This is a genomic window from Microcoleus sp. AS-A8, assembly GCA_039962225.1.
Taxonomy (GTDB): Bacteria; Cyanobacteriota; Cyanobacteriia; order Cyanobacteriales; family Coleofasciculaceae; genus Allocoleopsis.
Map to the genome: position 1 here is coordinate 173,014 of JAMPKV010000007.1, position 57,671 is coordinate 230,684.

The 57,671-nt window shown below is 46.4% G+C and carries 45 protein-coding genes, 1 tRNA gene, 1 pseudogene and 2 riboswitches (2 of these 49 only partly in view); of the genes and pseudogenes, 18 read left to right on the forward strand and 29 right to left on the reverse strand.

The window, feature by feature from the left end; genetic code table 11:
* Both NDI48_13035 and NDI48_13040 read right to left on the reverse strand, forming a co-directional pair.
* A protein-coding gene (locus tag NDI48_13035; protein ID MEP0832127.1) for an HPF/RaiA family ribosome-associated protein crosses the window boundary here: on the reverse strand, positions 1-56 show its 5' end (the start). 568 nt of this gene lie to the left of the window's left edge; 56 of the gene's 624 nt are visible here — the first part of the coding sequence; the start codon lies at positions 54-56; its stop codon lies off the left edge, out of view.
* Between the two features lie 225 nt (positions 57-281).
* On the reverse strand, positions 282-1,910 hold the full coding sequence (locus NDI48_13040; protein MEP0832128.1) for a serine/threonine-protein kinase: 1,629 nt from the start codon (positions 1,908-1,910) through the stop codon (positions 282-284).
* A gap of 540 nt (positions 1,911-2,450) precedes the next feature.
* Here NDI48_13040 and pheT point away from each other — a divergent pair.
* The 3 genes from pheT (at position 2,451) to NDI48_13055 (ending at position 8,233) form a co-directional block, all read left to right on the forward strand.
* The gene (gene pheT / locus NDI48_13045; GenBank protein MEP0832129.1) at positions 2,451-4,898 is read left to right on the forward strand and encodes a phenylalanine--tRNA ligase subunit beta; all 2,448 of its coding nucleotides are present in this window, start codon (positions 2,451-2,453) and stop codon (positions 4,896-4,898) included.
* A 296-nt stretch (positions 4,899-5,194) separates the two neighbouring features.
* Positions 5,195-5,464, forward strand: coding sequence for a YciI family protein (locus NDI48_13050; GenBank protein MEP0832130.1), 270 nt, complete (start codon positions 5,195-5,197; stop codon positions 5,462-5,464).
* A 156-nt stretch (positions 5,465-5,620) separates the two neighbouring features.
* Positions 5,621-8,233, forward strand: a complete 2,613-nt coding sequence (locus NDI48_13055; GenBank protein ID MEP0832131.1) for a serine/threonine-protein kinase — start codon at positions 5,621-5,623, stop codon at positions 8,231-8,233.
* A gap of 439 nt (positions 8,234-8,672) precedes the next feature.
* On the opposite strand, the gene NDI48_13060 is transcribed toward NDI48_13055, so the two are convergent.
* From NDI48_13060 to NDI48_13085, 6 genes are all read right to left on the reverse strand, one after another.
* A complete protein-coding gene (locus NDI48_13060; protein ID MEP0832132.1) occupies positions 8,673-10,469 on the reverse strand; it encodes a tetratricopeptide repeat protein in 1,797 nt (598 codons plus the stop codon).
* A gap of 171 nt (positions 10,470-10,640) precedes the next feature.
* Positions 10,641-11,447 (reverse strand): uroporphyrinogen-III C-methyltransferase, encoded by an 807-nt coding sequence (cobA, locus tag NDI48_13065; GenBank protein MEP0832133.1) that lies wholly within the window; start codon positions 11,445-11,447, stop codon positions 10,641-10,643.
* Entirely contained in the window at positions 11,444-12,397 is a 954-nt protein-coding gene (locus tag NDI48_13070) for a sirohydrochlorin chelatase (GenBank protein MEP0832134.1), read from the reverse strand. Before NDI48_13070 ends, cobA begins: the two co-directional genes overlap by 4 nt.
* A gap of 108 nt (positions 12,398-12,505) precedes the next feature.
* Positions 12,506-13,237 (reverse strand): manganese catalase family protein, encoded by a 732-nt coding sequence (locus NDI48_13075; protein MEP0832135.1) that lies wholly within the window; start codon positions 13,235-13,237, stop codon positions 12,506-12,508.
* 363 nt (positions 13,238-13,600) lie between these two features.
* Positions 13,601-14,974, reverse strand: a complete 1,374-nt coding sequence (locus NDI48_13080) for a serine/threonine-protein kinase (protein ID MEP0832136.1) — start codon at positions 14,972-14,974, stop codon at positions 13,601-13,603.
* Between the two features lie 117 nt (positions 14,975-15,091).
* Entirely contained in the window at positions 15,092-15,472 is a 381-nt protein-coding gene (locus NDI48_13085; protein ID MEP0832137.1) for a DUF4359 domain-containing protein, read from the reverse strand.
* 136 nt (positions 15,473-15,608) lie between these two features.
* Here NDI48_13085 and NDI48_13090 point away from each other — a divergent pair.
* A tRNA-His gene (locus NDI48_13090) sits at positions 15,609-15,681 on the forward strand.
* Positions 15,682-15,848: 167 nt separating this feature from the next.
* Here NDI48_13090 and NDI48_13095 read toward each other — a convergent pair.
* From NDI48_13095 to NDI48_13105, 3 genes are all read right to left on the reverse strand, one after another.
* Positions 15,849-18,992 carry a GAF domain-containing protein gene (locus tag NDI48_13095; GenBank protein ID MEP0832138.1) on the reverse strand — a complete coding sequence of 1,048 codons (3,144 nt, stop codon included), beginning with the start codon at positions 18,990-18,992 and terminating at the stop codon, positions 15,849-15,851.
* A gap of 814 nt (positions 18,993-19,806) precedes the next feature.
* The gene (locus NDI48_13100; GenBank protein MEP0832139.1) at positions 19,807-20,985 is read right to left on the reverse strand and encodes an FAD-binding oxidoreductase; all 1,179 of its coding nucleotides are present in this window, start codon (positions 20,983-20,985) and stop codon (positions 19,807-19,809) included.
* 62 nt (positions 20,986-21,047) lie between these two features.
* Positions 21,048-22,436, reverse strand: a complete 1,389-nt coding sequence (locus NDI48_13105) for an AtzE family amidohydrolase (protein ID MEP0832140.1) — start codon at positions 22,434-22,436, stop codon at positions 21,048-21,050.
* 398 nt (positions 22,437-22,834) lie between these two features.
* On the opposite strand from NDI48_13105, the gene NDI48_13110 reads away from it, so the two are divergent.
* From NDI48_13110 to NDI48_13150, 9 genes are all read left to right on the forward strand, one after another.
* Positions 22,835-23,356, forward strand: a complete 522-nt coding sequence (locus NDI48_13110) for a pentapeptide repeat-containing protein (GenBank protein ID MEP0832141.1) — start codon at positions 22,835-22,837, stop codon at positions 23,354-23,356.
* A 206-nt stretch (positions 23,357-23,562) separates the two neighbouring features.
* Positions 23,563-23,931, forward strand: a complete 369-nt coding sequence (locus NDI48_13115; GenBank protein ID MEP0832142.1) for a hypothetical protein — start codon at positions 23,563-23,565, stop codon at positions 23,929-23,931.
* A 902-nt stretch (positions 23,932-24,833) separates the two neighbouring features.
* The gene (gene bchL, locus NDI48_13120) at positions 24,834-25,700 is read left to right on the forward strand and encodes a ferredoxin:protochlorophyllide reductase (ATP-dependent) iron-sulfur ATP-binding protein (protein ID MEP0832143.1); all 867 of its coding nucleotides are present in this window, start codon (positions 24,834-24,836) and stop codon (positions 25,698-25,700) included.
* A gap of 156 nt (positions 25,701-25,856) precedes the next feature.
* Positions 25,857-27,257, forward strand: coding sequence for a ferredoxin:protochlorophyllide reductase (ATP-dependent) subunit N (locus NDI48_13125; protein MEP0832144.1), 1,401 nt, complete (start codon positions 25,857-25,859; stop codon positions 27,255-27,257).
* Between the two features lie 401 nt (positions 27,258-27,658).
* Entirely contained in the window at positions 27,659-27,898 is a 240-nt protein-coding gene (locus NDI48_13130) for a hypothetical protein (protein MEP0832145.1), read from the forward strand.
* Entirely contained in the window at positions 27,895-28,356 is a 462-nt protein-coding gene (locus NDI48_13135; protein ID MEP0832146.1) for an HNH endonuclease, read from the forward strand. Before NDI48_13130 ends, NDI48_13135 begins: the two co-directional genes overlap by 4 nt.
* A 253-nt stretch (positions 28,357-28,609) precedes the next feature.
* Positions 28,610-29,032, forward strand: a complete 423-nt coding sequence (locus NDI48_13140) for a hypothetical protein (protein ID MEP0832147.1) — start codon at positions 28,610-28,612, stop codon at positions 29,030-29,032.
* A gap of 17 nt (positions 29,033-29,049) precedes the next feature.
* On the forward strand, positions 29,050-29,763 hold the full coding sequence (locus NDI48_13145) for a hypothetical protein (GenBank protein ID MEP0832148.1): 714 nt from the start codon (positions 29,050-29,052) through the stop codon (positions 29,761-29,763).
* A gap of 38 nt (positions 29,764-29,801) precedes the next feature.
* Complete coding sequence (locus NDI48_13150) at positions 29,802-30,371, forward strand: DUF262 domain-containing protein (GenBank protein MEP0832149.1); 570 nt, start codon at positions 29,802-29,804, stop codon at positions 30,369-30,371.
* On the opposite strand, the gene NDI48_13155 is transcribed toward NDI48_13150, so the two are convergent.
* From NDI48_13155 to NDI48_13190, 8 genes are all read right to left on the reverse strand, one after another.
* On the reverse strand, positions 30,318-31,031 hold the full coding sequence (locus tag NDI48_13155; protein MEP0832150.1) for a universal stress protein: 714 nt from the start codon (positions 31,029-31,031) through the stop codon (positions 30,318-30,320). The two genes, NDI48_13150 and NDI48_13155, sit on opposite strands and share 54 nt — an antisense overlap.
* 279 nt (positions 31,032-31,310) lie before the next feature.
* The gene (locus NDI48_13160; protein ID MEP0832151.1) at positions 31,311-31,514 is read right to left on the reverse strand and encodes a hypothetical protein; all 204 of its coding nucleotides are present in this window, start codon (positions 31,512-31,514) and stop codon (positions 31,311-31,313) included.
* 535 nt (positions 31,515-32,049) lie between these two features.
* Positions 32,050-32,766, reverse strand: coding sequence for a universal stress protein (locus tag NDI48_13165; protein ID MEP0832152.1), 717 nt, complete (start codon positions 32,764-32,766; stop codon positions 32,050-32,052).
* A gap of 188 nt (positions 32,767-32,954) precedes the next feature.
* Positions 32,955-33,076, reverse strand: a riboswitch (cyclic di-AMP (ydaO/yuaA leader).
* A 53-nt stretch (positions 33,077-33,129) separates the two neighbouring features.
* A complete protein-coding gene (locus tag NDI48_13170; protein MEP0832153.1) occupies positions 33,130-33,969 on the reverse strand; it encodes an ABC transporter ATP-binding protein in 840 nt (279 codons plus the stop codon).
* A 100-nt stretch (positions 33,970-34,069) separates the two neighbouring features.
* Entirely contained in the window at positions 34,070-35,491 is a 1,422-nt protein-coding gene (locus NDI48_13175; GenBank protein ID MEP0832154.1) for an ABC transporter substrate-binding protein, read from the reverse strand.
* Between the two features lie 205 nt (positions 35,492-35,696).
* Entirely contained in the window at positions 35,697-36,548 is an 852-nt protein-coding gene (ntrB, locus tag NDI48_13180; GenBank protein ID MEP0832155.1) for a nitrate ABC transporter permease, read from the reverse strand.
* A gap of 95 nt (positions 36,549-36,643) precedes the next feature.
* Positions 36,644-36,830, reverse strand: a riboswitch (cyclic di-AMP (ydaO/yuaA leader).
* Positions 36,831-36,896: 66 nt separating this feature from the next.
* On the reverse strand, positions 36,897-38,009 hold the full coding sequence (locus NDI48_13185; protein ID MEP0832156.1) for a YihY/virulence factor BrkB family protein: 1,113 nt from the start codon (positions 38,007-38,009) through the stop codon (positions 36,897-36,899).
* Positions 38,010-38,368: 359 nt separating this feature from the next.
* Positions 38,369-39,457, reverse strand: coding sequence for a transposase (locus NDI48_13190; protein MEP0832157.1), 1,089 nt, complete (start codon positions 39,455-39,457; stop codon positions 38,369-38,371).
* A 295-nt stretch (positions 39,458-39,752) separates the two neighbouring features.
* On the opposite strand from NDI48_13190, the gene bchD reads away from it, so the two are divergent.
* Both bchD and NDI48_13200 read left to right on the forward strand, forming a co-directional pair.
* Positions 39,753-41,801 (forward strand): magnesium chelatase ATPase subunit D, encoded by a 2,049-nt coding sequence (gene bchD, locus NDI48_13195; protein MEP0832158.1) that lies wholly within the window; start codon positions 39,753-39,755, stop codon positions 41,799-41,801.
* 795 nt (positions 41,802-42,596) lie between these two features.
* Positions 42,597-42,746: pseudogene (locus NDI48_13200) on the forward strand (IS5/IS1182 family transposase).
* 344 nt (positions 42,747-43,090) lie between these two features.
* Here the strand turns inward: NDI48_13200 and NDI48_13205 are convergent.
* Both NDI48_13205 and NDI48_13210 read right to left on the reverse strand, forming a co-directional pair.
* Positions 43,091-43,357, reverse strand: a complete 267-nt coding sequence (locus tag NDI48_13205) for a hypothetical protein (GenBank protein ID MEP0832159.1) — start codon at positions 43,355-43,357, stop codon at positions 43,091-43,093.
* Between the two features lie 567 nt (positions 43,358-43,924).
* Positions 43,925-44,668, reverse strand: coding sequence for a metallophosphoesterase (locus tag NDI48_13210; GenBank protein MEP0832160.1), 744 nt, complete (start codon positions 44,666-44,668; stop codon positions 43,925-43,927).
* Positions 44,669-44,904: 236 nt separating this feature from the next.
* On the opposite strand from NDI48_13210, the gene NDI48_13215 reads away from it, so the two are divergent.
* Positions 44,905-45,726: a nucleotidyltransferase family protein gene (locus NDI48_13215; GenBank protein MEP0832161.1), complete on the forward strand. Its 822-nt coding sequence runs from the start codon at positions 44,905-44,907 to the stop codon at positions 45,724-45,726.
* Between the two features lie 301 nt (positions 45,727-46,027).
* Here the strand turns inward: NDI48_13215 and NDI48_13220 are convergent, their stop codons facing one another.
* The 6 genes from NDI48_13220 to NDI48_13245 form a co-directional block, all read right to left on the reverse strand.
* Positions 46,028-46,777: a hypothetical protein gene (locus NDI48_13220; protein ID MEP0832162.1), complete on the reverse strand. Its 750-nt coding sequence runs from the start codon at positions 46,775-46,777 to the stop codon at positions 46,028-46,030.
* Between the two features lie 7 nt (positions 46,778-46,784).
* Positions 46,785-47,156: a hypothetical protein gene (locus NDI48_13225; GenBank protein MEP0832163.1), complete on the reverse strand. Its 372-nt coding sequence runs from the start codon at positions 47,154-47,156 to the stop codon at positions 46,785-46,787.
* 4 nt (positions 47,157-47,160) lie between these two features.
* Entirely contained in the window at positions 47,161-48,282 is a 1,122-nt protein-coding gene (locus NDI48_13230; protein ID MEP0832164.1) for a hypothetical protein, read from the reverse strand.
* Positions 48,283-48,357: 75 nt separating this feature from the next.
* On the reverse strand, positions 48,358-50,049 hold the full coding sequence (locus NDI48_13235; protein ID MEP0832165.1) for a CocE/NonD family hydrolase: 1,692 nt from the start codon (positions 50,047-50,049) through the stop codon (positions 48,358-48,360).
* A gap of 111 nt (positions 50,050-50,160) precedes the next feature.
* Positions 50,161-50,616 carry a cupin domain-containing protein gene (locus tag NDI48_13240; protein ID MEP0832166.1) on the reverse strand — a complete coding sequence of 152 codons (456 nt, stop codon included), beginning with the start codon at positions 50,614-50,616 and terminating at the stop codon, positions 50,161-50,163.
* 202 nt (positions 50,617-50,818) lie between these two features.
* Positions 50,819-51,598, reverse strand: coding sequence for a cysteine hydrolase (locus NDI48_13245; GenBank protein MEP0832167.1), 780 nt, complete (start codon positions 51,596-51,598; stop codon positions 50,819-50,821).
* 147 nt (positions 51,599-51,745) lie between these two features.
* On the opposite strand from NDI48_13245, the gene NDI48_13250 reads away from it, so the two are divergent.
* Positions 51,746-53,170, forward strand: a complete 1,425-nt coding sequence (locus tag NDI48_13250) for an amidohydrolase (GenBank protein MEP0832168.1) — start codon at positions 51,746-51,748, stop codon at positions 53,168-53,170.
* 830 nt (positions 53,171-54,000) lie between these two features.
* Here NDI48_13250 and NDI48_13255 read toward each other — a convergent pair.
* Positions 54,001-54,147: a hypothetical protein gene (locus tag NDI48_13255; protein MEP0832169.1), complete on the reverse strand. Its 147-nt coding sequence runs from the start codon at positions 54,145-54,147 to the stop codon at positions 54,001-54,003.
* Between the two features lie 706 nt (positions 54,148-54,853).
* On the opposite strand from NDI48_13255, the gene ppsA reads away from it, so the two are divergent.
* Positions 54,854-57,292, forward strand: coding sequence for a phosphoenolpyruvate synthase (ppsA, locus tag NDI48_13260; GenBank protein ID MEP0832170.1), 2,439 nt, complete (start codon positions 54,854-54,856; stop codon positions 57,290-57,292).
* Between the two features lie 123 nt (positions 57,293-57,415).
* Here ppsA and NDI48_13265 read toward each other — a convergent pair whose 3' ends face one another.
* Positions 57,416-57,671: the final stretch of a hypothetical protein gene (locus NDI48_13265; GenBank protein MEP0832171.1), read on the reverse strand. Its footprint extends 1,415 nt past the window's final position; 256 of the gene's 1,671 nt are visible here — the last part of the coding sequence; the start codon falls outside the window, past its right edge; it ends in the stop codon at positions 57,416-57,418.

The window sequence follows — 57,671 nt, forward strand, 5'->3', positions numbered from 1 at the left end:
TCAAGAGCATCAGTTTTGTCAACATCTAGATAGGTAATTTCTAAGGGAATTTGCATGATTATTTATCAATTCAGTTTGACGAAGGAGTAGGCTCATACTGGCTTGAGCCAAAGTTCTTTCTGCCAGCCTGCACTAGGCTGCACTGAACAAAAATAACGCCAACGACAATTATGCTAACGAGGCGATCGCTGGCTACATTTATACCGAATTACATAAATTTAGCGCTGGTTGTCAGTTATTTTTTTACCATTGACTGCTGATCCCTGACCCCTGAGAGCTAATTACCAAAAACCTCTCTTACCACTGGGTAACACAGTTGCCCAATTCGTCTTAGCCTGTGTCAGTTGCTCTTCACTGATTTTGGCATTGGAGAGATTAGCACCACACAGATTGGCTCCTTTGAGATTCGCATGATTGAGATAGGCATAGCTGAGATCTGCGCCTCTCAAGTCAGCTCCTTCCAGATCGGCGTAGCTCAAGTAAGCCCGACCCAAATTCGCATCTCGCAAGTTCGACCGATTTAAACTGGCTCGACCAAAGTCAGCATTCGATAAATCAGCTCCTTGGAAATTAGTTCTGGCCAACTTCGCCTGATGAAAGATTCCCCCAGATAAGTCAACTTTATGAAGATCGAGCCCGCTCAAATCCTGAGAGGCGAAATCTCTGCGACCTTTCATGTAAGCGGTTAAAAGACCATTAGCATCTAACTTGCTCGGAACTTTCGGCTTTCCGGTGGTAAAACCCTCGCTTTTGAGCAAATTGGCAGAACCGCGTTGGCTAGGATCACTCTGAGTACGCTGGCTCCCCGCTGTGTAGCTACCACCACTTTGTTCTTTGCGGGCGCGACGCGCTCGAATGGCCATTGCCAGCTTTGAGGTGGCCGTTGAGGGACTAGAAGGGGAACTCTTGTCGGTTAAGTCCCCAGAGTAGAAGGATTGGCTGCTTAAGCCTTTGCTCAAACCGGGTGGAGTATTCGGTTGAGTCGCTAAACCCTGGGTCAAACTATCGAGATAAGGCTCCAGGTCAAGCGCTCTCATGATGTCCGTGGCACACTGATAGCGATGGCGAACCGAAGCCTCCAGCATTTTTTTCAAGACTTCCGCAAAATGAGCGGTGACTTGAACGTACTTCTGCCAGACCATTTCGCCAGTTGACGGATTATAGTCTAAGTCTTTGGGAGATTTCCCGGTCAACAAATAAATGCAAGTCACACCCACGGCATAAATGTCACTGGCATAAACCGGGCGTAATGCCATCTGTTCTGGGGGGGCAAAGCCTGGGGTACCGATCGCAAAATTGGTCAATGCGGTCTGGTCTGAGGCGTTGTTCGTGACTGGATTAACTTGGTTTTTCACAGCCCCAAAGTCAATTAAAACCAGTCTGCCATCTTGATCGCGACGAATGATATTCGCCGGTTTAATGTCTCGGTGAATCACCTGCTGGCTCTGAATGTATTGCAGCAGGGGCAGGATTTCACTCAAGAAGTGTTTGACTCCAGCTTCGCTCAGCGGGCCCGACCGCCTGATTTCCTGTTGCAAGGTCGAGCCACTGATATACTCTTGCACTAAGTAAAACTGTTGGTTGTCTTCAAAATAATCCAACAGTCTGGGAACTTGAGGATGATTGCCAATTTTTCCCAGAGTTCTAGCTTCTCGCTCAAACAGCTCTCGTGCCATGGGGATAACATGAGAACCGGTTGAGGCTGGACGGAGTTGTTTGATTACACAACAGGGATCTCCAGGCAGAGATTCATCTTGGGCTAAAAACGTGGCTCCGAAACCACCTTGGCCCAAGGCTTTTTGGACGCGATAGCGATCACGCAACAACAATTGGGAACCACACGCCTGACAGGTCTCGACGTGGATTGGATTTTTAGGCTGAGGACAGGCAGGATTTAAGCAGTAGCTCATTCAGCGTCACCGATGGGGCGTTGTCCGTGCTGGGACGAAACCTTATGATTGAAGCACCCGGCTTAAGATACTTATTGACTTTTATGGGAAACGCACCGCCGAATGCACCCTTGCTTTGGCAAGCCTTTGAATGAAATCTGATTTAAAACCAGGATATCCTACTTTTCATCTAGACTTGGGGGGTATGTGACGCAAGTTTGCGTGTACTTCCCCGATTTCCTGTAAAGAGTTGCTAAAGTTATATCCATTCTATTGGAAGCTTCCATAAAGGTAGCAAAAGAAGGAGAGAAAAGGGCAGTGGGGGAGCGGGATATTGGGGCCGGAGCTAAGCTGAGGATCGGGGCTTGGAGCGGGAGATGACCGGAGTTCATACAAGGATGAGGATGGGAGATTGGGGAGTAGGGGAGAAAGGTTTTCGGACTATTCTTGAAAACTGATGAGAAACTGCTGCCGCACAGGTCTAGCGTGATTAACCCCATTGCCCCTCACCTTCTTGTTTGTAAAATAATCACATCTACGGTAGGTAAAAACTAGGAGTCAATGCGTATTTCTTTGAATTGGCTTCGGGAACTGGTGGACGTGACCCTAGCACCCGAAGAGTTAGCCGAAACCCTGACATTTGCAGGGTTTGAGGTAGAAGACATCGAAGACCTGCGAAAATTAGCGGATGGTGTGGTGGTGGGGAAGGTACTCGACGTACAGCCCCATCCCAACGCAGATAAGCTGAGGGTCTGTCAAGTGGATATTGGAGATCCCAATGGACCGTTGAATATTGTCTGTGGCGCGGCTAATGTCCGGGCGGAGGCTTATGTTCCGGTAGCCACCAGTGGCACTTACCTACCCGCGATCGATGTGAAAATTCGCGCCTCAAAACTGCGAGGCGTTCGTTCAGAAGGCATGATTTGTTCCCTAGCGGAAGTCGGCTTAGAAAAACAAGCCGAGGGCATTCACATCTTTGAGCAGGAAAATCTCCAGTTAGGGAGTGATGTGCGTCCTTTGCTGCACTTAGAAGATGTCATCCTCGATCTGACGGCAACGGCGAATCGCGCTGACGCCTTGAGTATGGTAGGGGTGGCGCGAGAAGTGGCGGCCTTGACGGGAGCTGCATTGAAGCTGCCACAAGCACCTGAACTTTCGCTCCCATCTGGGGGAGAAGGTTTGCATTTGAAAATCTCTGAGCCTGGTGCCTGTCCGGCTTACATGGGTACGGTGATCGAAGGGGTCAAAATTGAACCGTCCCCAGACTGGTTGCAACGGCGTTTACAAGCTGCTGGGGTGCGACCGATTAACAATGTGGTGGATGTGACAAACTATGTTTTGTTGGAATGGGGTCAGCCGCTACATGCCTTTGACCGCGATCGCCTTTTAGCCGTGGCTGGGAGCAATTCCCTCACCATCGGTGTTCGCCTCGCCACCCAAGGAGAATCCCTGAAAACGCTGGATGGTCAAACCCGAACCCTCCAACCCCAAACGTTGTTAATTACCGCGAACGACAAACCCGTTGCCCTCGCTGGGGTGATGGGAGGTGAAGACACGGAAGTTTACGAGGGCACTCAGAATATCGTTTTAGAAGCGGCGCTATTTGAGTCGGTGGCAATTCGCCGCTCTGCTCGCAGCCTTGGCTTACGCACTGAGGCATCTATCCGCTTCGAGCGGGGAGTGAATCAAGCGGAGTTCGGGATGGCGGCAAAAAGAGCGATCGCCCTGCTGACTGAGTTAGCTAGCGGCACCCTCACGTCACAATCCGTTGCCGACACACGGCCTGATCCCGCCACTTGGACACGCTCAATTGAGTTACGTCTTGACCGCATCAATCAGATTTTAGGTCCGGTGGAACTGGAAGACGAGATTGGCGAAATTATGCCAGAGGATGTTGAACGTATCCTCACCGCCCTCGGCTGTCAATTGCAGCGCGGCAAAGACGAGGAATCTATTCAATGGAATGTCACCGTACCCCCTTACCGCTATCGGGACTTGGAGCGGGAAATTGACCTGATTGAGGAAGTGGCTCGTCTTTACGGTTACAACAACTTCTGTGAGGAACTGCCGGATAAGACGGAACCCGGTTATCTCTCCCTAGAACAGCAGTTAATGCGGCAACTGCGAGAAGCCTTCCGGGCGGGAGGATTGACAGAATTAGTGCAATACTCTTTGGTTAAGCCAACAGACGACAAGCAAATTTCTTTGGCCAATCCACTGTTGACCGAGTATTCTGCCCTACGTACCAATTTACTGTCTGGGTTGATTGATGCCTGTCAGTACAACTTGGAACAGGGTAACGGTGTCCTCAATGGGTTTGAGATCGGTCGAGTCTTCTGGCGGGAAGAGGAAGGTTTCCAAGAAGCTGACGCCGTCGCTGGGATTCTGGGCGGCGATCCCACGCAAGGCCGCTGGGTGAAAGGAGGACAGGAGTCCCCCATGACTTGGTATGAGGCCAAGGGGCTACTAGAGAGCGTATTTGAGCGCTTAGCTTTGAAGATTGAGTATCAACCCAATCGGCAAGACAATCGCTTTCATCCAGGACGCACGGCTTCCTTGTGGCTTCAGGGAGAAAGCTTGGGGAGATTTGGGCAGTTGCACCCCCAGTTGCGATCAGAATACGGCCTGCCAGATGCCATCTACGCCTTTGAGCTGGACTTAGATGTGCTTTTGGATGCTCTAGCTCAGGAAGCAAGCCTGACCCCTCGATTCAAGCCTTATCCCACATTCCCAGCCTCTGATCGAGATATTGCCTTTTTCGTACCGGAGAAAGTCTCTGTGGCGGAAATCGAACGCACAACGATCAACGCGGGTAAGCCGTTATTAGAGTCGGTGCAAGTGTTTGATGAGTATCGCGGGGAATCGGTTCCTAAGGGACAGCGAAGTTTAGCGTTTAGGCTAGTTTATCGCGCAGGCGATCGCACCCTCGTTGCTGAAGAGGTGGAATCACTCCATCAAAAAGTGCGAGAATCTTTGGTGGAAAAATTCGGCGTCACCCTCAGAGTTTAAAAAGTTGATCTTGGTAATTGGTGATCATAGCGATTCTCGATTGGATGCGGCACACTCTGGCCTCTCCCTAACCCTCTCCTATGAGGAGAGGGAAGCGGATAATTTTGTTTACGAGAGAGGCTTTGATTCTTACTCCCGTAACCCTAGTAGGCACCGGAGCGACTGGAGTCGAAGGTGAGGATGAGCAGGTTGGGGGTTAGGTTATTCTCATGTACAAGCACGTAACATCAGAAACGCTATAGTTTTTTACCAATTACCAATTACCCATTACTAATTACCAATTACCCATTATCACTATGCCTAAATACGTACTGTGGGGAAGCTATTGCGAGGATGTTTTAGAAAAGCGTGCCCCTTACCGACAAGCTCATCTTGATGGTTTGGCGAAGCAAAAAGAGTCAGGCGTTTTAATTACAATTGGCCCGACCAAAGATGTAACTAAAGTCTTTGGGATCTATGAAGCAGAAGATAAAGCCACAGTGTGCCAGTTAGTTGAATCTGACCCATACTGGCAAAATGGGATTTGGACTGAATATGAGGTAAAAGAGTGGATTCAAGCGTTTTAAGGACTATGAATCGGTCGAAAGATAAAAAATATATTCTTCCCATCGATTATTTTCACTAAAGTGAAAGAACTCACTATTCCGGATTAGCCTTGACGATTACTGAACATAAGTCAAACTGTAGAAAAGTGTTGAGAATCATCAGTTGGCTGTATAAAAATGTCGAGCGATCCCAAGTGGAAATTCTGGAAACCTAACCCAACCTCTCCTCCAACTCAACGAACAAAGCATCAGACAAAGACAGGGACTTCAACGTCCGCAGGGTTTGAGCGCTGGTTTAAGACAAATGGGTTGGGTCACCTGTTGGTTGGGGTCTGGGCGCTCTCAGGCGCGATCGCAACGGCTCTGAATGGGAGTCTGGTGCAATCGATGGAACGACAAGCCCAGACGTTGTTCTTCCAACTCCGAGGTTCAGTCCCAGCCCCAAACAACATTGTGATTTTAGCGATCGATGATGACTCCATGACTCAATGGCAGAATTCGTATCAGGTCGATCCTAAAAGCGCAGTGGACTTGGAGGCGATCAAAAATTGGCCTTGGAAACGCGAGGCATATGCCATTGCCATTGAGCGAGTCATGGCGGCTGGAGCAAAAGCTGTCGCGTTAGATATTGTTTTGGATCTTCCCAGCAGTTACGGTGAGGCAGACGATGCCGCATTGCAACGGGTACTGCAAAAGTATGCAGGTCGAGTCACCCTAGCCGCCAGTTACGAAGAAGATGAAACTCGACCGGGTGATTCGACTAAACTCCTCCAGCCTGGTTCTTTCCTTCAAACAAATCCAATGTCTGTTGGTTCAATTAACTATTTTATTGAGCCTAATGGCAGGATTCATCGTCACGGTAAGGAGTTTCCTAAACGTTTAGCGCAACAATATTCAGACCCCGAACTGGCAAAAGCCTTTGCTCAAATTGTTGCCACAGTTCCCTCGTTTGATGAGGCAATCTTACAAGCGGCTGGACTGCGTTACCCTCAACCGCAAGGTGACACAATTTTCTTCTATGGTTCCGCCAATAGCTTTGAGATTATTCCATTCTGGAATGTCCTCGATCCCAGTAACTGGAATAGCTATCTCCAACAGGGACAGTATTTCAAAGACAAAATTGTCCTAATTGGGCCAACAGCAACTTTATTGCAAGACTTTCACCCCACACCTTTTTCGGAAAGCTTGTGGTATCCCCAACGGATGAGTGGAGTGGAACTCCATGCCCATGCGATCGCCACCTTACTACAGGGACGTTCCATTGCGGAAGCCATACCTAATCCCTCGCACAGAGGGATGTCCGTCTTCATCGGGGTTGTTGGGGCGGGATTTTTAATCACGAGAATCAAGAACCTGCCAGTGCGCCTCGGATTAGCCGCAGGGGCGGTATTCGCCTGGGGAGGAATGAGTTATGCCTTGTTTGTTTATAGTCGTGTCATTTTACCCACTAGCATTCCAGTATTAGCGATCGCACTCTCATCCCTCTCTTACGGCACCCTTGGCTCAATTCGGGATTATTTCAAGCAACTCAAAATCCGTCGCACCATCAAGCAATACTCTTCCTCACCCATCGTTCGGGAAATGATCTCTCAGACGGACGAATTTGAAGGACTCTTGGAAGAGAGGGAACTGGATATGTTGGGCACTCTTTTAGGTGGGCGCTACAAAACCATCGACCCACTCGGTTCGGGAGGATTTGGTAAGACCTGGATCGCAGAAGATACCCAACGCCCTGGTAATCCTCGATGCGTTGTTAAGGTACTCAGCCCTGCTAGTAATAATCCCAAAATGTGGGAACTCGCACGACGGTTATTTATCAAAGAAGCTGAAATTTTGGAGAAGCTGGGTCAACATGACCAAATCCCTCAACTGCTTGCTCATTTTGAAGAAGGTATCGAATTTTGTTTAGTTCAAGAATTGGTTGTTGGTCGTCCTCTAACCCATGAACTGCCGATACTGGTGCCACTTTCTGAAGCCAAAGTCATTGAGATTTTGCAAGAGCTTTTAGTGGTTTTGAAATTTATTCACTCTCATGGAGTCATTCACCGAGATATTAAACCCGACAACATTATCCGACGACAATCTGATGGCAAATTAGTTCTGATTGATTTTGGCGCTGTTAAAGAACTCAATATTCAATTAACCGAGGGTGAACAACAAACGGAATTAACGATAGGAATTGGCACAAAAGGTTATATGCCTAACGAACAAGCCGCAGGCAATCCAAAATACAATAGCGACATTTATGCTCTGGGCATGATTGCGATCCAAGCCTTGACTCTAACTCATCCTGCTCACTTGCCGTCTAGCCCTGTAACCGGAGAAGTCATGTGGGAGGATCAAACAACCGTTAACCCTAAATTGGCAGCGATTATCAAGAAAATGGTTCGTTACAATTTCCGCGCTCGCTATCAGTCTGCAACAGAGGTATTGGAAGCGCTAAAACCCTTGAGTGCAGCGTTGCCTCCAAATTTATCTAACAGTTCTAAGGTCAAGGATAAAGCACGTAGTAACTCTTCCTCCTCAGAGGATACTCCCTTGCAGAATCCTCGCGATTCAACACATATATGGTCTGAGGCGGCTACACCTCAAGATGTGCAGGATTCAACACATATATGGTCTGACGCGGCTACACCTCAAGATGTGCAGGATTCAACACATATATGGTCTGACGCGGCTACACCCCAAGACGATGCAGAAGACTCGACACATATATGGTCTGACGCGACTACACCGCAAGACGATGCAGAAGACTCGACAATGTCTAAAAAGGATCAGGCTGAAGAATGATCAAAGAAACATGACGAGAATTTCTCCCAATCTCCCAAGCTCCTACTTAGGAATAAAATCTCAGCGTCTATGACAGCTATCACCTAACCCAACGATAATCATCACCAATTCTCAAAGCCTTTGATCACCTGTCGTTCAGGATAAATCGTAGATATTTAGGCTACGAGCAGTTGAGCCGTAATTTAGCTGCTTTTGGAGGAGTTGGTGATGCTTGAAAAAATACTTTTATCCATTACAATCACGTTTTCGCTCTATGTATCAGCACAATCGGGTGAACTCAATAAAACCCCAATGTTTTCAGTTGTAGAAAAGCCAATCATCTCAGCGCCAACGATGAGCGAGTGGCGCTAGTTCTTCAGAAATTAGCAGATAATAAGGATTCATAGAACGAAAGAAGCCCCTATGCCTAAAATTACGGTTAGGCTATGAGCTTTGGAGACTATTGTTGAAGTTTTTTGAGCTGAAACTGAGCATCGTTATAGCCACCAATCCTGCCATTATTTAAAAAGAGTCTGGAAGCTTCCTGAAAATCGGTGATCGCTTCCGACTTATTGCCTACCGCCACATGAGTTAAGGCTCGACCATAGTAAGCAAAAGCATTTTTGGGATTAAGCCGAATCGCATCGGTGTAATCGGCGATCGCACCTTGCTCATCTCCTAAATCCCGGCGAGCATCCGCTCGATTACTATAAGCAATACTATTATTAGAATTCAGCCGGATTGCTTGGGTGTAATCTTCCAGCGCGCCTTGCTTATCTTCTAAATTGCGGCGAATATCTCCGCGATTACTATAAGCCGTGTCGTTATTCGGATTAAACCGAATTGCTTGAGAGCAATCTTGGAGGGCATTTTGATAATCTTTCAGATTGAAGTAAGCAATACACCGATTATTATAAGGTTCGTCCTTGTTGGGATTAAGGGCAATGGCCTGGGTACAATCGACGATCGCATCCTGATAAGCGCTCAGATTTAACCGCGCACTACAGCGATTGGTATAAGCTGCCGCATTCTTGGGATCGGATTCGATGGCTTGGGTGTAATCTTCCACCGCTCCTCCATAATCTCCCAACAGAAATCTGGCTCTGCCTCGACTGTAATAAGCCTGAGCATTCTTCGGTTCTAATTCCAGCGCTTTGGTATAGTCCTCCATCGCCTCCCGTTGCTCACCGGCCTCAGAGCGCGCTAGTCCCCTAGAAACGTAAGCCTTAGCCTCCTTGGGATTGAGTCGAATCACCTGATTGAGGTCTTCAATCGCCGCTCGATAATTTTTCAGTTCAAAGTAAGTAATACCCCGTTTATAGTAGGCATCGGCATCATTTGGCTGTAGGCGAATTAAGTGGTCAAAATCCTCAATTGCGCCTTGCCAATCTTGCAAATCGTAACGGGCAAGCCCCCGATTATAATAAGCCCCCGCTTTATTTGGTTCGAGACGAATCATCTGGCTGTAATCTTCAATTGCCGCCTTATAATCGCCTAAATCGTAGTGAGCATTTCCCCGGTTGCCATAAGCTAAGGGATCGTTTGGATTGAGGCGAATAGCCTGGTCAAAATCCTGAATCGCTCCTCGGCGATCCTCTTTCTTCAGTTTTTCAACACCTTGGTTGTAATAAGATTTGGCATTGGTCTGATTTTGACTTTGAAGCAATACTATGAATCCCGCAACAAGCGCTAGAACGGCTCCCCCTGCCAGAATCAGCCAGAGGAGTTTGCGAAACCGAGGTTTTTTCGGATGAGGAGCAGGGGGAGGAGGGGGAGGAGGGGGAGACGGCTGTACACTGTCAATCTCTGTATCGGGTGCTTCTGGGGGAGAGGCAGGTGTCGGTGATTGTCTGTGTGTCGGCGTATTGGTCGAACCCAACATCTTGAACATTTCTTGTAACCGAAGAACGCCTTGGTCTTCCGATTGCAGAGAACTGGATTCGGTTTGCGAGTTTAAGGGATGACCCGGAACATATTCTTCCACCAAATAAAACTTTTGGTCTTCCACAAAATAATCTAATATCTCGGAAGACGGATGATTTTGTGCCAATCGATCCAAAACATCTGGCTTCCGTTCGAGCAAAAATTGCAGACGGGTCAAGGCAATCGAGTTTTTCTTGGGCAGCTTTAACTGTCTAATTACACAAACCGGAAAATCGGGATGGTGAATATCTGCCGCCAGATAGATGAGTCCCGAAGTCCCTGAGCCTAAAACCCTAACGATGCGATAACGATTATTTAAAACCTGATTGATCATGACTTCGTCAGTCCCCCGCCCCTACTTAAGCGATTGTACGAGAGAAAACGATTGGGCTAGAATCTCAGGTGACACGCTCAAGGGTTGCTGCCATACGCCTTAAACATACCAAATTCAAAGTACAAACCTCCTGTAGGAAGAGGCTTTTGTGTTTTTTTTACTGAATTTTGCTTAATTTTGGATTTTAGGGTGTGCTACCGCTGATAAAACATGATGTAACTGAACGACATCCCCAATCACGGCGATCGCAGGAGCTTCAAATTGTGTCTCCTCCACTTGGGCGACAATCGTTCCCAAACTGCCGAATAGTTCTTCCTGATCGGGTCGCGTTCCCCAACGAATGAGTCCAACTGGCGTCTGGTCACTCAATCCCGCTTCCCTGAGTTCGCTAACAATGTAGGGTAAATTGTGAACCCCCATATAAATCACAATCGTTTCTGAGCCATGGGCGATCGCACTCCAATTTACTTTGGGGCGATACTTTCCTGCCGACTCATGACCCGTGACAAATGTCACGGAGGAACTATAAGCACGATGGGTTAAAGGAATTCCGGCATAAGCTGGAGCGGCAATTCCCGAAGTCACTCCAGGCACCACTTCCACCGCTACCCCTGCCTGTAATAAATCCTCCATCTCTTCGCCGCCGCGCCCGAATACAAATGGATCACCTCCCTTAAGTCGCACTACCACTGCATGGGACTGCGCCTTTTCAATCAATAGCTGCGTCGTCTCCTCCTGAAACTTAGAATGACGCCCTTTGCGCTTCCCCGCATCAATTTTTTCAGCTTGGGGATTAATCATGGCTAAAATTAGGGGACTAACCAGAGCGTCATAAATCACCACATCCGCACACTCCAACAATCCCTTCCCTTTCAGCGTCATCAGCCCAGGGTCTCCTGGCCCTGCACCCACCAGATAAACCTTACCCAAAACTCTGTTCCTCTCTACCTCTGTGCTGTCTGTGACTCTGTGGTTCATGGCTCAATCAAATCCACAATCAAATTTGCCAATATATCACTTGTGCCAATCGGCTCACCCAAAGTTAGTTTTACGGTAGGAAACTCGGTCTGTAAAATGTCAAGCTTTTGTGCGATCGCATCCGTAATTCCCCCTGGAAAAAGAAAGTAAGGCAAAATCCCAATTCGCTTGTGACCCCTTGCCACCAAAACTTTAATCTGCTCCTCCAGCGTTGGCTGTACCGACCAGTAAGCCGCCACTGCGCCCAATTCCCGTGCCACAGCCTCTACCGGCTGATTCCCACCCACACGTCGGCTCCCATGAGATAACAAAATCTTAGCGTCCGTGTCTACCCCGGACCATTGGCTAACCAACAGTCTGCCTAAACCGGGGTGATCACCAACGTGAGGGCGCATGTTGAGTACCACCGCTTCACCCAAATCTCGCTGTGCCAGCGCCACTTCTGCGGGGATATCCTCCCTCACATGCACTCCTGGTAGCAGAAATAACGGCAATAACTGGATCTGATTGCAAGCACCCGCAACAGCCGTCCTGGCAAATTGCCGAATTTGCTCGTGTAATGGAGTATCAGCCAGTTCCAAGGTCGCTGTCCCTACGAGGGGATACTGACACTTACGACTCACCACTGTTGGCGTTACTGGCTTGGCTTCAGCTCGTTGTAAGACGCGATTCGCCTGGAAAGACCCATCGCGATTTCTAGGCAATAACTCTTGATTAGGGACTAAGGGCTGGGATAAGGGGGAGTTCAGGAAATGCATATACTGGATACCCCCTGGTTCTCCTTGTCGCCAGCGCCTAGTTTCCAACTGAGAGCGTACTTGCTCCGCCAATCTTTCCATAGCCTGATGGGGGCGCGGATCGCGACTACCATGAGAAATTAGGAGATAAGCCGATGATAATGGCAATGCTATCTTTAAAATTTTTAATTCACCTCGTACAATTGTAAGCACTATTATTAGTAATTCTGTATCAAAGACTTCTAATTGAGCGCAAAGCCGGAAAAGTCAGGGAAGTATGAATCCCCTGACTTTTCCGGCTTCTATAGGAGGAGTTAGCGATTAATTAGCGTGTTGCTTCATCTGCTCTAGCGGATTGGCAATATACTTAAAATTCGGCTCCGAATTCCAAGGGCCACGCTCATCTGAACCATGATTGGTTGGTGCAAGAGGTTCTCCTTGACCATCACTGGACAAGTTGAAGTAAAGATTGACGGTTTCATCCGGCTGAATATTGCCAAAGAAGGGGTCAGTGAGTTTACCCAAGGACTCCAATGCCTTCATAAACATCTGGGTATGAGAAATCTCACGGGTTAGGAGAAAAACGAGAGTATCTTTGGTTCCTTTATCCGGTGCCATTTTAATCAATTCTTCGTAAGTCTGACGTGCTCCTGCTTCAGCGGCAATATCACAGCGCAAGTCACGTACAACATCACCCCCCTCATTGATGTATTTAGCTGACCAAGCATTGCCTTGAGAGTCTAAAAAGTGGGGACCAATGCCTCGCAGGGAAAACAATGTACTCTTATAGGCTTCTGTTTGGTCTGTATTTTTGGTGTGACTTTCGATGAGTCGGCCAACTACCTCTAAATGGCTAAACTCTTCTATGGCAATATCTTGGAGCATATCCCGAATACCGGCGTTTTCACAATGAAACGACTGCACCCAGTATTGCAAAGCGGCTGTAAGCTCACCCGTGGCTCCACCAAACTGTTCTAAAAGCAGTTGGGCAAACTGAGGATTGGGTGCATCGACTTTTACCGGATGCATGATTAGTTTTTTGTGAAAAAACATGATGTGTAAATCTCCTTTATTGTGCTGAGGGAATGAGCCATTGTCAATTGGGGATTAACCCAGTTTTTGTCATCAACTCTTACCCTTTTAAGGCTTCTGAAAATCAAACAAGAATTACGGATGAAGCCGTAATTAGCTATTAAACCAAAATTTCACTTTTCCAGCTTAAGTTAAGGCTATCGCCCTAACCTGCATCATCAGATAGAGTTGGCTATCTGAACTCTATAACTAAAGAATGAGATTTAGAGATATTTCTAGCCGTGGCAATTTTCGGTTGAACGGAAATCAGGGTAATCGGTAATGGGTAATAGAGATAATGTCTAGATTCTGAGCAATAACCAACGACGCAAGACTATACAAAAGCTAAGTAATGCCGCATTCTTCAAGTTTTTCGGCTAAAACACTGGCATGATTCCACCAACAGTAGCCACCAATCCATCGCCGTGAGGGCAAATGTCCTATCGGTGCTCTCCGATTAAATGTTAATGAGGAATCGAGATCAGACGGATTGTGGATAGGCCAACCCACGCGCTCACAAAAACTGGGATAATCTTTTCCTACATCTTCATAGATATACTTCTGGATGCTTAAGCCAAAACGCCTGTTACTGTACTTGACCCAAAGCTGGTCAATGAGCCACAAATCCTCACAGGGCAATTTTTCAATATCGCCACTGGTTAGGTAATAACCCAATCGCTTGCCTAACGCTTGACACAGAAGAATCCAGGTTTGTTGGTCTGCTTCTTGCCATTTATTTCGGGTTAATAAATTTTGCAATAACGTGTAGTCAACACCTACTTTTGAAACTAAAGCTTGACCATTAATCCCGCGTTTATGATTATAGATTATTTTAGGATTGAAATTCAAATATTGCAAGACAGAATCAGCTGATTTAAAGCGATCTTTAATCGGATTTTGCAATAACTTATCCAAGATTTTACCCAGCCGATCGCTTACACGCTTTTCCGATGGCAAGAAATCACGCCACACCCAACAGCCATTAATTGAATCAAACAAATCCAGCGGCGAAATCTCAGTTAGCAAGTGGATACAAGTCACACCTAAACTATAGAGATCACTCGCAGGAAAGACTTTTCCTTTAATCTGTTCGGGGGGCATATATTCCGGACTGCCCGTAATTGTGCCTGTTTGCCAGAAGGCTGTATCAGAAAGAAGCTTAGCCACGCCAAAATCAATCAATACCAATTTTTTATCCTCGCGACGGCGGATAATGTTGGCGGGCTTAATATCCCGATGAATGACTTTATTGCCATGAATATATTGTAAAACTGGTAACAGATCTTGCAATAATTGCCAAATTTGTGCTTCGTTATAAGTACCTTTAGCTTCTAATTCTTGCTTAATAGTTTGTCCATTAATTAACTCCTGTACCAGATAAAGCTGTCGATTTTGTTCAAAGTGTGCCCAAAGAGTGGGAATTTGGGCATGTTTGCCCAGTTCATCTAATCGCACGGCTTCTTGCCGGAACAGTTCCGTGGCTTTTTTGGCAACCAAACTGTTTGGATGCTGAAGGTAGAGTTGCTTAATCACACACTGAGGTTTGGAGGGAATATGCTCATCCACCGCTAAAAATGTTTTGCCAAATCCACCAGAACCAATGGGTTTAATCGAGCGATATCGCTCTTTGAGCCATAATTTAGTGCCACAGCTGAGACAATATCGAGCTGAATCTGGATTTTGAGGAGAAAGACATCCAGGAGTGACACAATAAGTCATGGCTAATGTTGTAAGAGCTTAGGGGTTAATTAGCGGGGACTGGTATTTGGCACTGGGTGATCTTCGAGTACTTCCCCATTTCCAATTCCTAACTCCCAATTCCCCTCAACCCTAGTATTACTTTTCCTCCGCCCGATAGATGTAAAAGTTTTGAAAAACTCCCAATGTATCAAACTGATAAGCAGGTAAGAAGGGGCCAATGTCTAAATTGGTGCGATAAACACTGAAAAAAACAAAGTTATACTGCTGTGTCGATTGGGTAAGAATTTGCTCGATTTGCGGGCGTCCCGTGTCAACTAGAGATTTACATTGACTACGGAGGGCGTTCCCGAAGACGCTGGGGGCTTGCATACAGGCTTCGTCTTTGAGATAGGTGCTGAGTGTCTCAACTGCATACTGCTCATAGGAGTCCTTACCGGGATTGGTAAGTGCCATCGACACTCCCAGCCCAATTAGAGCGACTCCACCCATTGCTGCAACAACCTGTAAAAACTTCATGTTATTTGGGAACCATCTATCCACTATGACTACATCTTCTGACCTTGGAGTTCCTGGTTGGACAACAAAAGAAGAACAACTTTATGAAAACACTAGATCGACAACCAACATAGATGCTATACTAGGCAATGCAATGGCGAGCGTAGCCAAGTGGTTAAGGCAGTGGTTTGTGGTACCACCATTCGTGGGTTCAAGTCCCATCGTTCGCCCTGATTTTACAAAAAAAGTGATGAGTATGCTTCTTGGTTCTACGCCAAGAACACGTAGTGCCGACTGGCAGAAATAATCCACCCGTTTTTTGTAGGTGTTTCTCCCATTCTCACTCTCATCTCCACTCCCTTCCTTTCACCTGGCTGGTGGGATTGGCCGCCTTGCACTAGGGCTTTTTAGGGGGTTGTTGGATGGGAATCTGAATCACAAACTCAGTCCCTTGACCCAACTGGCTATAGCAGTGTAGTTGACCCCCGTGCTTTTCCACGACAATCTGATAACTAATCGACAACCCCAAGCCTGTACCCGTTCCCACGGGTTTGGTCGTAAAGAACGGGTCGAAGAGTCTAGCTTTGACATCTTCGGCGATTCCTGGGCCGTTATCGGCAATGCGAATGGCGACCTCATAGTCGTTGCACAGTTCTGTACAGACTCGGATGTAGCTGGGATTGGCGTTGATTTGGCCAGGGGTTAGGGTTTGGTTTTGCTCATCAATGGCATCGATCGCGTTGCTGAGTAAATTCATAAACACTTGGTTGAGCTGCCCTGCATAACACTCGACGAGTGGCAAGTTGCCATATTCTTTAATCACTTTAATTTCAGGATGCCCTCCGGAAGCCTTCAGGCGATTTTGCAGAATCATCAGGGTACTATCGACACCTTCATGCAGATCGACGGGTTTAATTTCTGCTTCGGCAAAGCGGGAGAAATTCCGCAACGCGGCCACAATTTCACAAATCCGCTCGGCTCCAACCTTCATGGAACTTAGAAGTTTAGGTAAGTCTTCCAGCAGAAAATCCAAGTCAATCGCTGCAATTTCCCCCTCAATTTCTGGCACGGGATGGGGATAGTACTGCTGATAAAGCTGGAGTAAACCCAAAATGTCTTGGGCGTAGTCACTGGCATGCATGAGATTGCCATAGATGAAGCTCACGGGGTTGTTAATTTCGTGAGCCACGCCAGCTACCAGTTGTCCCAGACTGGACATTTTTTCGCTCTGCACCAGTTGAGCTTGGGTTTGGCGAAGTTCAATCAAGGTTTGTTCGAGTTGTTGAGCTTGTGATTGGGCGTGTGCCATTGCCGTACAACTTTGCTTGTAGAGTTCGGCTTGTTGCAAAGCGATCGCTAACTGGTCTGCTACCTTACAAATTAATTCCACCTGGGAATCCTGCCAATGGTACGATTCAGTATTCATCACCAGCGCTAGTGCCCCCCACATGGAGTCACTAAAGTGCAGTGGCACCATTAACCAAGGGCGCGGAAGTGTTGGAACACAGCCGTTGTTGACCTCATCCTGCAAAAGATGAATATCGTCAATCCGAACAACTTCTAATCGCTTGAGTCGGTCAGCGATCGGATTATTTTCATCAGAAATTTCCAGACTTTGGCACACTGGAGTAGATAAGCCTTTGCAAGACTCAGCAACACTAACCCACAGCTTCTGTTCAGGTAAGTATTGCATGATTTGAACGCAGTCTACTTCTAGTAGGTTCTCAATCTCACAAGTAGCTGTAGAAAAAATGGTTTGTAAGTCTAAAGAACGACGGATGGCTTGAGTCAGTTGATTGAGAGCTTGTTCCCGTTGACGCTGATACTGAGCTTGTTCATAAAGTTGGCTTTGCTGGAGGGCGATCGCAACTTGGGAGGCTAAGGACGTGAGCAAGTCCATCTCCCATTGTCCCCATGTCCGGGGTTCCGTGCAGTGATGAGCAATCAGCAATCCCCACAATCGATTTGGGATGGGAGCATCCTCTTTATCCCCCTCTGGGCAAGGGGAAGTTTGATTCTGAAGGGTTTGTTCGTTCTGTAGAATCGGCACGACGAGGTTCGCTCGCACCTGCAACTGAGTCAGTAAATTCAAATGACACGGGTCTATATTGGCGGTGTAGATATCTTCGATCGCCTTGACCCGACCCTGTTGGTAAGGCACGATATAGGACTGCTTAAAACAAGGGTCATAAATGTTTCTTCCCAGAATCGAGAAGCAACTCGACGCCACAGATTCTACGACGACATTTCCACTCCAATCCGGCTCGAAGCGAAAAATCACGACTCGGTCTGTTTGCAGCACTTGTCGCACTTCATCTGCCGTCGCATTCAGGATTTCCTCCAGGTTTAACGATTGGCGAATGCGCCCTGAAATCGCGCTGACTAGGCGTTCCCGCTGAAACTGCTGCTGTAGGGAGGCTTCTGCCTGTTGGCGTTGAGCAATTTCTGTTTGGGCTTGTTGGTAAAGTTCAGATTGCTGAATGGCGATCGCTGCTTGGGTGGCGAGGGAAGTGAGTAAATCAATTTCCAACGACTGCCACGTCCGGGATTTGGAACATTGTTGGGCAACTAACAACCCCCACAATTGCTCTTCATGAACCATTGGCACGACGAGGTTCGCTCTCACTTGAAACTGAGCGAGTAGATCGCGGTGACAGGGTGTTAAATTTGCGGTGTAGATATCTTCTATCGCCTGAACTCTCCCTTGTTTGTATAGGGTGATATAGGCTTGTGCAAAGTGACGGTCATCAATGCTGATTCCTGAAATCGGCCTCCAGTCAGAGTCTACCGATTCTACGACAATCACCCCACTGCCATCGGCATGAAGGCGGAAGATAATCACGCGATCGCAGGCTAAAACCTGCCGCACTTCATCCACCGTGGTGTTGAGAATTTTGTCCAGGTTTAAGGACTGATGAATGCGTTGTGCGATCGCCCCTAACAACTGCTGCCGGAGAAATTGCTGTTGCAGTGCTTCTTCTGAGTGCTGACGACTCTCCTCTACAGTAGCCATCAACGACAACTGACTCTGTTGCTTTACTTCCTGGGCTTGCTTGTACTCGGTAATATCTTCACAAATTAGAGTGATAATTGGCTCGGATTGAGTGTTAGGCATTAAGCTAGCCTTGGCTCTCACCCACAGCACGCTCCCATTCTTGCGGACAAGGCGAGTTTCCCATTGAGTAATCGGATGCGACTGTTGTTGTACTGCCGTCAATTTAGCTTGACCACTGGCTTGGTCTTGCCCATAAAAAACCTCGCTGATGGGCTGTTGGGCTAGCTCAAAAACCTCATAACCTAGACAATCAGAGGCGAATTGGCTGACTGCTATCATGATTTTCGCGGAGTTGAGCGCGAAACAAATGCAGGGAAGACGATCGTAGAGGGTAAGAAGGTCTTCTACATCTACTCTCTTGGGCTGTAGGGTTTGGAAGTCTTCAGTCTGATCCGTTTTTTGAGCAAAGTTAATGGGCTGAAGCGGTCTGAGGTCGGCTTGATTCTGAGGAGACTCATGCCACTTAAATAGATGATCGAGGTTCATTTCTCCGTTTCCAACCCTCAAAGTACTAGCCTATTTAAAAGTTAGGTCAATTCTTTGATAAATTATTGGTATTTTTAATATTATTAAAGATTAGTTAAAAAACATCATTATTAACTTCGTATTGAACTCTGTTGAGCAAACAATTGTGACAATTGTGGGTAAAACCCTTTTATTTTTCGTTGGGGGCACGAACAAAAGTTGTTCTCTTTTCATAAAAAATAAAAAGAAGAGAACGGTATAAATCCTCTGGCTAGCCGTTCCTAACTTTGCAGGATTTATTTTATAGGTCAAAATCCGAGATGGATTCCTTCTTAAGGAGCAAGCTTTGATTCACGAGACGAAGCGGCCTGAGCTAGTTAGGACTGATATCAGGTCCGGTTGAATACTTACACTTTGGTGGCAACAAGGCAGAAGGCAGAAGGCAGAGGGTGAATCCCAAAGTTGCATAAACAGTTTTGAGCAGGGACAAGGAAGACAAGGGAAGGAGGACAAGGGGGATAGTACTGAGACAAAAAAAGATATTTCCAAAAATGGGATGCTCCCGAAGGCAGAAGGCAGACCGGAGCTTTAGTGAGGACAGAGGGCAGAGGGCAGAAGGCAGTTCGCGCAGCGTTCTCCGCAGGAGTAGGCAGAAGAAAAAAATACTTAAGCTGAAAAGGGGCTTATCAAAGCGGATTTGGTATCAGTCCTAATCGTGCTTGAGTGAAGGGCAAAAAAGATACAGGGGCGTACAACAATACGCCCCTACCGCCAAAGGAGGTTACTTATGACCAAGTAGATGCCCCTGAAAGCTTATGATTGTAGCACCTAAAATCTAAATACAGGTGCGATCGCTAAAAGACAATTGACGAATAATCGGGTCATCTTTGCCAGTTGCCCAGTGGGCGAAACGCTGGGCTAGGGGGGGGACGAAGACCAGAGGGGTAGAAAATCCAGAAAATACATAAACTCCCTCTAGGTTAGGGAGTGACCCCACAACGGAAAGGCGATCGCGGCTGAATGCAACCAGGCAACAATACCAAGTTCCTGATAACTTTTCCAGGGGAGGTAAGATTTGCCCCACTTGGGTACGAATGGCGGCCTCACTTGCTGCTGCATCAACCGTAGCATAGGGTTCTGTTATCACGCGGCTGAGTTGACCCATTAGGAAACGACCATCCACAAACTGAACAGCACCCGGATCTAAAATGGGCGGTACTGGCTCATTTCCGGGTTCATCCCATAAGGAATCAACCTCCGCCTTGCTGGCTTGTGCTTCGAGTGCAAACCGCTTGGTATTGGCTGGCATCACGAGGGTTCGCAGTTGTAGGTCAACCGGCGGGGTTTCTATAATTTCCGCATGGGAAAAATACAACGGGACAGGAATTCCAGCCGTTTGGAGTAAGGCGCGACTTAACCCTCCGGCACAAATCACCGTGTTGGCGGCGTGATAGGTTTGGTGGGCTGTTTTTACCCCTTCAATGCGAGTTCCTTGTTGCAGTAGTTTCACCACTTGAGTGATTTGAAGTTCTCCCCCACAACGGCGGAAGGCGTCGATGTAGGCTTGGGTGGTTTTTTCGGGATGGATGTGTCCGTGACGGAGTGTCAGGGCACCAGCGATCGCATTGGGATTGAGTAAAGGTTCCAGTTCACAGGCGTCTTCTACACTGAGTAAGCGAGGCGTAATGGCAAAACCTGCATAGTTAGCCGCTAGCTTTTCCGGGTTCTCTTCAGAAGCGATATATAACAGCAAATCGAGTTCCCGGAACTCGGTATCTGCGTCTAATTCCTCAGATAAGAGGCGGTGACGTTCAATTCCTTCTTGGCATAACTGACGGGTTAATTCGGATGTGCCTGACCAGTAAGCGAGTCCCCCATAACTATAACGGGTGGCACCTTGTAGCGTGGCATCTTGTTCGAGGAGCAAGACACTGAAACCTTGGGTTGCCAGTTCATAACTGAGTGCTGCACCTGTAATACCGCCACCCACTACAATCCAGTCGTAAGTTTTCATGAAAGGGTTATTTCCTTTTGTCGTTCTCCTCACATCTAAGCGGAAATGGATGACGATAGTTCTCAAGCCACAACTGGGGCAGAAACAATTCCTTGGGCTTCAAGTACAGCGGCAACTCTTAACAGGAGTGCCTCATTATAAGGTGCAGCAATAATTTGTACTCCCAAGGGTAAGGCTCCAGCACGTTGAATGGGAACCGATAAGACGGGTAAACCAATAAAAGACAACGGTTGTGTGTACATTCCCAAATGAGCACGGATGGGCACTTCTTCGCCAGCAATGAGCATCGTTTGTTGTCCGAGTGGCGGGGCAGCACAAGGCGTTGTGGGAGCGAGAATAATATCAACAGTTTGCCAGATTTCTCGGAGGCGATCGCGATACCACTGCCTGAATCGTTGCGCTTGAACGTACCAATGAGACGGAATTAAGGCACTGGCTAAAAAGCGATCACGGGTAGCGGGATCAAAATCTTGAGGGCGCGATCGCAAGTTGGCAAAATGCAGATTAGCCCCTTCAGACGCGGTAATTATATAGGCTGCTGCCCTCGCCCGATGGGCTTCTGGGATTGTCACAGTTGCCGTAACCTGTAACGCCTGCGCAACCTGGGCAACCGCTTCCAACGCTTCGGGTTGTGCCCCTTGGGCAAAATAGCCCTCCGCTACTGCAATTTGCAACCCCTCAATGCCGTGATTGAGTTGAGGCAAGCACAGTTCTGGGGGACGAGTGGTACAAACTGGGTCACTCTGATCTGCTCCTTGAAGGATATCAAAGGTTGCGGCAATATCCCGCACGGAACGCGCAAACGGCCCAACATGGTCAAAGCTACTAGAAAATAAGGCCACCCCTGAGCGTGATAATCGCCCATAAGTCGGCTTAAAGCCGAAAATCCCGCACAGGGATGCGGGAACGCGGATGGAACCGTTGGTATCAGTTCCTAGCGTGAGAGGCACGAATCCCGCCGCCACCGCCGCCGCCGAACCGCCAGAGGAACCCCCAGCGATACGGGTTGGATCGTGGGGATTGCGCGTAGCACCGTAATGATAATTTTCGGTCACAAATCCATAGGCGTACTCATCCATATTTAGGGCACCGACTAACACGGCACCCGCTTGTTGAAGTCGGGCAATTGCCGTGGCGTCCCGCGTAGCTGGGGGATGTTCGCTGTTGATTTTTGAGCCGGCTAGAGTGGTTAAACCGACGATATCGTAGAGGTTTTTCACCGCAAAGGGAACGCCAGCGAGAATGCCTGGATTTTTGCTTTGGGCAATAGTGCGATCGATTTTCTCGGCTTGTGCAAGTGCTGTCTGAGTCGTGACAGCCGTGAAACAATTAAAAAGTTCATTTTTAGCCGCTATTCGTTCTAATGCTGCCGTGACAACGGCGTTAGCACTCATTTCTCCCGAACGAACCGCTGTGGCAATAGCAATAGCGTCAGCTTGTTTCAAATCCATTGGCAAAATGTGCGGGATAAATTAGATTTTTGACTATAGAATACGAGAGTCATTTTGCCAGATTAGTAACTCATAAAACCTAAAAATTAACTGATAAAGTTTATTATTTTATTCTTACAGAAGACATGCATAAATAAGGAAGCAACGGGAGACAAGTCAATAAGGGAAGTTGTCACCCTGGACGCTTGCAACCCTTCGCTTTGCCTAGAGCGTGAACTACTGATGACTAACGTTACAGTTTTGGGAACCAACGAGCTGAACCTTAGGCTTGGCGAGTACAACTAGGACATCAAATTCAAAACCCTTAAAATTTACCCTCGGTTTCGACTCAATCAACTTCTACTCAGGCTGATGGGGAACTATGAAATCCAACCCAATATATTGAGTGGCTCTCCAAGATGGCGGAACCCAAATTAAACCATCGCTACCCTAATGCAGCGACAGCTCTCCAAGCTCTTGGGTTTATTGATGTGGTTGGCAAAGCCACCACATCGGGAAATGTCGAAAGAGCAATTAATTTCAGGTTGTCTGCTGGCAAAATATTACTGCTGAGTTTCGGGTTAGTTGCGGCGATCGCTACAAGTTTGAGTATCGGTAACAAAAGAGACAATATTGGAGATGCGGTTAGCCAATTGAGAGACACTCGTCAATGCCAAGCGTGTAACTTGAAAGGTACCGACCTCAGGGGTATGGATTTAAGACGAGTGGACTTAACTGATGCCGATCTCAGCGGTGCCGATCTTAGGAATGCCGACCTCAGAAGTTCCAACTTACAGAATGCCGACCTCAGCAATGCCAATCTCAGTGATGCCGATTTTAGGGGTGCCGATCTCCGGGGGGCTGACCTTTGGGGGGCTGAACACCAGGGTGCTAACCTCAACAGTGCTGACATCCGGGATGCAACAATGCCTAAGGATTGAACATCTTGAGTGATTCTGTGAGAGCGATCGCCCTCTCTGTGCTTCTTATATCATAAATTAAGCGTTAATTCAACTATCTAGGAGAATGTTTCATAAATATCGAGACTTACTGTTATTAAAATTTTCTATCTTTTCCCATCAAGGAATCAATACCAGAAGCTCCAAAGCTCTTATCTTAGAGATTAGGACTCAAACAATCGTAAACTATGGTATATCCTTTTGACCCGGATAAAGACGATTTACCTTTCGATGAAGCAGATGACCCCTTTGGTCGTACCTTGGAAGACTTTACCTTGACGGGTAAATTACGTCGCTTTCACGAATCGTTTGACAGTAGTATCCGTGCCATTTTGCAGGATTGTCTATTCCGTATTAGTGATGAAGGGGGTATCCTCACCTTCCAAATTCTTTGCCCCAACGAAGCCGTGCAGAAACGTCTCTACATCAAGCGAGAAAAAGTTCGCAATACCCTGAATTGGCTGTGGAGAGACCTTGATTACTACGCCTTTTGCATTGAGAAAGATGGGCTACAGTGTCATGTACTGAGTATGAAGTCATACAGAGGGGGCACTTGAGCCAATCTTGCTGGCAATGGCTTGCCTTTCCACACATCAAGCGTCAGCCTAATACAAGAGGTGATTGATCGGCTTCCAGCTTTAGGTTCAGAAGGTCGAGGGAATATGAAAGCCCAGTGGCTGTTCGGTTGCTGGGTGCTAAAAATTTATACTTAAAAATCCGTAAGTGCGATCGATCAGATTGGCTGATACAAAGATTTTCAAATGAATAGACCACATGTAGATCTCTCTCCAAACCTCTGTCCTATTAAGAGAGAGGCTTTGAACATACCTCCTTCCATAGAGGAAATCTATGTTATCGATAGAGAACGTCAATAGAGTTGAAGATTGTAACTGCTCCTTTAAAACTTATTGTTTTTTTACAAACAACCTTCCTTCGCCAGTAAAATCCCCGATCCCTCTCTCAGCAATACCTTTAGCTTCGATCATCCCCCCGATCGGCCTCACTTCGTGACGGAGAAGTGCCATAGCAAAGCTGCTGACCAAGATTGGAGCAAACCCTTTCTACAAAAGCTATCCACCCTCGGAGATGACCATTAATTAGAGTTGTTCCACTCTGCTGATGAGTTGGGATTCAGGAAGATTTAACCTCTTTTTTGTTTTTTGTTTCTATTTCCCTTTTTGAAAAATACAAATTTTATATTTAAAGCTTATTGATTCCTTAAACTTCTTCTGATTTATTTTGAATCCATAAGCAAAATCAGAAGCTAAATTAAAAGCGTTTAGTACCCTCTTCATTAAAAACCGCCCTTTCCTTTCCTGTGGAGTTAGTCAATAATTCAATCAACGCCCCAAAACAAGTAATCAACGGCTGGCTGTAGGGGCAAGCCTTATGTGCCGACCCGACCAACGGGCAAAGACAATATTCGAGTTTTAATCCGAAAGATAGGAGAAGACGAAGCGTGAAACTCTCAGTTTATGGAAAAGGCGGCATTGGGAAATCCACGACAAGCTGTAATATCTCTGTTGCCCTAGCAAAGCGTGGTAAGAAGGTACTGCAAATTGGTTGTGACCCGAAACACGACAGCACCTTCACCCTCACAGGCTTTTTAATTCCCACGATTATCGATACGCTTCAGGAAAAGGATTACCACTACGAAGATGTCTGGCCTGAAGATGTGATCTACAAAGGCTATGGCGGCGTTGATTGCGTAGAAGCTGGTGGCCCTCCGGCGGGTGCTGGTTGCGGTGGCTATGTGGTCGGTGAGACAGTGAAGCTGCTCAAAGAACTCAACGCCTTTGATGAATACGATGTGATTCTGTTTGACGTTCTCGGTGACGTAGTCTGTGGTGGTTTTGCCGCTCCTCTGAACTACTCCGACTACTGCATGATTGTCACGGATAACGGGTTTGACGCCTTGTTTGCCGCCAATAGAATTGCCGCATCCGTGCGTGAAAAAGCTCGCACCCACCCTCTGCGTCTGGCGGGATTGATTGGCAACCGCACCTCCAAGCGCGACTTGATTGACAAGTATATTAGCTCAGTGCCGATGCCAGTGCTGGAGATTTTACCTCTGATTGAGGATATTCGCGTCTCCCGCGTTAAGGGCAAAACCTTATTTGAGATGGCAGAGACGGACTCCTCACTCAACTATGTTTGCGACTACTATCTGAACATCGCCGACCAAATTTTGGGTCGTCCAGAGGGTGTTGTCCCCAATGATGCTCCCGATCGCGAATTGTTCTCTTTGTTGTCAGACTTCTACCTCAATCCACAAACGCCACAGGCAACCACTGAGGAAGAAAAACTCGATCTGATGATGGTTTAACGAAGAGTAGAAAGTTGAAAGGTTGAAAGTTGCAAGTTTTTTGAACAACCTGCTAACCTTCAACCTTTTATCTTCACCCGAATAAACCTTCAACTTTTAAAATTACTGCCCGATTCTTAGCAACTTCCCTTAAAAACGAGGAGAGGACACTTTTTCATGACCCTTGCAGCACCTGAACCTTTAAATTTTGAGTGTGAAACCGGAAATTATCACACATTTTGCCCGATTAGCTGTGTAGCTTGGCTTTATCAGAAAATTGAAGATAGTTTCTTTTTGGTCATTGGTACCAAGACTTGTGGCTATTTCCTCCAAAATGCGATGGGGGTGATGATTTTTGCAGAACCGCGCTACGCGATGGCGGAGTTGGAAGAGGGGGATATTTCGGCACAACTGAATGATTACGAAGAACTGAAGCGGTTGTGCTTGCAGATTAAGCGCGATCGCAACCCCAGTGTAATTGTTTGGATTGGCACCTGCACGACGGAAATCATCAAGATGGATTTGGAGGGTTTGGCTCCTAAACTGGAAGCTGAGCTTGGGATTCCCATTGTTACCGCTCGTGCTAACGGTTTAGACTATGCCTTCACCCAAGGGGAAGATACCGTTCTGGCGTCGATGGTACACAAATGCCCCGATAAGGCTCCTGTGGTGGAAGCGGATAAAGAAGAGCGGAATGCCATTTCCAAACTCCTCAACTTCGGACGCAAGAAAGAAGAGGTGGTTGCCGAACAGTCAGAATATGTGGATCATCCACCTCTAGTATTGTTTGGTTCTCTGCCTGACCCTGTTGTGACCAACCTAACCCTAGAACTGAAGAAGCAGGGAATTAAAGTTTCCGGTTGGCTACCCGCCAAGCGTTATACAGAATTGCCAGTAATTGAAGAAGGGTATTATGTCGCTGGTGTCAACCCCTTCCTTTCCCGTACTGCCACCACCTTAATGCGTCGCCGCAAGTGCAAACTAATTGGCGCACCCTTCCCGATTGGGCCGGATGGTACCCGTGCTTGGATTGAAAAGATTTGCTCGGTGTTCGGAATTGAACCGAAAGGACTGGATGAGCGGGAAGCGCAAATCTGGGAGAATTTGGAAGACTACATCAAGCTAATTCGCGGCAAGTCAGTCTTCTTCATGGGTGACAACTTGCTGGAAATCTCTTTAGCACGTTTCCTGATTCGTTGCGGCATGACGTGCCATGAAATTGGCATTCCTTATATGGATAAGCGCTATCAAGCGGCTGAGTTGGCATTGTTAGAGAAGACTTGTCATGAGATGGGTGTCCCAACTCCAACGATTGTTGAGAAGCCGGATAATTACAATCAGATTCAACGGATTAAAGAGTTGAAAACTGATTTGGTAATTACGGGTATGGCTCATGCGAATCCGTTAGAGGCGCGTGGTATTAATACCAAGTGGTCGGTTGAATTTACCTTTGCTCAAATTCACGGCTTTACCAATGCGCGGGACATTCTGGAGTTAGCAACTCGTCCACTGCGTCGGAATAACAACCTCAAGGAATTGGGTTGGGAGAAGTTGGTGAAGGAAGAAGCGAAGGTTTAACCTCTCCCCCTGCCCCTCTCGACCTCTCCCTAACCCTCTCCTGCGAGGAGAGGGAACAGGAAGAAATTTTTAAGTTGAGAGGGGGGTAAGAAAAGACTCTCTTCTCAAAGGTAATAGGCAACTTTATAGGGGCGATCGGATGTGCGATAGCGTAGCGCGTCGTAGATGATCGCTCTTTTTTTGTTGTGGTTGTAGGGGCTAAGTTTTACCATAAATCCTTACGTTCAAGCAAAATTCTTTCTCCTCCCATGCGGCTGATGCCTTCCACAAAAGTGCGAGCGGGCAGCGGCAAGCTAGGAGAATTGCCAAATCTAACAATACAAGCTGTTACCGCTTCGTTAAGCCAGGTTTTCTCACTTGTTAGAATACTACAAACAAGCTAAACATACCAAGACATAGCCATGATTACTCAAGTAATGGTTCAACCCTCATCCTGGGTAGAGTCTGGCATTAAAATCAGCAAAGTTAAGAATCTAAATCTATTCAAATTTACCGAGGAACTACAGTCGCATTTAGATGAACTTTCGGAGAAAAAAAAAGCTGGGTTTTTGACTTCAGAAGAAGAAGCCGAACTAGCAGGAATTTTAGAACTTGACAGAATTTTTACCTTGCTCAATGCCAGAATTATTGCTGAGTCATGACAGTTAGTGAGGCAACTAGAAAATTAGTACGAGAGAGAGCGAAATACCTTTGTGAATACTGTCATTCCTCAGAAGAAGCAAGTGCAGCCCAGTTCGCTATCGATCATATCTTTCCCCAGTCGCTTGGTGGCTCGGATGAAGCTGATAACTTAGCCCTAGCCTGCCAACGTTGCAATGGATATCGCTATAACTTCACAACTGGCATCGATCCACAAAATCAAGAGATTCTCCCCCTATTTAATCCTCGTCGGCGAAAATGGTCAGATCATTTTATCTGGACAGTCGATGGTTTGAAAATTATAGGCATTACTCCGATTGGTCGAGCGACTTGTAATCGTCTAGATCTCAACGATGAACGTCACAATGAAGGCGCTATTGTGAAAGCGCGTCGTTTGTGGGTGCGCGGTGGTTGGCATCCGCCAAATGAAGACCCGCGACAAGGAAGTGAGAAGGATTGATATCGGGTAGTGAAAAATTTGCAACCTGATGCGCTCTCTGTCAACCCCTGAAAATGGGAATTGCGCCTTTCGAGCGATTAATTCCACAATTGCCCAAATCATCAGTTGTATCTTTAAGCAAATAGGGTGTAGGGTGCGATCGCTCTTTTTTTGTTGTGGTTGTAGGGGCTAAGTTTTCCTAGAGTCACTCTTGCCTAACAGTACCTTACTATCCTAAAGTGAAACGCTGACCATTATTGAGTTGGTAACACTAGTGATTAATGATGGGGCAGATAGCAAACCCCAAGAGCCTACAGATACTGCTAATGTAGTCAAGCGAGTTACTGTACCTATAACACTCTACGCATTTGGCAACCGGCAACGCCCCCGTCCGCCGCGTCAAAATAAAGATATTGCCGTTGAAAATGGTTGTGTAAAACCAACAAACCCACCGACAGGTGCATCTACCTTTGGCGATGTTCAATACGCACCACTCACAGGACACTACCACAGGCTTAATCAGGATACAGAATTACCTGAAGGTCTTGATGCGATCGCAGATGGTAGAGATGTTGGCGGTACTCACTCACCAACCCATCACACTATCTATCCAAGTCGAGAAATGCCATTTACAGAATTTGAGGAAAAGTTTCTTAACAGTGGATGGGTTTACGCTGGTAAGAAGGAATTAAGATAGGGAGAAAAGTAGAAGCTATGTTTCAGGAGCAACCTAGAGAAAACAATACCGAGCTTTGGCATAAAGTTTTTGAAAATGAAATTGATTACATTCAATCTCGTCAAGACTTTCTCAATAATTGTACTGACAGGATAAGACTAATTAAGAAAGCCCTACACAATCCAACTGAAAGAGGCACAGCACTGCGACTCATAGAGTATCTAAACCTAGAAGAACGTCAGAGCTTATTTGATGACTTAGTTGATTTAGCTAGTGTTTCTCACTCAGATATTGAATTGTGCAGAAAAGCCATTCTTTCGTTCCCTAAAACGTGGATATTGACAAACATCGAAAAGAGTGCAGAACCGTTGCTACAAGATGGAACAGACGAGGAATACAGGCGATTGTTAGAGCTATATCTTGAAATTGACTGGGAACTGACTCAACGACTCGCCCTAAGAGCATTGCATCATGAAGATCCAGATATTCGTGAAGCTGGTGAAGATTTCCAGAACTATTTAAATAATCGACCCCGCACTCTAGCAGCTATTCGGACTTTTCATGAGCACTCTGGAAACCGAGTTATTGAGGAAACTTTAAGTTACTCCTGTCACCCTGCCTTCCGATTTCCTCGTCCCCCCGTCTCCCCCGCTCCCTTTGTTTCTCTGTCCTCCCTATACCACAGGTCAATGCCGAGAGATGCCGTGAAAACTGAGTTCACCTATTTCACCTCTACTGCTGTCACCCACTGAAAATACGATTAACCTTTGATGACTTGTTAAAACGCGCCGTGACAAAGCTAAAAAACTTAAACTCCGAATTTCCAGATGAAGAGCCTGAGATAGAGGATGGCAAGTGGGTTGAGGCTGAGGAAGAAACCACTACCGAACCGTTTGACCCCACTCTGATTAGAATGGATAACCGACCCATGACTATTGATTTATTACTTCGACAAATTAACGAGAGAGCACTTGACCTAGCACCTGATTTTCAGCGTCGTGCGGGAATCTGGAAAGATGCTGCTAAAAGCCGACTGATTGAGTCTATTCTTATCCGTATTCCATTACCAGCCTTCTACATAGACGCAACTAATGAGGATAGCTGGTTAGTTGTAGATGGATTACAACGATTAACGACTCTCAAGGAGTTTGTCATTGATAAGAAACTTAAGTTAACTCTCATATCTGTAGCCAAGCTCCGCCGCCCATTTAACAGGAGAGACGCGATTAGTCGTAATCGCGTCTCTCGAAGAATAGGTTGTGAGTCTGTCAATCAACTGGACGGCCGGAAGGAGTTCACACCTGCACTAAACACAACTCCTGGGAATACCCAGCACCGCACAGGGAAAATCAGACCCTAATTTCTCCACAAGAGGATGCTCAACGGAATGACAACCCATGAAAAGGAGAGTCGCCGCTTCGGCTTCAACAACGGATCTCAACTCGGTTGCAATGTCACCAAACCGCAGATGAGCCTTGAAGGAACCCCGCCATTCTTCAGCCATACAACGAGCCTGCCATAAAATCCGATCGGCTTGCTCAAACCAGTCCGCTTGGGAAAATGTGGCTTTGGCGCGACGTGACTTTTTCGAGGATACCTTTGAGCTGACTTTTATCTCCTGAGGGCTTGGTTTAGTCAAGACGGATGTGATACAATTTCGTGGCTGCGGTGAATTAAATGATTTTAAAGGCAGTCGATAGATTGATGAGCTACTAACATCAGCAAAGTTAAAGGCATCTGGACAAGGACTACTTTGCTTTTCATCAACAACGTAGACAACCTGAACAGTCACTTGCTGTTGAGTTGCCAATCGCGTTTGATGAGCGATCCACATGGTCAAATCTAAAGCTGTTTGACTTCTAGGTGAAGCGTTATAGCCAACGACAAAGTTGACGGGTTGGCTGGCCTTATCTTCTTGAGAAGCCATGGCTGCTGGTTCAGGCAGCAAAACCATTTGCTCCATTAAGTCATTGCGATCCATTGCGCCTTCAAGACGTACTATTATTGGCTTGATGTTCACAGCTTGAATCTCTCTCAAAGACAACAAGTAACAGAAGAGATGTGGGTCAGCAACGGATACCAATATGTGTCCAAATTTGGTCAAAGAATGAGTGATACCCGTAAGGAGACTTGAAAAACCAGTGCTATAAAAGCTAAGGTTTTAGCTGTCCTGACAATCCTGACAAACTGAGTTGACAGGCTGGGACTGGAAGATGTCTCTCTCACGCTAGAACTTACGCCGAAAATTGGTTTTTCCACTCAAAATCAAGGGATTACAGGCTTTAACTGTTCCCCTGAATTAGATTAGGCTGCCCACTTCATAACTTAAAGTAACAATTTGTAATTTATTCGCCTTGGTTAAGATGCGATCCGGGAAATTCCGAGTGTAGTTACGAAAATCAAAAGAATATTGTGATTTTCGTAGTTTCCGGCGATCGCACGGATGCGGAAAAGGTACCTCTAATTCTTCCCCAATTTTAGCACTGGGGTTAGTGGTCATCATCTTACTGCGTCTGATAGGTAGAAAGCTTCATGGAGAATTCATCGATTATTCATCGAGAATTCATCTCTCATCCGAGGTAATCCTCATCTGATGCAACCCTCCTGTAAGAGGGTAGATCTAATCAGTTGTTTTGTCTATAGACCCCAATGCGTCAAACGAGAAAATCGCGCCTCAATTGTCTTATCTATCAACGCCACTCTAACGCTCAAAGGTAATCTCAGGGTTGATGGCTTAAGTTCACAATCCTTAACTAACTCCTGCCCTTTGTGTGAGCGCCGAGAGTAAAAAAAGGTCTTTAGAATTTGCCAAATTGTAGCAGCGGAGACATTAATTCTGTTCGGAGAAAAACCAAACTCTAGACTCTTGAAAAATAAAGACGAAGCAGGGCGCAAGGTGAATAATGTAATGACTGATACTTCTTGTAAAATCTTTACCAAACTCTTGCGCCCACTACGACCCTAGACAATTAAATTTACATACCATTTTGAGCCGATTCACCCATCCGAAAACTAGGTGAATTCACGAGGAACACCTGTTACAAACTCAAACCTCTGGGAATACCCAGTACTGCACAAGGGAAATTAAAATCCAATTGTTGGACAATGGGATGATTGACGGAATTACAACCTAAGAACAGTAGAGTCGCCGCTTCTGAGTCAACAACTTCTCTCAATTCGGTAGCCACGTCACCAAACCGGAGATGAGCTTTAAATGAACCCCGCCACTCTTCTGCCAAACAGCGTGCTTGCCATAAAATATGATCGGCTTGCTCAAACCAATCGGATTGATTAGTTATTGCCTTGGGGCAGCATTTTCTTCCCAATTTTCGCTCGTACTCTAAGGCTAATTCTTGCTGTTTAGGTTTAGTTAAGACGGATGTGGCAGACTTTGTTGAAGTCGATGTTTTGGAAAATCCTGATGGAAGCGGATGAATAGATGAGCGGCTTACATCAGCTAAGTTAAACACATCTGGACACTTCCGGCTTTGAATCTCATCGACGACGTAGACAACTTGAACCGTAACCTGATTTTGTGTCGCTAAACGCGTTTGATGGGCAATCCACATCGTTAAATCCAGAGCCGTTTGACTGCTGGGTGACGCGTTATAACCAACGACTAAGTTGACGGATTGTGTAGAGTTAGTCCACTTGGAAGCGGCTGGCGCTGTCTCAGGCAGCAACACCAGTTGTTCCATTAAATCATTGCGATTCAGTGTACTTTCAAGACGCGCTATCATTGACTTGATATTCATTGCTTTAACCTCTCTCAAAAAAATAAGTAACGGTGTAGAGAGGTGGGTCAAAAACAGATATCACGATTAAAAGCTGAAGGATGAAGAATGAACTAGGATTTTTTTATCCTTCAGTTTCATAACTCATCCTATTAAGTGATATCTATCAGGAGACTCCAAAGACAACTGCTATGAAAGCCAAGTCTTGGTGTTCCTCCCATTGCCGACGAAGTTAGCTGACGGGCTAAGACGGGAAGGTGTCTCTCTCGCATTGGAGATTAGCCCCAAACATTGGTTCCTCCGCTCTCATCCAGACTGACTTTAATTTCCAGCCGGGATTCGATTAGGCTACCCACTCCATAAATGAACTAAGAATGGTGCGATCTAGTCGTCTTGGGTGAAGTTTTGATCTAAGAAGTTCAGAATGTGGTTACGTAGTTCATAGTACTCCTTAGATTCCCGTATCGCTTGACGATCGCGTGGATGTGGAAAAGGTACCTCTAAAATTTCCCCAATTTTAGCATGGGGGCCGTTAGTCATCATCACAATCCGATCGGACATATAAATTGCTTCATCCACATCATGAGTAATCATCATAACCGCCTGTCGATGACTTTCCCAAATATCGAGTACCTGCTTCTGCAATTTGCGCCGAGTTAGGGCATCAAGCGCCCCAAACGGTTCATCCATCAGTAACATTTTCGGGCGAATGGCCAACGCTCTAGCAATCCCTACCCGTTGTTTCATCCCACCCGAAAGTTCATCGGGGTATTTATTAGCGGCTTGGGTTAAATTCACCATAGCCAAATGTTCACTGACCATCTGTTTTTTCTCAACGGGAGAAGCTTTTTTAAACACCTCATCCACCGCCAGCCGAACATTCTCTTGCACTGTCAGCCACGGCAGCAGGGAATATTGCTGAAACACCATCATCCGCTCTGCCCCAGGCTTACGAATCTCTTTACCCTCTAACCGCACCATCCCAGAAGTAGGTTTTTCTAGCCCAGCGACGATTTTGAGTAGTGTGGATTTACCGCAGCCAGAGTGACCGATGACAGAGATATATTCATCTTCACTAATGTTCAGATTAATCCCATCTAAAATCACCAGATCACTGCCGTCTGCACTGGGATAAGACTTGATAATATTGTCAATTTCAAGAAATTTTCTGCCGTCGAGGGTGGCAGAATTGCTTTTGAGCGGAGAGGAACTAGATTTAGTCATAGGAAGTTCTGAAAAGGGTTGAAGGTTGAAAGTTAAAGATTGAAACAGTGAAGTCTATTAAGCGGCAATCGGTTAATCTGTAATCGGTTAACACTTTCACCTAAGACAAATAGAAGCGTTTGGGGCTATTGGCGTGGATTTCAAAGCTTTTGACATAACCAACGGGATCGCTGGGGTCAAACGCTTTATTATCAATAAAGAACTCAGCGGGTTCAACTTTGTAATCCTCCTTAGGACACTGAATGCCCATTTCACCCGCAATCTCTCGATAGAGGTCTGTTTTCCAGCCTTCTCGTGCCTTTTTTTCTGCATCTTTGGGAAATTCAGCAATTTGTCCCCAGCGAGCAGCTTGAGTCATTAACCAGATACTCTGAGACTGCCAAAGAAATGTGGAGTGGATGCCTGGGATGTTAGCTAGTTTGGGGGGTGGCTCGAAGAAAACGGTAGTGAATGGGTCTTTATCTATGCGCTTTTGGTTGTCAAAGCCGCCGTAGTCGTATTCCCCAACAATGGCCGGTCGCGTAAATTTATCAACTGGGGCACCCTTTTTCTTGGGTTTAGAACCTGTATAGGAGGGGCTTGTAATTAATTCGGCGACTTCAGGACGGTTTTTGGGGTCACTGCAATACTGGCAAGCTTCAATCATCGCTTTTACCAGGCTGCGGTAGGTTTTGGGGTTTTCCTGAATAAAGGATTCCATTACCCCCAGCAGCCGATCTGGGTGTCCGTACCAGAGTTCTTTCCCTTGGGCGAAGGTAAAGCCTACCCCTTCGTTGCCTGTGATGGCTCGCGTATTCCAGGGTTCTGCCACCATGTAAGCTTGCATTGCCCCAATCCGCACGTTATTTACCATCTGGGGCGGTGGAATGATGATAATCCGAAGCTCCTCTGAGGGATTGATGCCTGCTGCGGCAGATAAGTAGCGGAAAAAGTACTCGTAGATAGAAGAACTTAAGACTACTGCCAAAATACGCTGATCTGGGGGTTGGCTCTCAAAGAAGCCTCGGTAATCTTTGCCAAATTCTTCCAAGTTGCCGTTGTAGTCTCGCCACGGACGCACCCCATAGTTCCACATTTTTTTGTTCATGGTCATGGAGTTGCCGTGGCGATGAACCGTCATCGCCGCACACAGGGGCGCTATACGGGCACCTTCAGCACCGATTCTGGCGTTGGTGACGGCACCAGAAACCACAGGTGAGGCATCGAGACGCCCAAAAATCACGCCGTCGCGAGAGTTTGCCCAGCTTGCTTCACGGCTGAGTTTAACATTGAGTCCGTATTTGCGGAAGAAGCCTTTTTCCCAAGCGATCGCAAACGGCGCACAGTCATTGACTGGCACGTACCCAACGGTAAGATCGGGTTTTTCGAGAGTTTTGGGGTCTACAAGCGGTTCGACGGCTAAGGCGGCTTTGGAGAGTTGATCGGGTGCAGTAACACCCTTAATGGCGCAAGAGGACAAGGCAAATCCGGCTGCCGATGCGCCCACTTGTTGCAGGAATCTTCGTCGATTCAAAGAATTCATGGCGGTCATAGGGGATTGGGTGAGGGGGGAGGTGAGACGGTGGCGGTTCGTTGATCATCCTGATGAATAGAGTTGAGCCATTCTCCTCCTCTCGCTACGGTGGTACAGCCCACTCTCCGTTCCTGTTGATTAGTAGTAATAATCGCAGGATTAATCAGCTACGGTTGTAGCTGAAGCTAAATAATTGATTAGTTGCTCTAAAAATTTAGCGAGAAATTTGAGCGGGACGGTGAGTGACAAGGGCTTCAATTCTGCCCAAAGCATAGTCAAGAACTAGCCCCGTTAAGCCAATCACAATCACGGCCAAAAACACCGAGCTCAGATTTAAGCGGTTCCATTGATCCCAAACGAAGAAACCAATGCCGAGTCCGCCGGTGAGCATCTCGACGGCAACAATAACCAGCCAAGCAATCCCTAAACTGATGCGTAAACCGGTGAAGATGTAGGGTAAACTCGCAGGCCAGATAATTTTTGTAACTCGTCGCCAGCGAGGCATTTCCAGCACTCGTGCTACATCCAAATAATCTTTGTTAATGCTGGATACGCCGAGAGCCGTGTTAATAATCGTTGGCCACAACGAGGTGATGAAGATAACAAAAATCGCCGAGGGTTCTGCCAGGTTAAAAATGGCCAGTGCGATCGGCAACCAAGCCAAAGGGGATACGGGTTTAAAAATTTGCACCAAGGGATTGAAAATCAGCATGGCTTCTCTGGACATCCCAATGAGAAACCCCAAGGGAATCGCCACCGCAGCACCGAGTAAAAATCCCAATAATACCCGTCTTAAGCTTGCCAGCAATAACCAACCCAGTCCTAAGTTACCTGGGCCTTTGCGAAAGAAAGGGTTGGCGTATTCTGCGCTATCAATCAGTGCTTGAAGCGGGGTGGGCATTAATTCGCTTAAGAAGGTAGCAGCAAACCACCACAGCAAGAGGACTCCTGCAAACCCAATCGCCGGGAGTAGAACCGCATCTCGGACAATTAAGGGTCGGGCTTTTTTCCATGATGCCTGCGCTGCCACGGCAAACATCGCCACCAAATTTAGCTGCAATACCATTGGTAATGCCTCCTGTCAATATCAGGTACAAACAACCTGAGCAGTACCAGCCAGGATACTGACGAGATCGAGACATTACTAAGAATGCTGACTCTTCAGTCTCCCCCCAATGCCGACGAAGTTAGCTGACGGGCTAGGACTGAGAGATGTCCTTCTCTACTTCTGCTTACAAAACTAAACAGATCTTAGAGATACGCCCCAAATGTTGGTTCCTCCGCTCCAGCTTTATCTGTTGTCTGGCTTACCACCCTGATGAGCCGCTGGATTAGGCTGACTTACTCTAGTTAAAGAGAAAGAATAGCATAAATTTTCAAAATCGTTTCTCTTTCTCAGGAAATAGTTAGAAAATCAATTTTGTCGGTTTTTCCGGTTCTTTTTTCTGCCACTGAGGCGGGCAAGGCTTTGGTACATACCGATGAGTCCACCCAGTGCGGTAGCTGCTGGGTGTCTTTTGTCACGCCGAGTCCTCTGTGGTGATGGCAGCGTCTGTTGCGCTGCCCGATTGGGGTTCCTCTCCTGATTCTCCTGATCAGCCATGGCTTCAATGTGGCTGCTGCGAGGAATTCCTTGTTGTGTTCTATCTTCTTCGGTCAGTCGCACAGCATTTTTAGTGGGCACGATGTGAGAGCCGTATTTATTCGCGTAAACTTGGGTAAATTCCGCACCGAAAAAGAGAATTTGGGCCGAATAATTCACCCATAGCAGAAGCACCACAAAGGAACCGGCGGCACCATAGGTTGACCCGACACTGCTATTACCGAGATACAACCCAATCAGAGATTTGCCAATTGTAAACAGGAGCGCAGTAATGATAGCTCCAAACCATACATCACCCCAAGCGATTTTGGCATCGGGCAGGACTCTATAAATTAAAGCGAACAACAGGGTAATAACGCCGAAGGAGATGAGAAAGTTGAGGATTCCCCAGAGAAAACTCAAACCGGGCATCAGGCCGCCCAAGACGTTGTTCAGTCCCGCCAAAACGGCGCTCAAGACGAGGGATACCAACAACAAAAAGCCAATGCCCAGCACCATCGAGAAGGACAAAAAGCGGTCTTTAATAAAGCCCATCACGCCTCGTCCTGGCTTGGGTGCTACTTCCCAGATAGTATTAAGGGAATCTTGGAGCTGACCAAAAACACCAGAGGCACCAAACAGGAGCAAAACAACGCTAATAATAGTGGCAATTGTGCCCTCTGCTGGTTTGTTGGAATTTTTAATCATATCTTGGACGGCGGCTGCACCCTGTTGACCAATCAAACCTCGAAGTTGATCGTCAATTCCACCTCTAGCGGCTTCTTCACCGAATACTACAGCAGCGATCGCAATTGCAATAATGATCAGGGGTGCGATTGAGAAGGCCGTGTAATAAGCTAACGCCGCTGCCAACCTCGATGCTTTATCTTCTTGCCATTCCTGAAATGTTTCCTTAAGTAGTTCTACAATAACTTTGGGTTTCATAACTCACCACTCCTAAGAAAGCGCGGCATGGCGCTACTTCTTTAAGTTTTGAGTAATAGATTTTGATTGACAAGATTCCAAAGTTAGAAATCAACAGCCGTGGCGATCAGCTTCTCTATGAGACGCTACGCGGTTTGCACTGGGCTGACGCTGATGCTAAGCTAATCGGCATTTAAATTGTATTATCGAGGAGGCAAGGCAAAGGGCTCCAAGGCAGTTCGCGCAGCGTTCTCCGCAGGAGTAGGCTTTTATGAATAAGAGTTTTTATCTCCTCACCAACGTATGCAATTTAGATGCATCACAGCTTATAGCCTTCGGCTTTACGCCCCCGATTATTAACACAATAGATTGAACGTTGTCTATCTATCTGGTGGGATAGTACTATCTAAATCTGTATTTATCAATGCAGATTTAGATAAGGGTTTGGGGACTAATCCCTCTAAGGAGAAATGCATGGACGAACGTGCAAAGGCGATCGCAGCCCTTGCTGCCCAACGATGGCGTGTATCTTTGTTGCTCACGGGAGCAATGTGACCGCAGTTTCCACAGCGTTTAGAGCTGGGAAACCATCGGTCAATCTTAACCAGTGTTCGACCATACCACTGGCACTTGTATTCAAGCTGACGAATCAGCTCAGACCAACTCGCATCGGCAATTGCTTGTGCGAGTTTTCTCTGTTTCATCATATTCTTCACAGCTAAGTCTTCAACAGCAATCGTTTGGTTTTCACGTACCAGTCGAGTCGTTAGCTTGTGAAGGAAGTCTGTCCTGGAGTCGGCAATGGCAGCGTGAATCCGCGCTACTTCAAGCCTTGCCTTCTCTCTATTATTGGAGCCTTTAACTTTACGAGATAAAGCCTTTTGAGCTTGTCTCAACTTAAAGCGAAGGCGTTTAAAATGTTTCGGGTTAGCAACTTTCTTTCCGTCAGAAGTAGCAATCAAAGAAGTAATTCCCGCGTCAATCCCTACTGCCTTATCTGTGTGTAGTAGGGGTTTAACGGTGGCGTCCTCGACCAACACAGAGACAAACCATCGTCCCGATGCATCCAATTTCACCGTGACGGTAGATGGCTCACAAGTATCCGGCATAGTCCGGCTCCATCGAATAAGCAAGGGAGAGGAACACTTTGCCAACCACAACTGCCCATCTTTCCACTTGAAAGCAGCACGGGTAAATTCAGCACTCCCACCACTTGGCTTCTTTTTGAAGTTTGGATACTTGGTGGGACCTGAAAAGAAGTTGGCAAACGCTTTTTGCAGATTTCTCAAGCTCTGTTGCAACGGCACGCTGCTAACTTCGTTGAGAAATTGCAAGTCTTCTTGCCTTTTCCATTCCGTCAGCATTCCAGAAGTCTGCTTATAGTCAACCCTCGGTTTTAATCTTTTTTTGGCAATAGGGTCTTGTACGTCCGGTGGCTGGAATGCTACATTACCTCCAGGTAAGCGCATCCGAACCTTGAAAAACAAATAGTGTAAGGCTTTCAGCTACCAGCTGTTGAAATCGACTAAAATCCCTATCAGGGATTGAAACAGTCAGGGCAAGGAACTCTACATCATTGCTGGCGGGTTGAAATCGACTAAAATCCCTATCAGGGATTGAAACATACCCCACGGAGCGAGCCCCTGCTTTTCAAACACGCTTTGAGGCGTACAATGATATCTGCACCACTGACAACGGTTTTGGCATGACAATTTCTTGTAGGGATTGAGATGCCGAAAACATGGACTCGCCAAGATTGAACTAATGCCTGCGCCTACTATCTCCTCGACTGTCTCTGCCTTCCCCCTGACGGCTGTTGTTGGACAAGAAGCCATTAAACTCGCGCTGCTACTGGCGGCGGTTGATCCTGGACTGGGAGGAGTTGCGATCGCAGGGCGTCGGGGAACCGCTAAATCCGTGATGGCACGCGCCCTCCATGCCTTGCTCCCCCCCATTGAAGTCGTCAAAGATTCGATCTGTAACTGCCATCCCCGTTACCCCCATGAGTGGGATGACTATCTGTTGGCTCAGTATTTATCGGGGCAAGATGGGACAACCCCCATCTCTACTATTGCTGAACTGCCCACCGAAATCATCCCCGCCCCCTTCGTGCAAATTCCCCTTGGCGTAACCGAAGATCGGCTGTTGGGTTCGGTAGATGTGGAGCAGTCGGTGAAGCAGGGAGAAACGGTATTTCAGCCCGGTTTGCTGGCGCAGGCGCATCGGGGTGTTCTGTATGTAGATGAGATTAACTTGCTCGATGACCAAATTGCCAATCAATTGCTGAGTGTCTTAACGGAAGGGCGCAACATCATTGAGCGGGAGGGGATTAGTTTTCAGCATCCTTGCAAACCGCTGTTGATTGCCACCTATAACCCGGAAGAAGGGCCACTGCGGGAACATTTATTAGATAGAATTGCGATTACGCTTTCGGCGGACGGGGTTTTGTCATTAGATCAGCGAGTCGAGGCAGTAGATCAGGCGATCGCATTTGCCAAATCTTCCCAAGCCTTTCTTGAACAATACAACGCAGACACGGATGACCTGAAAACCCAAATCATCCTAGCGCGAGAGTGGCTCAAAGAGGTCAACGTCACCCACGACCAAATTGCCTATCTCGTTGATGAAGCAATTCGAGGGGTTGTCCAAGGACATCGGGCGGAACTGTTTGCGCTAAGAGTGGCTAAAGCCTGTACCGCTTTAGATGGGCGGCAGAATGTGATTGCAGACGATTTGCGCCGTGCGGTGGAATTGGTGATTGTGCCTCGTGCCACCCAAATTCAGACGCCACCCGAAGAACAACAACCACCCCCTCCTCCCCCACCCCCTCAAGATGATTCTCAACAAGAACAGGATGAGCAGGAGGAGAAAGAAGAAGAGGAAGACCAAGAACAGGAGCAAGAACCACCTAGCATCCCGGAAGAGTTTGTTTTTGACCCAGAAGGAGTCCTGCTCGACCCTAGTGTGCTGTATTTTGCTCAAATGGCACAGCGTCAGGGTAAATCGGGGAGTCGTAGCATCATCTTCTCCGATGATCGGGGGCGCTATGTGAAGCCCATGTTGCCGAAAGGGAAAGTGCGACGAATTGCAGTGGATGCCACACTGAGGGCAGCAGCACCTTACCAGGTTAGTCGGCGCAAGCGTCAACCGGGACGTAAGGTGATTGTGGAATCAGGGGATATTCGCTCCAAGCGGTTAGCCAGAAAAGCAGGAGCACTGGTGGTTTTTGTCGTGGATGCTTCGGGTTCGATGGCGCTAAACCGAATGCAGTCTGCTAAAGGTGCGGTGATGCAGCTATTAACAGAAGCGTACCAAAACCGAGATCAGGTATCGCTGATTCCCTTCCGGGGAGAACAGGCAGAGGTGTTGTTACCCCCAACTCGTTCCATCGCTTTGGCACGAGGACGTTTAGAGCGCTTGCCTTGCGGAGGGGGTTCCCCTTTGGCGCATGGTTTGACTCAGGCGGTTAGGGTGGGGATGAATGCCCAGATGTCTGGGGATATCGGGCAAGTGGTAATTGTGGCAATCACCGATGGACGAGGGAATATTCCCTTGGCGCGTTCCTTGGGCGAACCGATCGCAGAAGGGGAAAAGCCGGATATTAAGGCAGAATTGTTGGATATTGCGGCGCGAATTCGGGCGCTAGGGATTCAACTGTTGGTGATTGATACGGAAAATAAGTTTGTTTCGACGGGTTTTGCCAAGGAATTAGCGAAAAACGCGGGAGGGAAGTACTACCACTTACCGAAGGCAACGGATCGAGCGATCGCGGCAATGGCAAAAGGTGCGATCGCGGATATGAAGTCTCGGTAGTAAGCTGATGTGCATTTAAATTGCACACCTTCGTGATGAGGGCAAAACTCTTAACCCTTCTGCCCTCTGCCTTGCTTCCTGGATAATGCAACTTAAATGCCGATTAGCTTAGTGCCATGATTCACAGCTGTATCCCCTTAAGGTCAGTTACTGGTTAATCTGACCCATATTAATTCAATATGTGGATTGTTTTACCTGTAACTGCCTGGATTCTTTTATTCTTACTCTTTAATAAAAATAATTGCTGGCGTAGTTCAATATTATTAGGCGCTCTTGTCTGGGGTGTAATCTTAACTGCTATTACCGAATTTTTGAACCTATTTCAATCCATTAACTTTTGGAGCCTACTAGTCGATTGGGGATTAATCAATATCATTCTGGTAGTTTTCTACATTAAAGTTAACGGCAAAAGGTGGGAAAGGTTTCAGTTCAATCATCAAATTCCCTTAAATTTGATGGTGTTATTAGTCGGTGTTGCTTTTATTGCGGCTACAACTGGATTAATAGCTCTAGGTCGAGCAATTCATCATTCGAGTCAGTTAAGGTGTTTGTGCCAAAGGCAATCGATCTCCAAACTGAGGTTGCAAGATAAAGGATCATTATTTGATGCAATTACTAGCTAAAATCGGAGTTCTAGTCCATCTTGAGGTTTACGTTCCGTTTTCAAAGCGCGGATATGGGTAAATTTCCACATATCGCGATCGCTAACAACATCAAATCCTAACGCCTCTAGGTCAGATCGGAATTGACTAATGATTTGAGTCTATTAAATCAAGCCAGAGTCAAAACAGAAAAGATAATAGAATACAGAAAATTCAGGACAGAATAGTCAGTTTAAGTCAACCGCATATCCGTCCCATTGTCAGAGGGAAAGCCGGGACTCCGGTGGAATTTGGAGCCAAACTATCAGTAAGCTTAAGAAATGGATATGTCTTTTTAGACCGTTATTATTAAAGATTATAATCTTGGGACTTTTTAACAACAAACACTCATCTTTACTTGAGTCTTAAATAACTATTTAATCCATCGGTTGTTTTTCTCCGACTTATTCAGCAAGCCCTAATTAAAAAAAAGGCATCGATAACAATATCCTCCTCATAAAGAGGAGGATACAGCCTTAAAACAAATCCTGGATTTAAATGGACAACAAAACTCCGGAGATAGAACAATAAAGTGATGAGCATTCTGCACTTTGTAGCTTACGCACCCTGGTTTGCAAACGCAGCAATGTTCCCTATTGTTTAGCGTCAAAGCTTGAGGTTAAGCTAGGACAATAATCAACAGCTCACTTAACTAGCTCTACGTTGATCTAATCTCTGATTGGATAACGAAAGCGCTTGCAATGCCCGATCGCTGGGTATCAAAGTCCACTTTTGCTGCATCAATTTTTGGTAGGTTGCCCATCCCTTAGTCCCTTTCGGGATTTCATAATCTGGAACCGAAAACTGGGGATAGGCGGTGTAGGGTTGCCAAGGTTGACTAGGATTCGTTCTCAAGTGCAGGATTTTGTCTCCATCAGTACCTAACAAAGGTAGCCAACACATTTCTCCGAGCATTTCAATCTCCTTACAATTGCATATATTCAGTTATAGAAATCCCTTCAGGCTTCCTTGAATTCAACGAGCAAGAATTACGAGGATTGCCTACTCCTGTTATAGCAAACTATAAATCTCAAGGGCTCTCTCTAGGGATTTATTATCACCTCTAATTCATGTATCTACAGATATAATCCACCCAAAAAAAGTTAATTTTTGTATATAGAAATACCTCTGACTGAAATCTTATTTAATACTTTTAAAAATTTCAATACATTAACAAGACCCTAGAATTCTTAAATCAAAGGCCATCATTGAGATTCGGGTAATCTTGCCAGCGTTAGACGATATCCCTGTGTGATTAGGTCAATTACTAACAGGATGTTGAAAAATTTAAGAGTGCCTCAACGCAAGCCTAGTAGAGGCACAGCACTATACATCTTTTCAGTTTTGTACGAAATGTTGTTGCTCCCGTGAGCCTATGTTTCCAACCTGCTCTCAGATGAAAGCCAGAGACACAAACCTTAGAAATGTAAACAATCCTAACTGGTGAATGAGAACTTGGAGGAAAATTTTCGCCGTGCGTGACTAAGGTGTTGTGGGAATTTCCAAGAGACGAAACGCAGGTTGATCTGGAAAAGCTTTCTTCAAAAGCGGCATAGACACGTTGTAAACTGGAATGTTGCTCCTCGTTCGCCCCTCTGGATGACCGTGGTGAGCATGACCATGAAAAGCCGCGGTCACCGCATAGCGAGTTAAGGGTTCCTCCAGACGACTAGAACCCAGGAAGGGAAAAATTTCTGGTGGTTCTCCCTCCACAGTCGCCTGGATGGGAGAATAGTGAAGTACGGCGATACGCTGGGGTGTTTCTAACTTGGCTAAAGCAGCTTCGAGTTTCAAGGCTTCATTCACGGCTTCATGCACAAAATTTTTGATTATGTCCTCACCCCAGGCACCTAAAGCCTTGGAGCCAAAGCCTCCAGCAAATCCCTTGACACCGGCAAAGCCAATACCCTGAACTTCACAGGTATCGCCATTGAGGATGGTTATACCTGAATCAGACAGGATTTGCTCGATTGCCTCTGGGTTTCCAGATTCATAATCATGGTTGCCAAACACGGCAATGGTGGGAATTCTGACAGCGGATAATTCTTTCACTAACACATGAGCTTCTTCAGGCAGTCCATAGTCTGTCAAATCGCCACATAGCAGGAGCACATCGGCACTCTCTGTAATTTTTGAGAACAGGGGTTGTAAATTCCCCTGAGAGGTCTTAGTGCAGTGAATATCTCCAACTGCCGCCAAACGCACTACCTCTTGTGTGTCTGCCATCCGTTTCTCCCTCAAAGTCCTTTTATCTTCATATCGCTCAGGGGGAGGGATGGCTTTCATGCCTCATTGGGAGTATTTTTCATGGCTGAGTTTCATTGGGTTTCGGTCTCTAGATTGAGGATAGGCTCTGGGTTCTGGGTCACCATTAAGCATTATGAAACCAAGCTTTCGGTTGCCCAACGGCTTTCAGGGTGTAAGGGTACCCAAAAGCAAGAAAAGCCTCTGGGACAATTTTTATGATGCAATCCTACAAACTCAGCCAAGACGAACTCGATCCTCAAACCCATGCCTTTTACTGTCGCTCATTCGATGTTTTAAGCCAAGCTCAAATACCCTTTCTCGTCGGTGGTGGGTATGCGTTCAAGCGTTACACGCAAATTGTACGTCAAACAAAGGATTTAGACTTGTTTGTTCACCCCAGGGATTGTTCACGCATCTTAGAGGTATTTTCTCAGCAGGGTTACCAGACCGAATCTACCGCGTCTCACTGGCTGGCAAAAGTTTTCTGTGGTGAGGACTTTATCGATATTATTTTCAACTGTGCTAACGGCAATGGTGAGGTTGATGACATTTGGTTTGAATATGCCGTTGAGGAAGAAGTTCTAGGCACGCCGGTTCGGCTATGTCCAGCAGAGGAAATGATCTGGTCAAAAGCGTTCGTTATGGCACGCGATCGCTTTGATGGTCCCGATGTCGCACACCTGATACGCGCCTGTAGTGAAAACTTGGATTGGTCGCGTTTACTCCAGCGCTTCGGTTCCCAGTGGCGAGTGTTGTTCAGCCATCTGATTTTGTTTGGCTTCATCTATCCTGGAGAGCGATCGCGGATTCCGAATTGGGTGATGGATGAACTGTCCCAGCGCTTACAGCACGAGGTAAACACGCCTGCTAAAAAAGAAAAACTTTGTCAAGGCACGCTGCTATCACCATTACACTATGAGATTGATGTGGAGCAATGGGGATATCAGGATGCGCGACTTTCTCCCAGAGGGGGTATGACAGCCGCAGAACTCTCTCATTGGATAGCGCACTTGAAGTCGGCTAAGGAAAAATGCTAAGTCTTGTCTTAGACGAGGTTGCCACCCCCTGAATCGATGTACCTGATTTTATCCTCCAGAAGCTGAAACCACAGGTAGCCGCATTTGAGAAGGGCGATCTCTGCCAGAAAACACCGTCAAAGTAATAATTTGAGCATCCATCAAGCGATCGCCGCCAATAGCTAAGCAGCAAAACTCGATCTGATTGTTACAGCAGTTTTCAATTCAGTGAGGTAGGTTAGGTAGGGATATACGGCTGTGCGCCCTTACACCAGTGAATTTCATCGAGATGCAAATTTCTGTAAGTACTGATTTCTACTGGCTATAGTTGCTTCAGATGCTTGGGCAAATCTATCTCTTTGGGTTCACAAATTGGAGTAGTTGGAAGACCACTGAGTTCGCATAAATCTCTGATCTTCCTCACGAGTATCTGAATTAAAGTGCCATTTTTACCTAGCTCAAAAATATCATCTTTATCTAGGACAACAATTAATTTCTGCGTCTTAGCATGAAAAAGCACCTGACGCAGGCGACAATCTCTGATTGATCGCTCTCTAGAGGTTGCCTTGTGAGGGAATCCAGCTGCTCCCTTCAGTGTGAAGAACACTCCAAGACCAACTGTACTTGAGAGATTTAGCTCCATGAGGCTGCACAGTCGCGCAAACTGTTTGTCCGGCAATCGTTGCTTCGTTGCTTTTGCCTCGACGACTATACCTCTCTGGTTTTCTTTAAGATAGAGCAGATTACAAACATGTAACCAAGCTGGTTGGTCTCCACTGACTAGAAGATCATATTGAGGACCTGCGGACTGAAAGCTCTTTAAACTTGTGGCTCCCCTCAATCCCTTAAAGACCAGAAAGGCAATTTGTTCTAGCAGCTCACCACCTTTTTTACTTTCCGATAGTGTAGGATTTTCCAGTTGTGTGAACTCTCTGAGCTGATCGAGATAATCTGAAAGTCTTCTGTCTGCAATGTACAAATAAGTTGCTAGCTTATCTGATGCCGGATCGTCTTTGTCAAGAAGTGCTAAAGCATCGATAACGGATTGAACGAGTTCCTCTTGACTAGGCATGACTCAATTAGACAAATTCGATTTGGTGAGTGGACTGTGCCATGACATCAAAAGACAACTCATTGGAGTCTTCGACTACCTTTTCACACAAAGGACAAGGCCAAGGTAAATCAGGAAAGCCTTTGCCATACGGAATTGCCCCTGCTGGCACCTCCGGATCACACTTGTGATAAATGAGAAGTTGATTCTCACAAAGCCCTTCTGCCTCAAGAACAGTTAAAATCGCCAATGCATGGGCATATTTTAGCCCCAAAAGAACAGCAAGCTGATGTGGCATGGCTTGTGTACCCTGCTTCCTCTTCCTGAAGTGCCGACTAAGTTCAGCCTTCTGTTCGCTAGACAGGAAGTCTAACCGTCCTTTACAAATGAAGCGGGACATTGCCTTAGCCTCGGAGTCCAAGTTCCCTGAGGAGAAATTTAAGTACACCAGTACTACCTCCATAGTATCTTGAATGGCACTTTAGGTGCTGAAGAGAATCTTGGGTAGAATCACGCTTGAGTCCAAAGTAACAGTGTGCCTTGAATAGATTCTCTAATTTAGGCTGATTGTCTGTGTCTTGAGAGCTAGCTTCGCTCAAATTGGGTTTCCTGTCCAGGCTAAATTCATAAGACTTAGTGCCCCACTCTTTTATAAGAGTACGCAAAAGAGCATTTTCAACATGACCGATTTGCTCGAAATTATCTGGCTGTCCAAGTCTTTCCAATGCAGACTCCGCTAGTTTTCGTGCCAGTGCCTGTAACCCCATTACATTAACTTCCGTCACGCCAGAACTATGAGCATTCAAAGCCACCCCATCTGCTTCTGCCCTAATCCGCAAGTGTTGCCATCTGTAATGGAAATTGTCAAGATATTTGTTCCACATATCCTGTAGAACTAATTGATGAAGATTGGGGTGAACCCAATAACCTTGTAAGTGCTCAGTCAGTTCATCAAAAACTTTGGGAATATAACGCCAGAAGGGAAACTGTACTGCTTGATCTCTAGAATCCTCAGTTATCTCAGTGAATGTAAATCCTTGCCAATGTAGAGCAACGTAATTACGACTAACTTCAGCAATGACAGACCAGCGAATATATCGTTGCTCAAGTTGGCTAGCTTCACCACTTCCTCTATGAACGTAGTCAGAGATTTTAGAGATATGAATGTACCATTTCCGAAAATTAGTAGAGTCTGTGATTGGACCATACCAGCCCTGTTTCCCAAATTCCCAAAGTAATTGAGCCGGAGATTTTAGATGGGGTGTTTTTTCACATTGTCCTTGCTTTAGACTCAACCACCTCCTTGGTTGTTTTACATACTCAAGCAGAACTTGGTTCGGGGTAAGTTGACTTTGTTCCAGAGCACGAGCTACACGCAAGGCAAGGTCGTGCTTCTTTTCCTTACTTGATGCTGACGGAGCCAGGTTTCGTAAAGTTACATCATTGAATTCTGGGCTGGAAAGGAATTGGACACAGAAGTCAATGCCTGAAGGGAAGCCATTATCCACGAAGGCATTAGGACTCATAAGATTTCTTGCTAGTTTTTTGACAGATGTGCTGCTTGAAGACCATACAGGTTTTTATTAGCAGTCCCCACCCTACTAATCATAAGAAGCCGAAACCACAGGCAACAAAACCTGCGAAGGTCGATCGCTTCCAGAAAATACCGTCAAAGTAATAATTTGAGCATCCATCAACAGATCGCTTCCCAAGCGTGAACCTGTACCCGGATTCATGGGATAGGCAGGAAAACAAGCTGCACTCAAACTAAGCCGCAATGCATGACCTTGAGAAATTTTCCAGCACGTTGCCTGAAGTTGAACTTGCAAAAATTCGTCCTGAACAGAATTAACCCGAAGATAACCCTGTGTCAAATTGTAGACGCGCCCATCGGGTCGCACTTCCGAGAGAATGGCACATAAGTCATGACTGGGTTTATCGGCATGACACCAAATCTCAACCGCTACATCCCCCGCTAAATGCAAGTCTGCCCCTAGGGGTTTAGTGGTATAAGTCAAGACATCCGAACGGCAATCTAAATGCGATCGCTCAAATGGCCCCGAAGGCACAGCGGCATGACCCCCCAAGGCTGGGACAGGTCGCCAAGGGTCGTGAACTAACACATCAAAGCAACTTGGGATTTGGGATTCCCCCCTTTTTAAGGGGGGGATCGGATCTGGAATTGATTCGGCTTCTTCTGCGACTAGAGTGCCTGAATCTTCCCGCATACTCGCAAGTCCAGTGCTTGACAAAAAATACTTTCCATGATTTTTTTTAGGCCAACGATCAAAATTACGCCAGTGGTTACTGCCCATCTCAAATAAACGAACGGGCGGTTCATCCCATAACCCGGTATCAATGCCTTTGAGAAACTGATCGAACCACCGCAGTTGCAGGCCATCAATCGGATTCGCGGCTTCTGCACCAAAATCTACAGCCCCCACTTTGCGATTCCAAGGTAAGTGCGCCCACGGCCCAACTAACAACTGTTGGCGAGTCGTACTCCGTGCCGCAAAGTCCTTGTAACAATGGAGTGTGCCGCGTAAAAAAATATCAAACCATCCCCCGATATGGAACATGGGCAAGTCAACCTCTTGCAAGTAACCCTTGGGGGAAATTTTTGCCCAGTATTGATCGGGTTTGGAATGTTCTAACCACTCGTGATAAAAGGTATTCGGTGCGAATTTCCGCACGCACTCCTCCAAGTTAGGCACAGACTCATACAAGGGTAGATTCTGGGCAGCCGTGTAAAGGGTCAAATGAGCAGCAGGATCGCCTTGTAGCCGCGCCGTTTCTGCGGCAAGCTGAATTGCCCAGCCCAGATTGGCTTGTAAGCAGAAGGCACCCCCCTCATAAACCCAATCGGTATACAAGTCATAGCCAATCATCGCAGGGCAAAGGGTTTTAAGAGCCGATGGCTTAGCGGCGGCGGCATAAAGCTGAGTCATGCCTTGGTAAGAAAAGCCATACATGCCCACCTGTCCCGTGCTACCCGGTAGCGCGGCTGCCCAGTTGACGGTATCTTCGCCGTCCTCCGTCTCGTGGACAAATAGTTGGAATTCTCCTTGGGATGTACCGCGTCCTCGCACATCTTGAATCACAACGATGTAGCCATGAGCCGCGTACCAGATAGGATGAGCATAAACGACGGTGGATGCGATCGCACGTCCATAGGGTTGACGCATCAGCAATACCGGAAACTCACCTTCAGCATCGGGACGGTAAATATCTGCATCTAACCGAACGCCATCCCGCGTCAGCATCGATGCTGTTTCTTTCTTAACGTTCAACATGGAGTGATGGGTTAAACGAATCCCCCTTGAATTCTCCAACACATCCAGGAGATTAAGGGGGAATCTAGCGATAGATATTCTAAGGGTTATGGGTTGCTCGGTGTCAATTCTTTAACATGGCACCAGAGCGTCAGTTCGGTTGAGTACTCTCAAATCCTCCTCATCCAATTCCACAGGAATGCCACTGCGAATCAATTCAGCAAAGTCTTCATTGGGCACCATAATACATAGCGCATATAAGCGACCCGAACCCGTATTCCTCAGCTCATGAATTCCCGTGGGTGGCACTAATAAACTATCTCCCGCCTGAATCGAAACAGTTTTTCCGTCACAGATGGCTAAGCCTTCTCCCTTGAGGATAAAGAACATTTCAACTGCAAATTGATGGCGATTGGGCGGAGTTTTGCCCCCCTGATCAAAAATTTCCACACAAACCGTTAAAGAGGCATCTGCGGTTGCTGGCTCAAATACAATGGCTAAACGATTTGTATCCTGAGGGCTGATGCGATAAGCCTGATAGTCTTTAGAAGACTTGATTACGGGAATCATACAACGAGAGGAGTTCATAGGAATTTACTCCTAAAATTAGTGGTAGGTGGTGGGTGATGAGGTTGAAAGTTGAAGGTTATACAATTGAAGGCTCAATTTTGTTTTAATAACGGTATAAATTGTTACTATGTCAACTTCAACTTTCTCAATCTTGCCAAGATTTAACCTGTGTTTAAACTGAAGCTTATCAACAGAAAAGCAAATTTATCCTTCAATTGTGCTATTTATCTCCTAATTTAATCGCTTCGATAATTGATTGAGAATTTGTGACAAAGCCAAAGCACTGATTAACGTTATAAATCGTTGCTTGTAGGCAATATTCAGGAGAAGTAGTCGCTGCACAGTCTTTGACGAGAATGCAGTCATAGCCCAGGAAGTTAGCATCTTGTAGAGTTGCCATCACACACTGGTCAATGTTGACTCCGCCAAAGAGAAGTGTAGTTTTACCCAGGTTGCGAAGGATACTATCTAGGGGAGTATCCCAGAAGCCACTCATTCGATACTTATCTACAAAGATATCGCCTGGAGCCTGTTCTAGTTCATCGATAATGGCGGCAGCCCAACTGCCCAGTGTCAGAACTTTAGCACCCCTGTTCGGTAGCGGATCGCCCAGTCCTACACCAACGCCCGTCGGATTATAAACATGCCGCAGTCCAGCACTGATATTCAGTAAGTCAGGACGATTTCCCCAGTTAACCCAAATGATCGGAACTTGGGCGGCTCGTAATTGGGGGAGTAATGTGTTCAAGGGGTCGATGGGTTTCCGTGCGGGGGTGACATCAACGCCGATATGAGCCAACCAGCCGTCTGGATGACAAAAATCATTCTGCATATCAATGACTAGAATGGCAACTTTCGCTAGATCTATCCGCAGCGTTTTGGTTTCTGTGGTCAAAGTAATGATCACAGGTGGAAGGGGTGGGCGGGTAATATCTGCGATCGTCTCATTCACGGCCCAAGCATTTGGCAGCACGCCCAAAGTACGGAGGGGTCGATTCATCTTGTTTTATCGAAGGAAATTCAGCTTATAAGTCCACCGTTATTTTGGTGCCAAATGCATTTTTTAGCCCAAACTTAAGCGTTATTTAAGTATTGAATTTTATTAAAGATATATTGATTAAAGCGATAAATATTCAAGGGTTAACCTGTGAACTGGACACTTCAAAATGTTTTAATTCCAATTGAGCAAAGCTATTCAACCGTAGATGTACAAATCATCTACAATCACATTCGTAACATTGCACCCAATCTAGAAGGGGTTGGAACTGTCGTCAATGGTCAAAACAAACTTCTCCTCCCTGGTTTCGTCAACGCCCATACCCACTCCTCAGAGATGTGGCAGCGAGGAATTATTCCTCCTGTTCCTCTGGAATTGTGGCTGGCGGAACTTTATGATTTTGCACCCCTTGAACCGGTGCAAGTTTATCTGAGTGCGTTAGGAACCGCTGTAGAAACCCTGCTTTCTGGTGGCACTAGTGTAGTTGACCACTTAGTGTTGATTCCCGGTCAAGAAATCGAAACCGTTGCGGCGGCAGTTCGCGCCTACCAAGACATTGGCATCCGTGCGTTTATTGCCCCTTTGATTCAAGATGAATCTCTCACCCAAAGCATTCCTGATGGCGGGACGAAAAGGGAACACGAAACTTACCTGCGCTCAACTCAAAGCACGTTGGCACTCATGCAAGAAATGGTGGAGACATTTCATAACCCAGAAGCAGGGGTGAATATTTTGGTAGCACCAACGGGGATGCAGTTGTGTTCAGATGCATTATTTGAAGGGTGTATTGAACTGAGCGATCGCTACAATCTCTGTCGTCATTCTCACTTGTTAGAAACCCAAGCCCAACAACAACTGGCTCAAGAAAAGTATCACTGTACTGCGGTTGAACACCTGAAGCGCATTGGGTATTTGAGTGAACGCACCTCTTTAGCCCATTGTGTTTGGTTGAGTGATGCGGATATTGGTATTTTGGCCGAAACGAGAGCGACGGTGGTACATAATCCTTTAAGTAACTTGCGCTTAGGCAGTGGGATTGCGCCGATTTTGAAATATTGTCAAGCGGGAGTGAATGTCGCCTTTGGTTGTGATGGTGCGGCCAGCAATGACTCTCAGGATTTACTAGAAGCCATCAAAATGGGTTCAATTGTACACAACATCACGGAGATGGACTATCATCATTGGATTACACCTCGCCAGTCAGTGGAAATGGCCTCGTTGGGAGGTGCAAAGGGATTGAATGTAGAAGATGAACTCGGTTCGCTGACGATAGGAAAAAAAGCCGATATGGTACTTTATGACCTAACCAGTCTCTCGCTCTTGCCCCGTACTGATCCCATTGGCTTACTCGTTCTAGGGCGTCCTACAAATGCTGTTGATAGTGTTTGGGTCAATGGTCAGCAAGTGGTTGCCCAAGGCCAGGTAATTACGATTGATGTGGATGCGTTAAGACAGGAATTATTTGAGCGTAGCCAGTGGGTGGCAAACCGCCAATCTCAGACCGTGAATCAGGTTGAAGCTCATTATCGCCGTGTCATGGGATTACCACAGGGATATCAGAAGATTCATTCTTAAAATTTTCTATATCTCTCTCAGGGATGATATTTTCTACCCCATAAAATTTAGTCTAGGTATTAGGGGTGAGTTGATTTCTAGAGGCCGCTCATTACTCCTTATATCCTTAGCATTTAAAGTATAATAAGGGGAAATGGACTCCCTCTTCCGCCTGAAAAAACCTTTCATTTTAGGAAAATAGCAACCAAAAGACTGATTAACCAATGAGAGAGGCAATAATTTAAGAGTGTGACAATAATTGAACGTTAAGGAATGCCTTTCTATCCAAGAAGCCCAGCTACAAGAGTTGGGCTTTGACAATGCTAGGTACAGTACCTTAAAGTTTTCACAAATTATTCACACTTAAGTAGTACGATTCTGTTCTAATATTTTAGTTTCCCTATTCTCTGGCTCGCTTCATCTCAAGACGGTCAACAAAAAGACTCAATTTTTCTCGCCAACCTTAATAGAAGGAAAACAAATGTCTTTATTTATATCTAGTTCTTTGTACGTTTTTCAATTTGCTGGTTTTGTGGCAGGGATACTATTCATTTTAATTTTTGGTTTAAGTCTACTTCTGATTCAGTCGCTCAATCACATTCTTTCCGTTACCGAAGACTATGAAGTTCCTGAAAAAATAGACTCTGATAGTTTGGTTTTATAAACTTATTTTTTCCAGGGTCTTTCTTCGTCACAAACGATTCGGAGATTACGATGCCAACAGCATCTTTCTTTCGCTCAAACTAGTATTTTACAAAAGTTTTCATCGGAGGCGATCGCTTTTTTCATAACTAGCAGAGGATGGATACTGTCCACCCCCTGTATTTAGACGCGCACAATTGCAAACTCGATTAACTCAGACTTCTTTTGACATGCTCCATTATCTGCTTTTTTCGAGCCTCTGAATTTGCAGTGGTTGCCGATAGTTGTTGAGGCAGTTGTACGCTTCTGCTGATATGTTCCATGATTTGCTGTTTGCGTCCTTCTGAATTAGCCATATTGGGAATCTTGAAGATTAAGAGATTGAAACTTATAAATTTATATTAACTTATGTAAACAGAAAACAGCCAGCGATTCCCCCAAACGAGTAGTACGAAACCATTAAGGGATGAACCCTAGGCAGAAGATTCGGAACCTAGACAATTTCCGTGGTACGGCTGTGGGCTAACGGTGGATTAGCCGGCACTATTATCTCTAGAAGTGGGGTTCAGATCGCATTGGTAAACTACCTAACCCTCTTCCCATAATCTAGAAAAAGCCCTTACCTCAAGTACATTAGCTTCGGCGAGTGCCCTCAGCTAACACCACTGGCGGCGATTCATCCAGAACAGCGTTGGTGACACCCGCGACTATTCACAAAAATTTCACAAAAAAGACGTATCTAATTATTAGCTATAGCTAAAATTTATTTTTTAAGTCACACAATATTTCTAACTTAATTATTGATAAATAATAATCTAATTTCCTCAAAAAAATGCTTAAATAAAAAACAAGAAATATTAATATTTTTGTACCGATCTATTCTTATTAAAATTTTATCCTCTCTAACTAAAAACCTTATAAAAACAAGCTTTTTCGGCTTTTGGAGGAATTGTTTTTTTTCGCTCCTCTCTGATTTAGAGCTAATTCTTAGTCGTTTCATAGCGATCCCAAAGAAATTCTAAAGTTAGACTAGAGGTAGTAGTCGGAGAAAAGAAAAGAGTTATGCTGACATCTACCCGCGTGACATCTACCCAAACAACCCAAGAGCAATCTCTGATTCTGTGGTTTGACGAAATAAGGCTTGAGGATATTCCCTTGGTAGGCGGAAAAAATGCCTCTTTAGGTGAACTCATTCGACAACTGAAGCCCAAGGGAGTAAATGTTCCTAATGGATTTGCCATCACAGCCTATGCCTACCGTTACTTTATTGAAAAAGCGGGTTTAGCAGCCCAGTTGCGCGAACTATTTGCTGACTTAGACGTAGATGATGTCAGGAATCTTCAACAGCATGGCAACAAAGCGCGGAGATTAATCCTGAGCGTAAACTTTCCCCCAGAACTGGAAGCGGCAATTGGTGCAGCTTATCAAAAGTTATGCAACCGTTACGGCGAAGATACAGAAGTCGCCGTTCGCTCGTCTGCCACGGCTGAAGACCTTCCCGATGCTAGCTTTGCGGGTCAGCAGGAAACTTACTTAAACGTCCAAAGTCTCACCAGAGTTTTGGAATATTGCCACCGATGTTTTGCCTCTCTATTTACTGACCGTGCCATCTCCTATCGTCAGCGCAATGGGTTTGATCAGTTAGAGGTTGCCCTCTCCGTTGGCGTGCAAAAAATGGTGCGTTCCGATTTAGCCGCTTCGGGCGTTATGTTCTCTATTGATACGGAAAGTGGCTTCAAAAATGCGGCCTTAATTACAGCGGCTTACGGTTTAGGAGAAAACATCGTTCAAGGTGCCGTGAACCCAGATGAATATTTAGTCTTCAAGCCGACCTTAAAAGATGGATTCCGTCCCATTTTGGACAAACGCCTAGGCAACAAACGCATCAAAATGGTTTATGACATGGGTGGTTCCAGATTAACGAAAAATGTCTGGGTACCGGAAGCTGAACAGGATAAATTTTGCCTAACCGATGATGAAATTCTACAATTAGCACGTTGGGCGGTGCAGATTGAAGAACACTATTCTCACGTTCGCGGTGTCTACACGCCCATGGATATTGAATGGGCAAAAGATGGGTTGACCAATGAATTATTTGTAGTTCAGGCACGTCCCGAAACGGTGCAATCTCAAAAGTCTACCAACGTCCTCAAGACTTACCACCTGAAAGAACATAGTGAAGTTTTAGTTAGGGGTCGTAGCGTCGGTGCAACCATTGGTCAGGGTACAGCCCGTGTGATTTTAGATGTCAGCCAAATTCATCTGTTCCAACCTGGTGAGGTCTTAGTGACCAATAAAACAGACCCCGATTGGGAACCGATTATGAAGAAAGCCAGTGCAATTGTTACCAATCAGGGGGGGCGAACTTGCCACGCGGCAATTATTGCAAGGGAATTGGGGATTCCGGCGATTGTGGGTTGCACGGATGCAACGGATGTCTTGAAGACCGGTCAAGAGGTGACCATTTCCTGCGCGGAAGGGGACGAAGGATTGGTTTACAAAGGTTTGTTGCCCTTTGAGGTGAAAGAGACGAGATTGGAAAACTTGCCTCGGACTCGCACTCAAATCTTGATGAATGTGGGCAACCCAGAACAAGCCTTTAGCTTAGCTTCTATCCCTTGCGATGGTGTGGGTTTGGCTCGGTTAGAATTTATCATTGCCAACCACATCCAAACGCACCCATTGGCATTGCTTCACTTCGACCAGTTGGAAGATGAAGTGGTTAAGGCCCAAATTGCCGAACTCACAAAACTCTATGACAACAAGCCTGAATTCTTTGTGGATAAGCTGGCTTGTGGCATCGGGATGATTGCAGCAGCATTTTATCCCAAGCCCGTGATTGTGCGGCTGTCCGACCTCAAGACGAATGAGTATGCCAACCTTTTGGGTGGTAAGCCGTTTGAGCCAAAGGAAGAGAACCCGATGCTGGGATGGCGTGGTGCGTCTCGTTATTACGATGAGAAATATCGCGATGCCTTTGCTTTGGAATGTCAGGCACTCAAGCGAGTGCGGGAGGAGATGGGTTTAACGAATGTGATTCCAATGATTCCCTTCTGTCGTACACCGGATGAGGGTCGTCAAGTGTTAGCAGAAATGGCTAAAAACGGTCTAAAACGGGGCGTCAACGGCTTACATGTTTATGTGATGTGTGAGTTGCCGAGTAATGTGATCTTAGCGGATGAGTTTAGTAAGGTGTTTGACGGCTTCTCGATTGGTTCTAATGACCTGACGCAACTAACTCTGGGTTTAGACCGTGATTCCGCGTTAGTGGCTCCTATCTTTGATGAACGGAATAAAGGCGTGAAGCGGATGGTGAAAATGGCGATCGCAGATGCGAAGGAGCATGGTTGTAAAATTGGTATTTGTGGTCAGGCTCCCAGCGACTATCCTGAGTTTGCTCAATTCTTGGTAGAACAGGGAATTGACTCGATTAGCCTCAACCCTGATTCTGTTCTCAAGACCATCTTGATGGTTGCCCAAGTGGAGGGAGTTGAACACTAGAGTGCCACTTTTGAGGATGGGCGGGATGCCGATCCCACAATCCGAGATTGCACGAGTGGGGTATGCATTACCGCTGCCCCACTCCTGGACGGACGCTCTACCTTCTCAATCAACCTTCAAGCCCTACTCAAACTGCGGGATCAACTGAAGCATCCCTAAGCCCAACTCTCTGGCAGAGAGCGATCGCGCCTCAAAAAATGCCACCATATCACTAGGCTTAGGATTACCGCGTGCTGCTCCCGTTAGACCCTTGGCAATGATTAAGCCGCAATGTCCCTTAATTTTCTTACAGCGCTGATCCCACTTTTTACGGGCGGACAGATGGGTGGGGTCGGCTTCTGGAAACTCGCCAAACAAGTATAGATTACTATTTTCCGTC

Excerpts from the sequence above, each read along its gene's own strand:
- NDI48_13230 (MEP0832164.1), bottom strand. The coding sequence starts at position 48,282 with ATGAGTCCTAATGCCTTCGTGGATAATGGCTTCCCTTCAGGCATTGAC.
- NDI48_13080 (MEP0832136.1), bottom strand. The coding sequence starts at position 14,974 with ATGACTTATTGTGTCACTCCTGGATGTCTTTCTCCTCAAAATCCAGAT.
- NDI48_13245 (MEP0832167.1), bottom strand. The coding sequence starts at position 51,598 with ATGAATCGACCCCTCCGTACTTTGGGCGTGCTGCCAAATGCTTGGGCC.
- NDI48_13220 (MEP0832162.1), bottom strand. The coding sequence starts at position 46,777 with ATGCCTAGTCAAGAGGAACTCGTTCAATCCGTTATCGATGCTTTAGCA.
- NDI48_13115 (MEP0832142.1), top strand. The coding sequence starts at position 23,563 with ATGGTATATCCTTTTGACCCGGATAAAGACGATTTACCTTTCGATGAA.
- NDI48_13205 (MEP0832159.1), bottom strand. The coding sequence starts at position 43,357 with ATGCTCGGAGAAATGTGTTGGCTACCTTTGTTAGGTACTGATGGAGAC.
- NDI48_13040 (MEP0832128.1), bottom strand. The coding sequence starts at position 1,910 with ATGAGCTACTGCTTAAATCCTGCCTGTCCTCAGCCTAAAAATCCAATC.
- NDI48_13235 (MEP0832165.1), bottom strand. The coding sequence starts at position 50,049 with ATGTTGAACGTTAAGAAAGAAACAGCATCGATGCTGACGCGGGATGGC.
- NDI48_13160 (MEP0832151.1), bottom strand. The coding sequence starts at position 31,514 with ATGATGACCACTAACCCCAGTGCTAAAATTGGGGAAGAATTAGAGGTA.
- ppsA (MEP0832170.1), top strand. The coding sequence starts at position 54,854 with ATGCTGACATCTACCCGCGTGACATCTACCCAAACAACCCAAGAGCAA.
- NDI48_13095 (MEP0832138.1), bottom strand. The coding sequence starts at position 18,992 with ATGAACCTCGATCATCTATTTAAGTGGCATGAGTCTCCTCAGAATCAA.
- NDI48_13100 (MEP0832139.1), bottom strand. The coding sequence starts at position 20,985 with ATGAAAACTTACGACTGGATTGTAGTGGGTGGCGGTATTACAGGTGCA.
- NDI48_13055 (MEP0832131.1), top strand. The coding sequence starts at position 5,621 with ATGTCGAGCGATCCCAAGTGGAAATTCTGGAAACCTAACCCAACCTCT.
- NDI48_13050 (MEP0832130.1), top strand. The coding sequence starts at position 5,195 with ATGCCTAAATACGTACTGTGGGGAAGCTATTGCGAGGATGTTTTAGAA.
- cobA (MEP0832133.1), bottom strand. The coding sequence starts at position 11,447 with ATGAACCACAGAGTCACAGACAGCACAGAGGTAGAGAGGAACAGAGTT.
- NDI48_13215 (MEP0832161.1), top strand. The coding sequence starts at position 44,905 with ATGATGCAATCCTACAAACTCAGCCAAGACGAACTCGATCCTCAAACC.
- NDI48_13105 (MEP0832140.1), bottom strand. The coding sequence starts at position 22,436 with ATGGATTTGAAACAAGCTGACGCTATTGCTATTGCCACAGCGGTTCGT.
- NDI48_13125 (MEP0832144.1), top strand. The coding sequence starts at position 25,857 with ATGACCCTTGCAGCACCTGAACCTTTAAATTTTGAGTGTGAAACCGGA.
- NDI48_13240 (MEP0832166.1), bottom strand. The coding sequence starts at position 50,616 with ATGAACTCCTCTCGTTGTATGATTCCCGTAATCAAGTCTTCTAAAGAC.
- NDI48_13225 (MEP0832163.1), bottom strand. The coding sequence starts at position 47,156 with ATGTCCCGCTTCATTTGTAAAGGACGGTTAGACTTCCTGTCTAGCGAA.
- NDI48_13165 (MEP0832152.1), bottom strand. The coding sequence starts at position 32,766 with ATGAATATCAAGTCAATGATAGCGCGTCTTGAAAGTACACTGAATCGC.
- NDI48_13060 (MEP0832132.1), bottom strand. The coding sequence starts at position 10,469 with ATGATCAATCAGGTTTTAAATAATCGTTATCGCATCGTTAGGGTTTTA.
- NDI48_13170 (MEP0832153.1), bottom strand. The coding sequence starts at position 33,969 with ATGACTAAATCTAGTTCCTCTCCGCTCAAAAGCAATTCTGCCACCCTC.
- NDI48_13145 (MEP0832148.1), top strand. The coding sequence starts at position 29,050 with ATGTTTCAGGAGCAACCTAGAGAAAACAATACCGAGCTTTGGCATAAA.
- NDI48_13135 (MEP0832146.1), top strand. The coding sequence starts at position 27,895 with ATGACAGTTAGTGAGGCAACTAGAAAATTAGTACGAGAGAGAGCGAAA.
- NDI48_13075 (MEP0832135.1), bottom strand. The coding sequence starts at position 13,237 with ATGTTTTTTCACAAAAAACTAATCATGCATCCGGTAAAAGTCGATGCA.
- NDI48_13175 (MEP0832154.1), bottom strand. The coding sequence starts at position 35,491 with ATGAATTCTTTGAATCGACGAAGATTCCTGCAACAAGTGGGCGCATCG.
- NDI48_13210 (MEP0832160.1), bottom strand. The coding sequence starts at position 44,668 with ATGGCAGACACACAAGAGGTAGTGCGTTTGGCGGCAGTTGGAGATATT.
- bchD (MEP0832158.1), top strand. The coding sequence starts at position 39,753 with ATGCCTGCGCCTACTATCTCCTCGACTGTCTCTGCCTTCCCCCTGACG.
- ntrB (MEP0832155.1), bottom strand. The coding sequence starts at position 36,548 with ATGGTATTGCAGCTAAATTTGGTGGCGATGTTTGCCGTGGCAGCGCAG.
- pheT (MEP0832129.1), top strand. The coding sequence starts at position 2,451 with ATGCGTATTTCTTTGAATTGGCTTCGGGAACTGGTGGACGTGACCCTA.
- NDI48_13255 (MEP0832169.1), bottom strand. The coding sequence starts at position 54,147 with ATGGCTAATTCAGAAGGACGCAAACAGCAAATCATGGAACATATCAGC.
- NDI48_13190 (MEP0832157.1), bottom strand. The coding sequence starts at position 39,457 with ATGCGCTTACCTGGAGGTAATGTAGCATTCCAGCCACCGGACGTACAA.
- NDI48_13110 (MEP0832141.1), top strand. The coding sequence starts at position 22,835 with ATGGCGGAACCCAAATTAAACCATCGCTACCCTAATGCAGCGACAGCT.
- NDI48_13130 (MEP0832145.1), top strand. The coding sequence starts at position 27,659 with ATGATTACTCAAGTAATGGTTCAACCCTCATCCTGGGTAGAGTCTGGC.
- NDI48_13185 (MEP0832156.1), bottom strand. The coding sequence starts at position 38,009 with ATGAAACCCAAAGTTATTGTAGAACTACTTAAGGAAACATTTCAGGAA.
- NDI48_13085 (MEP0832137.1), bottom strand. The coding sequence starts at position 15,472 with ATGAAGTTTTTACAGGTTGTTGCAGCAATGGGTGGAGTCGCTCTAATT.